We start from the raw sequence: 54463 nt of genomic DNA on the forward strand, positions 1-54463 counted from the left end.
AGATCATTGACCGCAGGCTGGCCGGCAAGAACAAGTCGATCGGCAACCGCGAGCGCTTCATCCGCCGCCACAAGGACCAGATCCGCGAGGCGGTGCGGCGCGCGGTGGACGGTCGCGGCATCCGCGACCTGGAGCGCGGCGAAGAGGTGCGCATCCCCAAGAAGGACCTCTCCGAGCCGGTCTTCCACCACGGCCAGGGCGGCCAGCGCGAGTACGTGCACCCGGGCAACCAGGAGTACGTGCAGGGCGACCGCATCGAGCGGCCCAAGGGCGGCCAGGGGCAGGGCGGTGGCCAGGGCCAGGCCAGCGACTCCGGCGACGGCGAGGACGACTTCGTCTTCGCGCTGTCCAAGGAGGAGTTCATGCAGATCTTCTTCGAGGACCTGGCGCTGCCGCACCTGATCCGCACCCAGCTCGCCGAGATCCCCGAATACAAGACCCACCGCGCCGGCTTCACCACCGACGGCACGCCCAACAACCTGCATGTGGTGCGCTCGATGCGCGGCGCGCTGGGCCGGCGCATCGCGCTGGGCGGCGAATCCCGGCGCGAGCTGCATGCGCTGGAGGACCGCGCCGCCGAGCTGCGGCGCCTGCCCGCCACCGACCCGGCCACGCAGCGCGAGCTGGCCGAGGTGGAGGCGCGCATCGCGGTGCTCAAGGCGCGCCTGGGCCTGATCCCCTTCCTCGACCCGATCGACCTGAAGTTCCGCAGCCGCGTGCGCACCCCGGTGCCGTCCAGCAAGGCGGTGATGTTCTGCCTGATGGACGTGTCGGGCTCGATGGACGAGCAGCGCAAGGAGCTGTCCAAGCGCTTCTTCATCCTGCTCTACCTGTTCCTGACGCGGCACTACGAGAAGATCGACCTGGTCTTCATCCGCCACCACACGCAGGCGCAGGAGGTCAACGAGCACGACTTCTTCCACGCCCGCGAGACCGGCGGCACCGTGGTCTCCAGCGCGCTGGAGCTGATGGACCAGATCATCCGCGCCCGCTACAACCCCAGCGAGTGGAACATCTACGGCGCCCAGGCCAGCGACGGCGACAACTGGCACCACGACTCCGCCCGCTGCCACGAGCTGCTGTCGCAGCGCGTGCTGCCCGCCTGCCGCTACTACGCCTATGTGCAGGTGGCCGAGGAGGAGCAGAACCTGTGGGAGGAATACGCCCGCCTGGCCGAGCACCACAAGAACTTCGCGATGAAGAAGGCGCTGGACGCCGCGCAGATCTACCCGGTGTTCCGTGACCTGTTCAAGAAGGAAGGGGTGCCCGCATGAGCGCAGACAGACCGCGCGAGTACTCGCAGGACCGCCGCTGGCACGACGACCGCAGCAAGATCCCCGAGGCCGGCGACCGCCGCCGCGGCCGCGAACCGTTGCTGGCCCCGCGCCCGCTGCCCCGGCGCCCCGAGCAGCCGCTGCCCGACCCCAGCGACTGGTCCTTCGAGCTGATCGAGCAGTACCACACGGTGATCGCCGCCACCGCGCGCCGCTTCGGTCTGGACACCTACCCCAACCAGCTCGAGATCATCACCGCCGAGCAGATGATGGACGCCTACGCCAGCGTGGGCATGCCGGTGAACTACCGCCACTGGAGCTACGGCAAGGAGTTCATCGCCACCGAGAAGAACTACCGCCGCGGCCACATGGGCCTGGCCTACGAGATCGTCATCAACTCCAACCCCTGCATCAGCTACCTGATGGAGGAGAACACGATGGCGATGCAGGCGCTGGTGATCGCCCACGCCGCCTACGGCCACAACAGCTTCTTCAAGGGCAACTACCTGTTCCGCATGTGGACCGATGCGGCCTCGATCATCGACTACCTGGTCTACGCGAAGAACTACGTGGCCGAGTGCGAGGAACGCCACGGCGTGGAGACGGTCGAGCTGTTCCTGGATTCCTGCCACGCGCTGCAGAACCACGGCGTGGACCGCTACCGCCGCCCCAGCAAGAAGAGCCTGGCCGAGGAACTGGCCGCGCGCCAGGACCGCGAGGCCTACGCGCAGCAGCAGGTCAACGACCTCTGGCGCACGCTGCCACGCAAGGCCGATGCCGCGGAGGAAACCCAGACCGCACGCCGCTTCCCGGCCGACCCCGAGGAGAACATCCTCTACTTCATCGAGAAGAACGCCCCGCTGCTCGAACCCTGGCAGCGCGAGATCATCCGCATCGTGCGCAAGGTCGCGCAGTACTTCTACCCGCAGCGCCAGACCCAGGTGATGAACGAAGGCTGGGCCACCTTCTGGCACCACCGGCTGCTCAACCAGATGTACGACGACGGCTACCTCACCGACGGCGTGATGATCGAGTGGCTGAAGTCGCACACCAACGTCATCTACCAGCCCAAGGTGGGCCAGCGCGGCTACAACGGCATCAACCCCTACGCGCTGGGCTTCGCGATGTTCACCGACATCAAGCGCATCTGCGAAGAGCCCACCGACGAGGACCGCGCCTGGTTCCCCGACCTGGCCGGCACGCCCTGGCTGCCCGCGCTGGACCAGGCGATGCGCAACTACAAGGACGAGAGCTTCATCGGCCAGTACCTCAGCCCCAAGCTGATGCGCGACTTCCGCTTCTTCGCGATCAAGGACGACGAGAAGGACAGCGAGCTGGAAGTCAGCGCCATCCATGACGAGAGCGGCTACCGCCGCGTGCGCGAGGCGCTGAGCCGCCAGTACGACCTGGGCAGCCGCGAGCCCAACATCCAGGTCTGGAACGTCAACCTGAGGGGCGACCGCAGCCTGACGCTGCGCCACACCCAGCACCTGGACAGGCCGCTGGACGACGGCGCCCACGAGGTGCTGCGCCATGTGGCGCGGCTGTGGGGCTTTGGCGTGCAGCTGGAAAGCGTCAACGGCCAGGGCGACATCACCCGGCGCTGGAGCGTGCCCGCCCCATCGAACTGAAGGGGCCGGCGCGGCGGCGGACGCGGCCCTTGATGCGGCGCAATGGGCGCCGCCATGGCAGGCGTAAAAGAGGCTTGCCGGCCGGCGATCTCGCCCCAAGGCGGTGGAGGTCGACCGAGGGGCCGGTGAAGCTCCAAAGGAAGTCCCCCCATGTCTGCCCTGCTCCGCACCTCCGCATCGCGCGTGTTCGCGCTGTCCGCCCTGTTCGTGGCCGCCGCGGCCGCCGCCGCGCCCGCCATCACCGATCTGCCCCACATGGCCCCGGCGCAGCGCGCCCAGGCGCTGCAGGCCCTGCGCCAGACCCCGGCGCTGCCGATGGCGGCGCTGGACACCACGCCACCGGTGGTGGTGTCGATCAACGCCGGCACCACGGTCGATGCCGGCAAGAGCATGAACCAGCTGGTGGTTGATCTCAACGTCACCGACGATCTCTCCGGCCTGCTGCACACCTTCATGACCGCCAGAAGCCCCAGCGGCGCCCAGACCGTGGCCAACGGCCAGCACCTGGGCGGCTGGACGGCGTTCAAGGGCCAGATGGCGCTGCGCTTCGGCCCCTTCGCCGAGCCGGGCGTCTGGACCATCACCGAGGTCTACGGCAGTGACATCGCCGGCAACAACTTCGTCTGCGACGCCGCCTGCCTGGGCGCACTGGGCGGCAACCTGCAGTTCACGGTCACCGGCACCCGGGCCGATGCGCAGGCACCCACGCTGAGCAGCGGCCGCATCCTGACGCCCGCGGTGTCGCTGAGCACGCCGGTCAAGGGCACACTGGACCACCTGCCGATCGTGCGCATGCAATTGGGCACCGCCGACCAGGGCGGCTCAGGCACCGCCGGCGCCTACGCCACCTTCTGCCTGCCGGACCAGAGCAGTTGCTTTGGCACCTGGAGCGAGAACTGGGTCTACGCGCAGAAGAAATCCACGCTATACGGCTACGCCAGCACCTGGGTCGGGATGCCCATCGGCACCTACCTGCTGAAGGACGTCACGCTGCATGACCACGCCGGCAGCACGCGGGTCTACACCAGCACCGCCTTCGGCGGCAGCACCGACTTCGCGCCGTGGTTCCCCAATGGCACGCAGGTGATCGTCAACCCGTGATGCCACGGCGGGGGCCTCTGGCCCCCGGCAGCGCCAGCGGTGTGCGGGCCACCGCGGGGATGCTGCGCACCCGGCTCAGTCGCACGTCGGTGAAGCGTTCGTCCGTCGGCTTGACGATGCGCGGGCGGGCCCGTGTCAGAACAATCAGGCGCCATCAGAACATCCTGAGGGAGCCTCCATGCGACACCCCGTCCTCGCCTTGTTGCTGGCCGCGTTGAGCGCGGCAGCGCCGCTCATGGCTGATGCGGCCGCTCCGCGCCGGCCTGTCGCGCCGGCTTCGGATGAGACGCCACCGCAGCTGACCTACCTCAACCTGCCCAAGTCGGTGAGCGTTGGGCCGTTCGGGGCCTCGCTGGTCTATGACATCCGGGCCCAGGACGATGTGGCCGGCCTGTGGCAGGTGTGGCCAACGCTGGTTGGCCCCTCTGGACAGACCATCGAGTTGAGCACGGCGCCCTATTGGGGTGACCTGTCGATCGACAAGCAGGTGGGCTGGTACCTGATGCCGTCGGTCGAGCCGGGACAGTGGACGATCCGCTCGGTGCAGTCCTGTGATGCCTTCGGCAACTGTGCCGTCCTCGACGCAGCGGCCCTGGCCAGCGTAGGCGGGCGCCATCGCATCACCGTCAAGAACCCGGGCTATGACGCCGTCGCGCCCACCCTGACGACCGGACAACTCAGCGCCTACTATCGCCAGGGCCGGTTGCCTCCCTACCTGATCGCACGACTCACGATTCAGGACACCGGAACGATCAGTGTGTCAGGCGTCAACGGCGCTGAGGTTGTGCTTTGCCTCGCCGACGGCTTCACCTGCGTGAGCGCATCGGGCGGCACCCTGGTTCCGGGCCTCGCGAGCACCACCGTCGTCGCGGCCAGCCAAGTGAGCGAGTACATGCCACAGGGCCAGTACTGGATCAAGTCCATCCGCGTGAGCGACCAGCAAAGCAATCAGCGGGTCTACACCAGCACCCTGTTCGGGGGCGAGACCGACTTCGCGCAGATCGTTCCTCAACCCTGGCTGAACCTGCCCTGAGGCCCGGCCACACCCCTCAGCCCAGCAACTCCAGCAGCGTGCGCGCCACCACCTTGGTGGCGCGGCGCAGGTCGTCCAGCACGATGTGCTCGTCGGCGCGCTTGGCGTTGCTCTCGCGCACGGTGCGCGGGCCGGCGCCGTAGATCACCGCCGGGATGCCGCGCTCGCAGTACAGGCGCACATCGGTGTAGAGCGGCGTGCCGCTCTCGGGGATGGGCTCGCCGAACACCGCCTCGCCGTGGCGCTGCAGCGCGGCCACCAACGGGCGGTTGCCCGGCAGGGGCTGGAGCGCATGGGCCATCAGCAGGCGCTTGATCTCGACCGTCACGCCGGGCACGGCGGCGGCGGCTTCGGTGATCACGCGGCGGATGTCGGCCTCCACCGCCACCGGGTCTTCCTCGGGGATCATGCGGCGGTCGAGCTTCAGCACCACCTTGCCCGGCACCACATTGGTGTTGGTGCCGCCCTCGATGCGGCCGACATTCAGGTAGGGGTGGGTGATGCCCGGCACCTGCGAGCTGATCTTCTTGTATTGCGCGTTCTGTGCGTACAGCGCCGACAGGATGGCGGTGGCGCCCTGCAGCGCATCCACGCCGGTGTGCGGAATGGCCGCATGCGCCATCACGCCGTGCACCGTCACCTCCATCTGCAGGCAGCCGTTGTGGGCGGTGACCACCTGGTAGCTGAAGCCGGCGGCGATTTCATAGTCGGGCTTCGTGTGGCCATGCTTCAGCAGCCAGCCCGGGCCCAGCTCGCCACCGAACTCCTCGTCGTAGGTGAAGTGCAGCTCCACCCCGCCCTTCAGCGGCAGCCCCAGCGCCTCGATCGCGCGGGTGGCGAAGGTGTAGGTGGCGAAGTCGCACTTGCTGACCGCCGACGCGCGGCCATAGAGCTTGCCGTCGACCACCTCGCCGCCATACGGGTCATGCGTCCAGCCCTCGCCCGGCGGCACCACGTCGCCGTGGGCATTGAGCGCGATCACCGGGCCGCCGTCGGCGTAGCGGCGCCGGGCGATCAGGTTGGTCACGCTCTGCATGCCATAGGCGTGCACCTCGGCGGCCGGCACCGGGAACCGCTCGGCGGGGATGCCGAAGCCCGCCAGCAGCTCGGCGGTGCGCTCGGCGTGCGGTGCGTTGTTCCCGGGCGGGGTGTCGGTGGGCACCTGCACCAGGGCCTGCAGGAAGCGCACTTCCTCGTCGAAGTGGGCATCGATCCATTGATCGAGTGAGGCGTAGCGGTCGGTCATCGGTGGTCCGCGGCAAGTTGTTCGGTCAGGTGGGTGAAGGCGCGCACCGCGAGTTCGCAGTCGTCGTTGCTCACGCCTTCGAGCGGGTTGTGGCTGATGCCGTCGTTCAGGCCGCGCACGAAGAGCATGGCCTGGGGCATCGCCTCGTGCAGCTTCATCGCGTCATGGCCGGCGCCGCTGGGCAGGGTGAAGACCGGCAGGCCCAGCGCCTGCACCGCGGCCTCCCAGCGGCGCTGCCAGGCCGGCGCGCTGGGGGCAGCGGCCGCGCGCATCGTCTCTTCCAGCGTGATCGCCACGCCGCGGCGGGTGGCGATGCGCGCCGCCTCGGCCTGCACGTCGGCCAGGCAGGCGTCGCGCACCGCGTTGGTGGTGGCGCGGATGTCCAGGCTGAAGCGGCAGCGGCCCGGCACCACGTTGATCGAGCCCTCGGGCACCTGCAGCATCCCCATCGTGCCGACCAGGTCGGGCACGCTGGCGGCGCGCTGCTCCAGGAACAGCGCCAGCTCGGCCACCGCGCAGGCGGCGTCGCGGCGCTGGCCCATCGGCGTGGTGCCGGCGTGGCTGGCCAGGCCCACGGCCTCGCCCAGCAGGCGCACGCTGCCATTGATGCTGGTGACCACGCCCAGCGGCAGGTCGCGCGCACTCAGCACCGGGCCCTGCTCGATGTGCACTTCCACGAAGCCCAGGTAGCGTGCGGGGTCACGCCTGAGCGTAGCAATCGCGGCCGGGTCCAGCCCGGCCTGCTGCATCGCGCTGCGCATCGTCACGCCGTCGGCGTCGGCCTGGTCCAGCCAGCCCGGATCGAACTGGCCCACCAGCGCACCCGAGGCCAGGAAGGTGGCCTTGTAGCGCTGGCCTTCCTCTTCCGCAAAGCCCACCACCTCGATGCCGAAGGGCAGGCGCCGGCCGGCCTGGTGCAGCGCGCGCACCACCGCCATCGGCACGAAGATGCCCAGGCGGCCGTCGTACTTGCCGCCGTTGCGCACGGTGTCGTAGTGGCTGCCGGTGAGCAGGCGCGGGGCCTGCGGGTCGATGCCGCGGTACAGGCCCACGACATTGCCCACGGCATCGATCGTCACCTCGTCGAAGCCGCACTCCTCGCGCATCCAGGTGCACAGGTCGCGGGCGCAGGCGCGGTGCGCGTCGGTCAGGTAGGTCACGGTCAGCTCGCCGCGCTCGGCGAAGCCGGGGTCGCTGTGCACGGCCAGGCGCTCGGCCCAGTCCCACACGCGGTTGCCCTCGGTCGGTTCCACGCCGAACTTGTCGTTCAGCCGGATCTCGGCGATGCGGTGGATGTTGCGCAGGCACTCGGCGCGCTCCATGTCCACCGGGTTGTTCAGGCGGCGCGCGAAGGTGGCGATGATGGCGTGGCGATCCAGCCCCAGACCACGCGGGCCACGCACCGCCAGGATGAAGGGGAAGCCGAACTTCGCGTTGTAGTCGGCATTGAGTTGCTGCAGTCGCGCGAACTCTTCGGGCGTGCAATCGGTCAGGCCGGCCTTGCCCTGCTCGTTGGTGGATTCGGCGGTGAGGCTCTTGCTGACCATCGCCTTGCCGGCCAGCTCGGGGTGGGCGCGGATCAGAGCTAGCTGCGCGGCCACGCCGGCCTCGTCCAGCACCCGCACCATGCAGTGCTTCAGGTGGGCCAGGCTGCGGAAGGGCCGCAGCGCGCAGGCGCGCTCGGCGATCCACGGCGAGTGCTCGTAGGTGCCGTCCAGCAGGCGGGTCACCTCGTCGACCGAGGCGGCATTGAGTTGATCGATCGTCAGCGGCACGGCGCGCTCACTCCCAGATGAAGGCGGTCTGCGCATCGAACGGGTGCTCGGCGCGCCAATGGTGGGCAATGTCGATGCGCCGTGTCACCCAGACCCGGTCATGCGACTGCACATGGTCGAGGAAGCGCTGCAGCGCACGCATCCGGCCCGGGCGGCCCAGCAGCCGGCAGTGCATGCCGATGCTCATCATCGCGGGCCGCTCGTCGCCCTCGGCGTACATCACGTCGAAGGCGTCCTTCAGGTACTGGAAGAACGGGTCGCCGTGGCTGAAGCCCTGCGGCAGCGCAAAGCGCATGTCGTTGCAGTCCAGCGTGTAGGGCACCACCAGGTGCGGCGCCAGCGTGCCGTCGGTCTTCCTGACCTGCAGCCAGAAGGGCAGGTCGTCGCCGTAGTAGTCGCTGTCGTAGGCGAAGCCGCCATGGTCGGCCACCAGGCGGCGGGTGTTGGGACTGTCGCGGCCGGTGTACCAGCCCAGCGGACGTTCACCCGTCAGGCGTTCAATGATCTCCATGCCGCGCTGCAGGTGCTCGCGCTCCTCGCACTCGGGCATGGTCTGGTAGTGGATCCACTTCCAGCCGTGGCAGGCGATCTCGTGGCCCAGTTCCACAAAGGCCTGCGTCACCTCGGGGCAGCGCGCCAGCGCGCTGGACACGCCGAAGATGGTCAGCGGCAGGCCGCGGCGCTCGAACTCGCGCAGCAGGCGCCACACGCCCACGCGTGAGCCGTATTCGTAGATGCCCTCCATGCTCAGGTGCCGCGCCGGGTAGCTGGCGGGGTTGAACATTTCGGAGAGGAACTGCTCGGAGCCGGCGTCGCCGTGCAGCACCGAGTTCTCGCCGCCCTCCTCGTAGTTCAGCACGAACTGCACCGCGATGCGGGCGTTGCCGGGCCAGCGGGCGTGGGGGACGTCGCGCCCGTAGCCCTTCAGGTCGCGGGGATAGCGTGGGGTCATCTCAGGTCTCGGTGGACAGCACCGCCGCCAGGTCCGGCGCGCGTGGATGCATGCTCAGGTTGGTCTCGACGCTGCGCAGGTGGTGTTCCATCAGGCGCACCACCGCACGGCTGTCGCGGCGGGCCAGCGCGTCGACGATGGCCTCGTGCTCGGCCTGCGAGGCCTCGGCCGAATGCGCCGACTGGTACATCAGCGAGATCAGCGAGGAGCGCCGCAGCAGTTCTTCCAGCAGCTGCGCCAGCACCTCGTTGCCCATCATCCGCGCCAGCAGCACATGGAAGTCGGCCAGCAGCCGGGTGCGGCCGGGCACGTCGGTGCGGGCCACCGCCTCGCGCTCGGCCTTCAGGTGGCGGCGCAGTTCGGTGACCTGGGCGTCGGTGATGCGCGCGCACAGCTGGCGCGCCATCGCCGACTCGATCATCGAGCGCACCTCGAAGACCTGGCGCGCTTCTTCCGGGCTGGGCATGGCCACGAAGGCGCCGCGCGCCGGCTCCAGCGTCACCAGGCGGTCGCGGCTGAGCTGGTTCAGCGCCTGGCGCACCAGCGTGCGCGAGACCTGGAAGATGTCGGCCAGCTTCTGCTCGGCCAGCTTGGTGCCGGGCATCAGCCGGCGCTCGACGATGGCGGTGGTGATCGACTCGACGATGCGCGCGGTGCTGCCCATGACCTGTGCCTCTGCGGCCGCCTCGGCCACGGCGGCACGCGGCTTGCGTGCTGTGCGGGTGGTGGTGGTGGCGCTGCGGGTCATGATCGGTTGACGTGTATTCGAAAGTGTATACACTTTTATGCATTCCGCAAGCCACGCCACCGAAAGGACACCTCCCATGGGACTCAGCACCCACGTGCTCGACACGATGAACGGCTGCCCCGCCGCCGGCATGGCGGTGCGCCTGGAGCGCCTGCTGCCCGGTGGCAGCCAGGTGATCCGCAGCCTGACCCTGAACGACGACGGCCGGGCCGACGGGGGCCCGCTGCTGGCCGGCCTGGACATGCAGATCGGCCGCTACCGGCTGGTGTTCTCGGTGGCCGCGTACTTCAAGTCCCGCGGCGTGGACCTGCCCGACCCGCCCTTCCTGGACGAGGTGCCGCTGGACTTCGGCATCGCCGACATCGCCGCGCACTACCACGTGCCGCTGCTGGTCAGCCCCTGGTCGTATTCCACCTACCGCGGCTCCTGAAGCCGCCACGCCGGGCACGGCACTTGCACGCGCCCGCACACCCTCACCCTGCCGGAGTTGCTGCCATGCGCCTGTCCCGCCGCCTTGCCCTGTCCTGCCTGGCGCTGGCCGCCAGCCTGGCCGCACTGCCCGCCCGGGCCGCCTGGCCCGACAAGCCCATCCGCCTGGTGGTGACCTTTGCCGCCGGCGGCGCCAGCGACATCGTCGCCCGCACCATCGCCGACCCGCTGGCCAAGGCGCTGGGCCAGCCGGTGGTGGTGGACAACAAGCCCGGTGCCGGCGGCACGATCGGGGGCCTCGACGTGGTGCGCTCCGCACCCGATGGCTACACGCTGATGCTGTCGAACTCCACGCCCACCTCGATCGGCCCGTACACCGTGCCCAAGCCGCCCTACGACCCGGTCAAGCAGTTCACCCATGTGGCGATGCTGGGCGTGGCGCCGGTGCTGATCATGGCGAACCCCAAGACCGGCCCGGCCAGCCTGAAGGACCTGCCCAAGGCGGCGGCCGCCCCAGGCTTCGTCTTCGGCAGCGGCGGGCCGGGCTCGATCGGCCACATCGTCGGCGAGATGACCAAGGACGCGATGAAGCTGCAGATGACGCACGTGCCCTACCGCGGCGGTGCGCCCATGACCACCGACCTGATCGCCGGCACGATCCCACTGGGCATCGACGTCATCACCGCCTTCGTGCCCATGGTCAAGAGCGGTCAGATCCGCGCGCTGGCCGTGACCACGCCGGGCCGCTCGCCGCTGCTGCCCGAGGTGCCCAGCGTCACCGAGCTGGGCCTGCCGCAGCTGGTGGCCGAGAACTACTTCGGCGTCTCCGGCCCGGCCGGCCTGCCCAAGGAGGTGGTCGATCGGCTGACCAAGGCGCTTGCAGACATCGAGTCCGACCCCGCCATCCTCAAGCGCTTCGGCGAGCTGGGCATCACCCCCTCGCGCATGACCGGCGCCGCCTTCGGCGCCTTCGTCGCCAAGCAGGTGGCCGACTGGGCCCCGGCCATCAAGGCGGCTGACCTGGCGCCCTGAGGCACGCACATCCGGGTCGTCCCGCTGGACGATCGTGTACGAATGTGTATACACTTTGACCCACGTCGCCGCGGAGCCCGCGTCGCCCTGCCCGGGGCGCGGTTGCGACGTCACTCCCTCACAGAGCCCGCCGTGGTGAGGACCGGCCAGCGTCGCCCCCCGGCGTCCCGGCCGGCCGAACGCTAGAGGGCATGATGGAAGCGTATCTCCTCGACTGGGCCAACCTGCTGCTGCGCTGGCTGCACGTGATCACCGCGATCGCGTGGGTGGGCTCCTCGTTCTACTTCGTCTGGCTGGACAACCACCTGATCCGGCCCAAGTCGCCCGACCTGCTGGAAAAGGGCGTGGATGGTGCGCTGTGGGCGGTGCACGGCGGGGGTTTCTACAACCCGCAGAAGTACATGGTGGCGCCCAAGAAGATCCACACCGAGCTGCACTGGTTCTACTGGGAAAGCTACTCCACCTGGCTGTCGGGCTTTGCGCTGTTCACGGTGCTGTACCTGTTCAACGCCAGCACCTTCCTGATCGACCAGAGCGTCTACGCCTGGACGCCACTGGGCGCGATCGCCGCGGCGCTGGGCTTCCTGGTGGTGTTCTGGCTGGTCTATGACGGCATCTGCCGCACGCTGGGCGCCGGCCCCGAGGCCGACACCAAGGTGGGCGTGCTGATCACCGTGCTGGTGGTCTTCGCCGCCTGGCTGGCCTGCCAGCTGTTCGCGGGCCGCGCTGCCTTCCTTCTGGTGGGCGCGATGATGGCCACGTCGATGAGCGCCAACGTGTTCTTCTGGATCATCCCGGGCCAGCGCAAGATCGTCGCGGCGATGACCGCCGGCCAGCCGTCCGATCCGATCCACGGCAAGCGCGGCAAGCAGCGCAGCGTGCACAACACCTACTTCACGCTGCCGGTGCTGGCGGCCATGCTGAGCAACCACTACGGCATGCTCTACAGCCACCGCTGGAACTGGGTGATCCTGGTGCTGATCATGCTGGGCGGGGCGCTGATCCGGCACTTCTTCGTGGCCCGCCACAAGACCCACGTCAAGGGCCTGCCCGACCCCTGGCCCTGGGCCGTGGCCGGCGTGCTGCCGCTGCTGGCGGCGGTGGCCCTGGCCGCGCCCTGGGACCGCCTGAACGCCCCACCGCCGCGGGCCGACGCCCCGGCGCCCACGCTGGCCGCCGTGCAGACCATCGCGCAGCAGCGCTGCGTGATGTGCCACAACGAGCAGGTCAACAACAAGGGCGTGATGCTGCACAGCGCCGAGCTGATCGTGAAGCACGCGCCGCAGGTCTACCAGCAGGCCGTGGTGCAGCGCCTGATGCCGCTGAACAACGCCACCGGCATCACCGAAGACGAACGCGCGCTCATCGCGCGCTGGTTCGAATCCGGCGCAAAACCCTAGACCCCCACGCTCCCTGCCGGTCGCTGCCCCCCGAGGGGGCTTTGGCAGCGGACCTGCGAAGCCGGATCCGCGCCAATCTCTTGACGGGGTCTGCTGGCTGCTGAACGACAAGACGAGGAGACATCCATGACAACCGCATCCACGGTCCACCCGGTGGACGAGAAACTGCCTGCTGGCCGCCTGGCCGCGCTGGGCCTGCAGCATGTGCTGGTGATGTACGCCGGCGCGATCGCGGTGCCGCTGATCGTCGGCCGGGCGCTCAAGCTCAGCCCCGAGCAGGTGGCGCTGCTGATCTCGGCCGACCTGTTCTGCTGCGGCCTGGTCACGCTGATCCAGTCACTGGGCTTCACGCGCTGGTTCGGCATCAAGCTGCCGGTGATGATGGGCGTGACCTTCGCCGCGGTGGGCCCGATGGTGGCCATGGCCAACGCCATGCCCGGCCCGGACGGCGCCCGCGCGATCTTCGGCGCCATCATCGGCGCCGGTGTGATCGCCATGCTGCTGGCGCCGGTGATGGGCCGCCTGCTGCGCTACTTCCCGCCGGTGGTCACCGGCACCATCATCGCGGTCATCGGCATCAGCCTGATGCGGGTGGGCGTGGGTTGGGCGCTGGGCGGCCCGGCCAACCTGGCGCAGAACGTGGACGTGCCCAAGCTGGTGGCCATGGTCGATGGCGCCAAGGCCACGGCTGAGGCGGCGGCCGCGTCGGCCGCCCCAGGCGCCTCGGCACCCGCGCTGAAGCTGGGCCCGGTGCCCATGGTCAACAACCCCGGCTACGGTGCGCTCGACAACCTGGCGATCGCCGGCTTCGTGCTGGCCGTGGTGCTGCTGCTGGTGAAGTACGGCCGCGGCTTCGTCGCCAACATCGCGGTGCTGCTGGGCATCGTCGCCGGCAGCGTGCTGGCGGTGGCGCTGGGCAAGATGAATTTCGACAAGGTGGCCAAGGCCGCCTGGGTGGATGTGGTCACGCCCTTCGCCTTCGGCATGCCCAGCTTCGACCCGTTGATGATCGGCACGATGACGCTGGTGATGATCGTCGTGATGATCGAGTCCACCGGCATGTTCCTGGCGCTGTCCGACATCACCGGCAAGCGCGTCAGCCAGGCCGAGCTCACCGCCGGCCTGCGCACCGACGGCCTGGGCACGCTGATCGGCGGCCTGTTCAACACCTTCCCCTACACCAGCTTCTCGCAGAACGTGGGCCTGGTGGGCGTGACCGGCGTGCGCAGCCGCTATGTGTGCGTGGCCGCCGGTGTGATCATGATCGTGCTGGGCCTGCTGCCCAAGATGGCGGCGCTGGTCGAATCGGTGCCGCAGTTCGTGCTGGGCGGCGCCGGCCTGGTGATGTTCGGCATGGTGGCCGCCACTGGCATCCGCATCCTCGGCCGCGTGGACTTTGCCGGCAACCGCCACAACCTCTACATCGTCGCCATCTCGGTGGGCATGGGCCTGGTGCCGCTGGTGGCACCGCGCTGGACGCAGCAGATGCCGCACCAGCTGCACCCGCTGCTGGAGTCGGGCATCCTGCTGGCGGCCCTGACCGCGGTGCTGCTGAACCTGTTCTTCAATGGCAGCCGGGGCGCAGATACCGCGGCCTCGGTCGAAGCGTCGAAGAGCTTCGACGCCCACTGAGCCCCGCTGGCCGCCCGGCCGCTCAGGCCTGCGGCCAGCCATCCGCCGCCATCGCGCTGCGCAGGAACTCGATGAAGTGCGTCACCTTGGCCGGCACCAGCCGGGGTGACGGGAACACCGCGTGGATGTCCTGCGCCGGCAGCGCGTGGTCGGCCAGCACCGGCTGCAGGCGGCCGTCCTCCAGCGCATGGCGCGCCACGTACAGCGGCAGCGCGGCCAGGCCCAGGCCGGCGCAGCAGGCGCCCAGCACCGCGCTCAGGTTGTTCGAGCGCAGCGGCCCGCGCACCGGCACCGACAGCTCCACGCCGCCGGGTGGGCGCAGCGTCCAGCGGTCGTCGCCCTGCACGCTGGAATAGACCAGGCAGGCGTGGGTGACCAGTTCGGCCGCATCGGCCGGCGCGCCATGGGCAGCCAGGTAGCCAGGCGCCGCCACCAGCAGCCAGGGGTTGCGGCCCAGGAAGCGCGCGCCCAGTGACGAATCGGCCAGCCGGCCCATGCGGATCGCCACGTCCACGCCCTGCTCGACCAGGTTGACGTAGCGGTCCTCGAAGCTCAGGTCCAGCACCACCTCGGGGTGGGCCTGCATGTAGCGCAGCGCCAGTGGCACCAGCACCCGCCGGCCAAAGGCCACCGAGCTGCTCACCCGCAGCTGGCCCGCCAGCCGGCCCTGCTGCAGCGCGGCCAGGTTGTCGGCCTCGTCCAGTGCCTCGGCGATGCGCTTGCACTGCTCGTAGTAGCGCTGGCCGATCTCGGTGGGCGCCACGCCACGCGTAGAGCGGTGCAGCAGCCGCGCGCCCAGGTGCTGCTCGATCGCCGCCACCGCCTTGGTGGCGGTGGGCTGGGTCACGCCCAGCTCGGCAGCGGCCTTGCTGAAGCTGCCGGTCTCGACGACCCGGATGAAGAGTTGCACGCGCGCGATGCGGTCCATGGCGCCGATCCTAGGGCCACCAGCCATTCCTGCGCAGAATAGGACTTATCGACGGACTGCGGTTCACAGCACCGCCGTCACGCCCGAGCATCCGCCCCAACCCCTACAGGAGACACGCGATGCCCAAGATGACCGCGGCCATGGCCGCCGTGCTGGTGATGGAAAAGGAAGGCGTGACCCAGGCCTTCGGCGTCCCCGGCGCGGCCATCAACCCCTTGTACGCCCAGCTGCGCGAGCGGCAGACCATCGGCCACATCCTGGCCCGCCATGTCGAGGGCGCCTCGCACATGGCCGAGGGCTACACCCGCGCCAAGGCCGGCAACATCGGCGTGTGCATCGGCACCTCGGGCCCGGCCGGCACCGACATGATCACCGGCCTGTATTCGGCCCAGGCCGACTCCATCCCCATCCTGTGCATCACCGGCCAGGCGCCGCGCGCCCGGATGCACAAGGAAGACTTCCAGGCGGTGGACATCGCCCGCATCGCCGCCCCGGTCACCAAGTGGGCCACCACGGTCATGGAGCCGGCCCAGGTGCCGCGCGCCTTCCAGCAGGCCTTCCACCTGATGCGCTCGGGCCGCCCGGGCCCGGTGCTGATCGACCTGCCGGCCGATGTGCAGACCGCCGAGATCGAGTTCGACATCGACACCTACGCCCCGCTGCCCGTCTACAAGCCCGCCGCCACCCGCGCCCAGATCGCCCACGCGCTGGCGATGCTGCAGACCGCCGAGCGACCGCTGATCGTGGCCGGCGGCGGCATCATCAATGCCGACGCCAGCGCGCTGCTGGTGGCGTTCGCCGAGCTGACCGGCATCCCGGTGATCCCCACGCTGATGGGCTGGGGCGCGATCCCCGACGACCACCCGCTTATGGCCGGCATGGCCGGCCTGCAGACCCAGCACCGCTACGGCAACGCCACGCTGCTGGCCAGCGACTTCGTACTGGGCATCGGCAACCGCTGGGCCAACCGCCACACCGGCTCGCCCGAGGTCTACTGCCGCGGCCGGCGCTTCATCCATGTGGACATCGAGCCCACCCAGATCGGCCGTGTCTTCGCGCCCGACTACGGCATCGTCAGCGATGCCCGCGCAGCGCTGGAACTGTTCGTCGAGGTGGCGCGCGAGATGCAAGCCGCCGGCACGCTGAAGGACCGCCGCGCCTGGGCCGCCGACTGCGCCGCGCGCAAGCGCGACCTGGGCCAGCAGCGCAAGACACAGTTCGACCAGGTGCCGATGAAGCCGCAACGCGTCTACCAGTGCATGAACCGCGCCTTCGGCCGCGACACCACCTACGTCAGCACCATCGGCCTGAGCCAGATCGCCGGCGCGCAGTTCCTGCACGTCTACCACCCGCGCCACTGGATCAACTGCGGCCAGGCCGGCCCGCTGGGCTGGACCGTGCCCGCCGCGCTGGGGGTGCGTGCGGCCGATCCGGGGCGGCGCATCGTGGCGCTGTCGGGCGACTACGACTTCCAGTTCATGCTGGAAGAGCTGGCCGTGGGCGCGCAGTTCAAGCTGCCCTACCTGCACCTGGTGCTGAACAACAGCTACCTCGGTCTGATCCGCCAGGCGCAGCGCGGCTTCAACATGGACTACTGCGTGCAGCTGGGCTTCGACAACATCAACACCCCGCCCGGGCAGAACGCGCGCCGCTACGGCGTGGACCACATCAAGGTGGTGGAAGGCCTGGGCTGCAAGGCGATCCGCGTGGAGCGCCCCGAGGACTTCGCCCCGGCCATCGCCCAGGCCGAGGCCTGGATGAGCGAGTACCAGGTGCCGGTGGTAGTGGAGGTGCTGCTGGAGCAGGTCACCAACATCGCGATGGGCACCGAGATCAACGCCATCCATGAGTTCGAGGAACTCGCCACCACCGCCGCCGACGCCCCCACCGCGCTGGCCCTGATCGACTGAGGACCGCCCATGCCGCGCTTGGCTGCCAACCTGACGATGCTCTTCACCGAGGTCCCGTTCCTGGACCGCTTCGAGCGCGCCGCGCGCGCCGGTTTCCAGGCGGTGGAGTTCCTCTTTCCCTACCCGTTTGCAGCCGACGAGATCCGTGCCCGGCTGGACGCCCACGGCCTGCAGTGCGTGCTGCACAACCTGCCCGCCGGCCACTGGGACCTGGGCGAGCGCGGCATCGCCTGCCTGCCCGGCCGCGAGGAGGAATTCCGCCGCGGCGTGGACACCGCGCTGCGCTACGCCGAAGCGCTGGGGGTGCAGCAGCTCAACTGCCTGGTGGGCATCGCCCCCGCTGGTGTCGACGAGGCCACGCAGCGCGCCACGCTGCTGGCCAACCTGCGTCATGCGGCGGATGCGCTGGGCCGCGCCGGCCTGACGCTGCTGGTCGAGCCGATCAACCGCTACGACATCCCCGGCTTCTGGCTCCACCGCAGCGAGCAGGCGATCGCGCTGATCGACGAGGTCGGCTCGCCGCACCTGAAGCTGCAGCACGACCTCTACCACGCGCAGCGCAGCGAGGGCGAGCTGGTCGGCACGCTGCAGCGCCTGATGCCGCGCATCGGCCACCTGCAGATCGCCGACAACCCCGGCCGCCACGAGCCCGGCACCGGCGAAATCCACTGGCCGTTCGTCTTCGCCGAGATCGACCGCCTGGGCTACGCCGGCTGGATCGGCTGCGAATACAAGCCCGCCACCAGCACCGAGGCCGGCCTGGGCTGGCGCCAGCGCCTGGCCCTCTGAAACCACAGCTTGCCTCACAGGATCATTGCATGAGCCACCCTGAGTCCCGCGCCCTCGGCTTCATCGGCCTGGGCATCATGGGCGCGCCGATGTGCGCCCACCTGATCGACGCCGGCCACACGCTGTTCGTCCACACCCGCTCGCGCGTGCCCGAGGCAGTGGCCAGCCGCCGCGCCACCCACTGCACCACCGCGCGCGGCGTGGCCGAGCGCGCCGAGGTGATCTTCCTGATGCTGCCCGACACGCCCGATGTCGAGCGCGTGCTCTTCGGCCCCGACGGCGTGGCCGAAGGCCTGAAGAACGCCACCACCCGCAAGACGGTGGTCGACATGAGCTCGATCTCTCCCATCGCCACGCGCGGCTTCGCCCACCGCATGGCCGCGCTGGGGCACGATTACGTCGACGCACCGGTGTCGGGCGGCGAAGTGGGCGCGAAGAGCGCCACGCTGTCGATCATGGCCGGTGGCGACGAAGGCGCCTTCGGCCGCATCCGCCCGCTGCTGCAGCACATGGGCCAGAACATCACCTGGGTGGGCGAGGCCGGTGCCGGCCAGACCGCCAAGGTGGCCAACCAGATCGTCGTGGCACTGACGATCGAGGCCGTGGCCGAGGCGCTGGTGTTCGCCGCCAAGGCCGGCGTCGATCCGGCCAAGGTGCGCCAGGCGCTGCTGGGCGGCTTTGCCAACTCGAAGATCCTGGAGGTGCATGGCGAGCGCATGGTCAAGCGCACGTTCAACCCGGGCTTCCGGATCTCGCTTCACCAGAAGGACCTGGCGCTGGCGCTGGACAGTGCGCGCGCGCTGGGCATGGCCCTGCCCAACACCGCCAGCACCCAGCAGCTGTTCTCGGCCTGCGTGGCCCAGGGCGGCGCCGGCTGGGACCACTCGGCGCTGGTGCGGGCGATCGAGGCCCTGGCCGGCCAGGCCGTGGCCGACTGACCCGCCCGCGATGGACCCCCGCACGCTGCTGCGCCAGCTGTTCGACGCCGCGATCGCCTCAGCCCAGCCCGCGCGCGCACTGGCACCCCACCTGGCCGGTCTGGCCGAATCCACCCGGGGCCGCATCCGCGTGCTGGGCGCCGGCAAGGCGGCTGCCGCCATGGCCCAGGCGCTGGAGCAGGCCTGGCCCGGCGACCCGGCCCGGCTGGGCGGCCTGGTGGTCACCCGCTACGGCTATGGCGCCGCCTGCCGCCACATCGAGGTGGTGGAAGCCGCCCACCCGGTGCCCGACGCTGCCGGCCAGCAGGCCGCCGCCCAGCTGATGGCCGAAGCCCGCGCGCTGGGCCGCGACGACCTGGCCCTGGTGCTGATCTCCGGCGGTGGCTCGGCGCTGCTGCCGCTGCCCCCCGATGGCGCCACGCTGGCCGATCTGCAGACCCTGAACCGCGCGCTGCTGGCCAGCGGCGCCACGATCCGCGAGATGAACACCGTGCGCCGCCACCTGTCCGCCATCCAGGGCGGTCGCCTGGCCGCTGCCGCCCACCCGGCGCGGGTGCTGACGCTGGCACTGTCCGACGTGCCCGGCGACGACCCGGTGGACATCGCCAGCGGCCCCACCGTGGCCGACCCCAGCACCGTGGCCGACGCGCAGGCGGTGATCGATCGCCACCGCATCACGCTGCCCCCCGCGCTGGCGGCGGCGCTGCAGCGCCCGGAGGCCGAATCGGCCAAGCCCGGCGACCCGCGCCTGGCCCGCGCCGAATGCCGCCTGATCGCCACGCCCGGCCAGGCCTTGCAGGCCGCTGCGGCCGTCGCCCGCGCGGCCGGCATCACCCCGCTGATCCTGGGCGATGCGCTGGAGGGCGAGGCCCGCGAGGTGGGCACGGTGCTGGCTGGCATCGCCCGCCACGCCGCGCGCCAGGGCCAGCCCGCCACCCGGCCCTGCGTGCTGCTCAGCGGCGGCGAGACCACGGTCACGCTGGCCCAGGGCCTGGGTGGGCGCGGCGGCCGCAACGTCGAGTGCCTGCTGGCCAGCGCGATGGCGCTGCAGGGCGAGACCGGCGTCTGGGCCCTGGCCGGTGACACCGACGGCGTGGACGGCGCCGAGGAGGTGGCCGGCGCCGTGATTGGCCCGGACACGCTGGACCGCGCGGCGGCGCTGGGCCTGTCCGCCCGCCAGGCGCTGGACCGCCACGATGCCCACGCCTTCTTCGAGCAGTTGGGCGACCAGGTCATCACCGGCCCCACCCGCACCAACGTCAACGACTTCCGCGCCTTCCTGGTCCTCTGAGCGGGGACTCCTGGGGTTTTTTTCGCCGCGCCGCCGCGCGGCTTTCTCCACACCTGTCTTCATAGAAGTCTCATTGGTAGGAGTAGTAGAGGGCGCCCGCATCTGTGGACAAGTCGCTTTTGTCGTGGCCTGACAGGCACTTGGCGCACCGGTCTTCCTGTGTCCAGGCCCAGGGACGGCCACACGGTCGGGCGACAACAACTTGGCGCCACAGGCCCTGCCCTGTGGACAAGCCCGACTTGTTCAGGACACTGTCCACAGCCTTGTGCGTTGACAGCGCGCCAGAATGCCGCCATGAGCCGCCCCGCCCCCGCCTGGAAGCCGCCGCCGCGCCAGGGCGTGGGGGCCAGCGCGGTGGCCTTGCCGCACGGGGACTGGCCCACGGTGCTGGCCTTTCTGGCCTGGCGCCTGCCCAAGGCCAGCACCGCCGAATGGGCCCAGCGTCTGGCTGCGGGCGAGGTCTTCGACGAGACCGGCCAGCCGGTGCCGCCTGACGCCGCCTACCGCCCGGGCCAGCGGCTCTGGTACTGGCGCACCCCGCCTGCCGAGCAGCCGGTGCCCTTCCAGGCCGAGATCCTGTTTCAGGACACCCACCTGCTGGTGGTCGACAAGCCGCATTTCCTGGCAATGACGCCCAAGGGCCGCCATGCCCGCGAAACCCTGCTGGCCCGGTTGCAGCACCAGCTGGGCCTGGACACCCTGGTGCCCATCCACCGCCTGGACCGCGAGACCGCCGGCGTGGTGGTTTTCAGCCTGCGGCCCCAGGACCGCGGCGCCTACCAGGCGCTGTTCCGCGAGCGGGCCGTGGCCAAGGTCTACGAGGCACTGGCGCCTGACCGGGCCGACCTGGCCTTTCCGCTGACCCGCCACACCCGCCTGGCGCCCTGCAGCGAACAGTTCATGGTGGTGCGCGAGGTGCCCGGCGAGCCCAACGCCCTCACGCGCATCGAGCTGATCGAGCGCCTGGGTGACCTGGCCCGCTACCGCCTGCACCCGCAGACCGGCCAGACCCACCAGCTGAGGGTGCACCTGAACGCGCTGGGCCTGCCCATCGTGGGTGACCGCATCTACCCGGTGCTGCAGCCGGCGCCCGCAGCCGGTGAGGCCGAGGACTTCAGCGCGCCGCTGCAGCTGCTGGCGCGGCGCATCGCCTTCACCGATCCGGTGACCGGTCAGGCCCGGGTGTTCGAGAGCCGACGGCAGCTGGCGCTGCCGCCCAGTATCCCTTCCATGTCTTCAATATCTGATTGGTCATAGCAGTAGAGCAGGCGCTGCGCTGTGGACAAGGCGCCGAGCCGCCGCTGCGACAGGCACTTGCGTGACCGCAGACCCTGTGGGCAGCACCCGGGAGGGATCCGGGATGAACAGACAACAACCTGCGCAGCGCAGACGCGGCTGTGGACAAGCGAGGAGTTGTTCCAGGCTTGTCCAAAGGTTTGTCCAGAGGCCCGCCGCCCGCACGGGCGGCGGCTGAACGGGCAGGGGCGTCAGGGTGTCTGCAGGTAGACGACCTGGGTCTCCATGTACTCGTACAGCCCGTGCTTGCCGTCGGCGCCGCCGATGCCGCTCTTGCGCCGGCCGGCATGGAAGCCCTGCATCGCCTCGAAGTGCTCGCGGTTGATGTAGGTCTCGCCGAAGCGCAGCTCGCGCGCCGCCTTCATCGCGGCATTCAGGTTCTGCGTGAAGACCGACGAGGTCAGGCCGTACTCGGAGTCGTTGGCCAGGGCCAGCGCCTCGTCCAGGCTGTCGACCACGCGCAGCGGCAGCACCGGACCGAAGATTTCCTTGGTCATCACGTCCATGCCGTCGGTGCAGCCCACCAGCACCGTGGGCTCGTAGTGGAAGCCGGGGCGGTCGGCCACGCGGCCGCCGGTGCGCACCTGCGCGCCCTGCGCCTTGGCCGATTCGACCAGCGCCGCCACCTTGTCCAGGCCGGCCTGGTTCATCAGCGGGCCCATGTGCAGGTTGGGGTCGGTCAGCGGGTTGCCGTACTGGGTCTCGGCCATCAGGCGGGTGACACGGTCGGCCAGCCTGTCGGCGATGCCGCGCTGCACGTACACACGCTCGGCCGCGTTGCAGACCTGGCCAGTGTTGAGCACGCGGCTGTTGAACAGCGCGTTGGCGGTGAGCTCCAGATCGCAGTCGTCCAGCACGATGGCCGGGGCCTTGCCGCCCAGCTCCAGGTTCACGCGGGTCAGGTTCTTCGACGCGGCCTCCATGATCTTCATGCCGGTGCCCACATGGCCGGTGAACGAGATCAGGCCCACGTCCTTGTGCGCCGACAGCGCCGCGCCGGTGGTGCGGCCGCCGGTGACCAGGTTGAACACGCCCGCCGGCAGGCCGCACTCGTGCAGCAGCTCGGTGAAGTCGAAGGCGTTGAGCGGCGTTTCCTCGCTGCTCTTGATGACGATGGTGTTGCCCGCCACCAGCGCCGGCGCCATCTTGCGGGCGATCAGGAAGAAGGGGAAGTTCCACGGCAGGATGCCGGCCACCACGCCGATCGGGCGGCGGTGCAGGTAGATGGTCTCGCCGGGGCGGTCGCTGTTGAGGATCTCGCCCTCGATGCGGCGCGCCCACTCGGCCATGTAGTCCATGTAGTTGGCGGTGAAGTCGATCTCCACCTCGGCCAGCGGCAGGATCTTGCCCTGCTCCAGCGAGATGCGCCGGGCCAGGCGCGTCTTGTGCTCGCGCAGCTTCTGCGCGACGGTGCGGATGAAGCCGGCGCGCTGGATCGCGGGCAGGCGCTCCCAGGCCGGCTGGGCGGCCCGGGCGGCGGCCACCGCGCGGTCCACGTCGTCGGCGTTGGAGTCGGGCACGCTGGCGATGAACTCGCGGGTGCTGGGGTTGTGCACCTGCAGCGTGGCGGTGGACGAGGGGCTGACCCACTCGCCGTTGATGTAGTTGCGCTCGAACTTGTCCATGGTGTGTCTCCTGTGGTGGACGAAGGTCACTTCTCGAGTTTGAAGACCATGACCGTGCCGCCTTGCGGCACGGCCTGGGGCTTCCCGGTGAGGCTGTCGATGCCCGACTGCATGCGCTGGGCGTCGACGCCCCAGCCGGCCTGCACGGCGATGAACTGCTCGCCATTCACCTCGAAGGAGGTGGGCACGGCGGTCACGCCCGAAGGCATCGCGTACTGCCACAGCAACTGGCCGTTGCTGGCGTCGAAGGCGCGGAACTGGCGGTCGTTGGTGCCGCCGGCGAAGACCAGCTTGCCGCCGGTGGTCAGCAGCGGGGCCCAGAGGTGGGTGTCGAACTTGTGGACCCAGACCTGCTTGCCGGTCTTCAGGTCCCAGGCCTGCAGTTCGCCGATGGTGCTGGGCTTCTGGCCGTCCTTGTAGCGCAGGCTGCCCAGCACGCCCTCGATCGGGTAGCCGATATAGAGGTCACCCTTCTTGTACTTGCCGGGTTCGGCGGCGGGCAGTTCGGCGCACAGGTTGTTGTTGGCCGGGATGTAGAACAGGCCGGTCTTGGGGTTCCAGGCTTCCGGCGGCCAGTCCTTGCCACCCCACAGCGAGGGGCAGAACCCCACCGCCTTGCCCATGCCCGGGCGCTTGCTCTCGTCGTAGCTGGGCCGGCCGGTGGTCTTGTCGATGCCGGTGAAGACGTTGTTGTAGACGTAGGGCTGGGCGTCGATGAAGCCGATCTTGCCGCCCTCCTTGCGCTCCAGCATCCACAGGTAGCCGTTGCGGCCGGCGTGGATCGCGGCCTTGACCTTGCGGCCCTTGACCTCGGTGTCGATCAGCACCGGCGCGCTGACCTCGTCCCAGTCCCAGGCGTCGTTGTGGTGGTACTGGTGGTGGCCCTTGATGGCACCGGTGTCCACGTCCAGCGCGATGGCGCTGGTGGTGTAGAGGTTGTCGCCCTTGCGGCCCTCGGTGGGCCAGGGGGCGGGGTTGCCGGTGCCCCAGTAGGCCAGGTTGGTGGCGGCGTCGTAGCTGCCGGTGATCCAGATGCTGCCGCCGCCGTTCTTGTGGGTGTCGCCGGGCCAGGTGTCGCCGCCGGGCTCGCCCGGAGCGGCCGTGGTGAAGGTGCGCCAGGCTTCCTTGCCGGTGGCGGCGTCGAAGGCGGCGACGAAGCCGCGCACGCCGGTCTCGCCGCCCGACGAACCCACCATGATCTTGCCCTTGGCCGCCAGCGGCGCCAGCGTGATGTACTGCAGGGCCTTGGTGTCGCCCACCTGGGCGGCCCAGACCTGCTTGCCGGTCTTGGCGTCCAGCGCCACCAGCTGCGCGTCCACCGTGGCCACATAGACCTTGTCGCCGTACAGCGCCACACCGCGGTTGGTGGGGTGCAACTGCATCAGGTCACCGGGCAGCTCCTTCTTCCAGCGCCACAGCTCGGCGCCGCTGGCGGCGTCCAGCGCAATCACCTGCGCACCGGGCGTGGTGACGAACATGTAGCCGTTGTTGACGATCGGCGGCGACTGGTGGCCCTCGGTCTGGCCCGTGGCCAGCGACCAGGCCAGCTTGAGCTTGCCGACGTTGCCGGTGTGGATCTGCTCCAGCGGGCTGTAGCCCCAGCCGCCGTAATTGCCGCGGTACTGCAGCCAGTTGGCCGGCTCGGGGTTGGCCAGGCGGGCGTCGGTGACGGGGGCATAGGGGCCCAGCGCGAAGGCCGCGGGCGTGGCCAGCGTGAGGGCGATCAGCGCGGCGGTGAGCGGGCGCAGGGTGGGGTTCATCGTTTGTCTCCTGGGTGGTGTGTGGGAAAGCGAAGGCCTCAGGCGGGTGCGCCGCCGGGTGGGGCTGTGAAGGCGCCGGCGATCACCAGCTGATCGCCCTCCAGGCGCAGTGGCACGGCGGGCAGCGCGCGGGTGGCCGGCCCGCCGACGACCGCGCCGCCATCAAGCAGCGCGAACTTCGACGAGTGGCAGTAGCAGACCAGGGCCTTCTCCTTCGAGAGCCAGGTCTTCACGTCGCAGCCCTGGTGGGTGCAGACGGCGGAATAGGCCAGCACGCCGCCGGCCGCACGGGCGCGGGTGTCAGCGGCCATCTCGGCCTCGGTCAGGCGGATCAGCACGATCTTGTTCAGCCGGGTCTCGTCGCGCGGGGCGCCGCGCTGCGTGTCCAGCGGCCAGGCCACCAGCGGCTTGCCGGGCTTCAGGTCGGACAGGCGCAGCGGCTGCGGCGCGCCCTCGGCGTCTTCTTCCACCAGGCGGTCGCCGGCGGCCGCGGCGGCGGCCGGCAGGGCCGCCATGGCCAGCGGTGCAGCCAGGCTGGCCGAGGCGATGCGGATGACGCGGCGGCGGCTGGCATCGACCGGCGGCTGGCCACAGCAGCCGCAGGCGGGAGCGGGGGAGTCGGGGCGGTTCATGGGCAGATCCTCGGGTGAGTGCGGCCAATGTACTCTGAATTCAGAGTTCTGCATTTGGGGTAATCCCGGTGCATACTGAATTCAGAATGTCAATTTGTCGCGCCCATCGCTGCCTGCGCCCAGGCCCCGGGGAGGGTCGCGCGGTCAGCGCGGCGCGGCGCTCCGGCGGTGTCGATCCGGCGCCGGCTTGTTCGTCGAGAATCCCGTGGCGCCGTCGTCTGAGCGCGCCCGCCGATCCACCCTTCCCAGGAGTTCAGCCATGTCCTACATCGACGGCTTCGTGATCGCGGTGCCCACCGCGAACCGGCAGGCCTTCATCGACCATGCCCAGCACTTCGACGCCCTGTTCCTGGAGCTGGGCGCGCTGCGCGTGATGGAGTGCTGGGGCGACGACGTCCCCGACGGAAAGCTCACCGATTTCCGCCGCGCCGTTCAGGCCACGGCCGACGAAACCGTGGCCTTTTCATGGGTGGAGTGGCCCGACAAGGCCACCCGCGACGCCGGCATGAAGAAGATGATCGAGGACCCGCGGATGGACCCGAACAACCCGGACAACCCGCCGATGCCGTTTGACGGCAAGCGGATGATCTTCGGCGGCTTCCAGCCGGTGGTGGAGGTCAAGGCCTGATCGGCCAGGACCCCGTCAGGCGTAGCTCAGCGCCCGGGCCTTGCCGCGGAACACGCGGTACGAGAACACCGTGTAGCCCGCGATGGCCGGCACGGTGATCGCACAGCCGATGGCGATCACCGCCAGCGACTCGGTCGCGCTGGCCGCCTGCCACACCGTCAGCCGGTCCATCACCACGTAGGGGAACAGGCTGTAGGCCAGGCCGGTGGCGCCCAGGCCGAACACCGCCACCGTGGCGGCGAACGGCAGCCAGGCCAGGCGGTCCAGCACCAGGCGGCTGTTCAGCACCACGCGGGCGGCCACCAGCGCGACCAGCGTGATCAGCGGAATCGGCAGCAGCGCGATCAGCTCGGGCATCGCGAACCAGCGCGCGCGCACCGTGGGGCTGACCAGCGGCGTGGCCAGCGACACCAGGCCCATGCCCAGCACCACTGGCGGCCAGGCGATCTTGGCCCAGACCACCGCGCGGCGCTGCAACTCACCCTCGGTCTTCAGGATCAGCCAGGCGGCGCCCAGCAGCACATAGGCGGCCGGCAGCAGCAGCGCGATGGCCGCGGCGAACAGCGTGGACAGCGTGGTGTCGCTCAGGCCGGTGATGTAGCGGCCCAGCATCCAGCCCTGGGTGGCGGCGGCCAGTGCGCTGCCGGCGAAGAAGGCGGCGTTCCAGGCCGGCTTCCAGGGGTCCTGCGCCTTGGCGCGGAAGTCAAAGGCCACGCCACGCAGCACCAGACCCACCAGCATCAGCGCCACCGGCAGGTACAGCGCCTGCAGCACCATGCCATGCGCCTTCGGAAAGGCGATCAGCAGGATGCCCACGCCCAGCACCAGCCAGGTCTCGTTGGCGTCCCAGAACGGGCCGATGCTGGCGATCATCGTGTCGCGCTCGGTGGGCGTGGCGCGCGGCAGCAGCATGCCCACGCCCAGGTCGTAGCCGTCCAGCACCACATAGGCCAGCATGGCCACGCCCATCAGGCCCAGGAAGACCACGGGCAGCAGCGTGTCCCAGTTCATGCGTTCACCTCCAGGCCAGGCTGCCCGGGCCGCCGCGGCGGCGCCAGCGCGGCTTCGCCCTTGCCGGCCATGTGCAGCAGCACCGCCACATACGACACCAGCAGCGCGGCATACAGCGTCAGGTACATCGCCAGCGTCAGCGCGATCTGCGGCGGCGGCACCTGGCTGGCCACCTCCGATGTGCGCAGCAGGCCATAGACGATGAAGGGCTGGCGGCCGATCTCGGTGACGTACCAGCCCGCCACCGTGGCCACCCAGCCACTGAAGGCCATGCCGCTCAGGCCCCACAGCAGCGGCCGCGGCAGGCGCTCGGCCACCCAGGCGCGGCGCCGGTAGAGCCACAGCCCTGCCCAGCTGAAGCCCAGCATCAGCAAGCCCATGCCCACCATCACCCGGAAGGCCCAGAACACCGGCGCCACCGGCGGGTGGGCGCCCTCGAACTCTGCCAGCCCGCGGATTTCACCATCGGTGCTGTGGCGCAGGATCAGGCTGGCGCCCTTGGGAATGCCCACGGCGTAGCGGTTCTCGCGCGCGGCCTCGTCCGGCCAGGCGAACAGCAGCAGCGGCGCGCCGCGCTCGGTGCGCCACACGCCCTCCATGGCGGCCAGCTTGGCGGGCTGGTGTTCCAGCGTGTTCAGGCCGTGCAGGTCACCCGCGGCGATCTGCAGCGGGATCAGCACCGCGCCCAGCGTCAGGCCCACGCGCAGCACCTTGGGCGTGCTGGCGTTGGCCTGGCGGCGCAGCAGCTGCCAGGCGCTCAGGCCGCTCAGCAGGAAGGCCACCGTCAGCCCGCTGGCCAGCAGCATGTGGGTCAGCCGGTAGGGGAAGCTGGGGTTGAAGATCACCTCCCACCAGCTGGTCACGAAGAACGCGCCGTCGCGCAGTTCCACCCCGGCCGGCGTCTGCATCCAGGAGTTCAGTGCCAGGATCCAGAAGGCGCTCATCGTGGTGCCAAAGGCCACCAGGGCGGTGGCCAGCAGGTGCACCCGCTCGCTGACCCGGCCGTGGCCGAACAGCATCACGCCCAGGAAGGTGGCTTCCAGGAAGAAGGCGGTCAGCACCTCGTAGCCCAGCAGCGGCCCGGCCACGTTGCCGGCGCGCTCCATGAAGCCCGGCCAGTTGGTGCCGAACTGGAAGCTCATCACGATGCCGCTGACCACGCCCAGCGCAAAGGTCAGCGCGAACACCTTGGTCCAGAAGCGGTAGGCGCCCAGCCAGGCGCTGTCCTGGGTGCGCAGCCAGCGCAGGCGGAAGAACAGCAGCACCCAGCACAGCGCGATGCTGATGGTGGGAAACAGGATGTGGAAGGTGATGTTGGCGGCAAACTGCATGCGCGCCAGAAGCAGGGCGTCCATGGGGAATCCTCTGTGAGGTTCAGTCGTTGCCGCGGGCCTTGCCCTTGAGCCGGTCCTTCAGCGCCAGCACGCGCTGCACCTGGGCGCCCATCTTCATCAGCTGGCCCAGCGTGGCAGCGTCCAGCTTCTGCACGTCGTCGAACCAGGTGGTCATCAGCTCGATCAGGTCGTGCATGCCCTTCATGCGCTGCTGGGCGTGGCGGTCCTCGTCGGTGGTGGGCTCTTCCAGCAGCGCATTGCGCAGCATCGACAGCGTGGGCTCGATCTCGCGGCGGCGGCGCTCCTCGGCCAGCGTGCGGAACACCTCCCAGGCGTCGCCCGGGGCCTCGAAGTACTCGCGCCGGTCACCGGGCAGGTGGCGCAGCCGCACCAGGCGCCAGGACTGCAACTCCTTCAGGCCCATGCTGACGTTGCTGCGGCTGAACTCCAGCTGCTCACCGATCTCGTCGGCGTTCAGCGGCCGCTGCGACACATAGATCAGCGCATAGATCTGGCCGACCGTGCGGTTGATGCCCCAGCGGCTGCCCATCTCGCCGAAGTGGGACACGAAGCTGCGGACCAGGGGCGACAGATTTGACATGCGGCAAGTCTGCTTGAATTTTCAGAAATTTGTGAAAATTCAGAAAATGACCCGGCTGCGCTCCGGGTTGATCGCGCCGGCCGGGCCGCCGCCTGGCGGGTCGTCTAGCGCCCCGCCGAGGGCGCAGACAAGGCCCGCGCCAGCACCGCCTGGTAGCTGGCAAAGCGGTGCACATCGTCGTGCGCCGCACCCGGGATCACCACCAGCCGTGCCTGCGGTGCCTGCCGCGCCAGCGCCTGGCTGTGCGCCAGCGGGATCAGCCGGTCCTGGTCTCCATGCACCAGCAGCACCGGCGAGCGCACCTGCGCCAGCGCCTGGTCGCTGCGCAGCGGGTAGCGCAGCAGGGCCGAGGGCACCCAGGGGTAGTGCTGCGCGGCCAGCGCCTGCATGCTCTCGTAGGGCGACACCAGGATGGTCAGCGCCGGCTGGTGCCGGGCCGCCCAGGCCGCCGCCAGTCCGGTGCCCAGCGAGCGGCCGTAGACGATCACCCGCAGCCCCGCATAGCGCGCCGCCACCGACTGCCACACCGCCTCGACATCGGCCTGCAGCTGTGCCTGCGATTCGATGCGCCCGCTGCTCTTGCCAAAGCCGCGGTAGTCCATCATCACCAGGTCCAGGTTGGCGCGGCGGTAGGGGCCGCCGTCGGTGAACCACTCCTTCAGGTGGCCACTGTTGCCGTGCAGGAAGAAGACCACGCCCTCCGGCCGCGGCCGGCGCAGCTCCAGCACCGACAGCCGCGCGCCGGGCACGTCCACAAAGCGCTCGCTGACATCGGCCTCGCGCGACAGCGGCTCCGAGTCGGCCAGCGGCACCGGGTGGAACAGCAGCCGCTCCTGGCCGAACCACAGCGCCACCAGTGCCAGCGCCCACAGCAGGACGGCCAGCACCGCCAGCCCGGCCACCCATCGCGCACCGCGCCACAGCCGCAGCAGCGGCGCCACGGTTCGTGCGTTGGCGAGCGGGGAACGGGCGGTGGGCGGCATGCAGGGGCTCCGGAAACGCGCCACGCGGCGCATCGTGGCATACGCCTGAGGCGCCCGTCTGGATGCACCTCGCCTGTCAGGGCCCCGCGCCCGGCTGCAGCGCCGCCACCGCCAGCGCAAAGCTGGCGAAGGCGCCCACGGTGCTGAGTAGCACCACCTGCGCCAGCCGCCCCGGCTCGGCGCCATAGCGCTCGGCCAGGATGGGCACGTAGCTGGCGCTGGGCAGCGCGGCCACCAGCACCAGCACCACCGCGGCGAACGGGTCCAGCGGCAGCCCGGCGGCGCGCGCGGCACCGCCGGCGGCCAGCACCACCAGCGGGTGGACGATCAGCTTGAGCGCCACGATGTCCCAGGCGGCCGGGGGTCGCGGCGCGCCCGGCGCGCGCTGCATCGGCCCGCGCGCCAGCATGCCGCCCAGCGCGAACAGCGCCACCGGCGACGCGGCGTCGGCCAGCAGCTCGACGATGCGCCACACCGGCGTGGGCGGCCGCCAGCCCAGCGCCGACAGCAGCGTGCCGCCCGCGATCGCCCAGGGCAGCGGGTTGACCGCCATGCCGCGCAGCGCGCGCGCCAGCGCCGGGCGCACGCCGCCCGGGTGGCCCAGCTGCGACAGCGCGATGCACAGCGAGCTGGTCAGCACCATGTCCAGCGCCAGCGCCACGATCGACGGCGCCGCGGCGCGCGGGCCCAGCAGCGCCACCAGCAGCGGCACGCCCATGAAGCCGCTGTTGGGGAACACCGCCAGCAGCGTGCCGAAGGCGGCATCCGGCCAGCGCTGCCCCTGCAGCCGGGCCAGTGCCACCGCCAGCACGCTCATCAGCGCCGCGCAGCCCAGGTAGACCGCCACCACCGCACCGTCCAGCAGCTGGGCGATCGGCGTGATCGCGCTGAAGCGCAGCAGCATGCAGGGCAGGGCGAAGAACAGCACGAAGCCGTTCAGGCCGGGAATGGCCTCCAGAGCCAGCAGCCCGCGGCGCGCCATCAGCCAGCCCAGCAGCACCAGCCCGAAGAAGGGCGTGGTGACGGTCAGGATGGCCTGCATCAGCCGCGCACCTGGCGCCAGCCGGCCTCGGCCATGCGGCGCGCGCGGGCGCCGGTGGCCTCGGCGTCGGCCGCGGCGGCATTGCCCTGGCGCGCGCGCGCCAGGATGCCCTGCAGGATGGCCGCCATGCGGAACATGTTGAAGGCCATCAGCCAGTCCATCGTCGCTGCATCGGGGCCGGGCCGGCCGCCCAGGTAGCGCGCCAGGTGCGCGGCCTCGTCGGGCAGGCCCAGCGCGGCCAGGTCGTGGCCCTTGAGGCCGCGGAACTCGTCGGGCGTGACACGCCAGGCCATCAGGTGGTAGCTCAGGTCGGCCCAGGGATGGCCCAGCGTGGACAGCTCCCAGTCGATCACCGCCAGCACGCGCGGCTCGGTGGGGTGGAAGATCAGGTTGTCCAGGCGGAAGTCGCCGTGCACCAGCGTGCCGGGGTGCTCGTCCAGGCCGGCGGGCAGGTGGGCGGGCAGCCAGTCGATCAGCGCCTCCATCGGCGCGATGTCCTCGGTCTGGCTGTCGCGGTACTGGCGCGTCCAGCGGGCGATCTGCCGCGACAGGTACTGCTGCGGCTTGCCGTGGCCGCTCAGCCCGGCGGCGGCCACATCCACGCGGTGGATCGCGGCCAGCGCGTCCGCCATCGCGGCGTAGAGGGCGGCGCGCTCCGCCGGCGGCAGGCCCGGCAGCGCCGGATCCACGAAGACCCGGCCGTCCACATGTTCCATCACCACGAAGGTGGAGCCGATCACCGCCGGGTCCTCGCACAGGCCCCCCATGCGCGGCACCGGCACGCCGTGGCCGGCCAGCGCCGCCATCACGCGGTGTTCGCGGTCCACCGCATGGGCCGAGGCCAGCAGCACGCCCGGCGGCTTGCGGCGCAGCACCCAGCGGTGCGCGCCGGCCTCCACGCGGTAGGTGGGGTTGGACTGGCCGCCAGCCAGCCGGCTCAGGCGCAGTTCGCCGTCGAAGGCGGCCACGTGCGCGCGCAGCCAGGCGGCCAGGCGCTGTTGTTCGTCGGGGCTCATCGCGGGTCCTTCACAGGCTGCCCACCAGGTGCCCGCCATCAACGGCCAGCACGCTGCCGGTCATGAAGCGGCCGCCCTCGCCCGCCAGCAGCAGCAGCGGGCCGTCCAGATCGGCCGGGGTGCCGAAGCGCTTCTGCGGGATGCGCGCCATCAGGCGCTGGCCGGCGCTGGAGGCCAGGAAGTCGCGGTTCAGTTCGGTGGCGATGTAGCCCGGCGCCAGCGCATTGACGCGGATGCCGTGGGGCGCCAGCTCCAGCGCCATCGCCCGGGTCAGCTGCAGCAGCGCGGCCTTCGAGGCGCAGTAGGGGGCCACCCCGCCGGCCACCCGCTCGCCGGTGATCGAGGCGATGTGGATGAAGGCGCCACCGCGGCCCGCGGCCACCAGCCGGCGCGCGGTCTCCTGGCCCACCAGCCAGGCGCCCTTGAGGTTGGTGTCCAGCACCTGGTCGTAGTCGGCCTCGGTCTGCTCCAGCAGCGGCCGGGACACCGCCACGCCCGCATTGCAGACCAGCAGGTCCGGCACCGCGCGCCAGGCGGCCACGGCGCCCAGTGCGTCGCGCACCGAGGCCGCATCGGTCACGTCCATCGCCACCGCGAAGGCCTGGCCGCCGGCCGCGCCGATCTCGTCGACCAGCGCCTGCAGCCGCTCGCGGCGCCGCGCCGCCACCGCCACCGCCGCGCCGGCCGCGGCCAGCGTGCGCGCGAAGTGCCAGCCCAGGCCGCTGGAGGCACCCGTCACCAGCGCGGTGCGGCCAGCCAGAGAAAACAGATCGCTCACGCCGGCAGCCCCTTCATGATGCGCTTGGCCAGGCTCCAGCGGTGCACCTCGGACGGGCCGTCGTAGATACGGAAGGCGCGCATGTCGGCAAAGATGCGCGCCACCACGGTTTCCGACGTGGTGCCCTGCCCGCCCAGCACCTGCACGCAGCGGTCGGCCACGCGCCACACGGCTTCCGAAACGATGACCTTGGCGCGGCTGGACTCGGCCAGCCCCAGCTCGCCCTGGTCCAGCACCCAGGCGGCCTGCCAGGTGGTCAGGCGGGCCAGGTGCAGGTCCATCGCGTTGTCGGCCAGCATGAAGCCCACGCCCTCGTGGCGGCCGATCGCCTGGCCAAAGGCCTGGCGCTCGCGCGCATAGGCGCTGGCCACCTCGTGCGCGCGGCGCGCCGCGCCCAGCCAGCGCATGCAGTGCGTCAGCCGCGCCGGCGACAGCCGCACCTGCGCGTAGTGGAAGCCCTTGCCCACCTCGCCCAGCACGTCGTCGCGGTGCACGCGCAGGCCCTCGAAGCGCAGCACGCCGTGGCCGCCGGGGAAGCAGCGGTCCAGCGTGTCCATGTTGCGCTCCAGCACGATGCCCGGCGCATCCATCGGCGCCAGGAACATGGTGGCCCCCGCCCCCGGCACCATCGCCATGATGATGGCCACGCCCGCGCCGTCGGCGCCGGTGATGAACCACTTGCGGCCGTCGATCACGAAGTGCTCGCCGTCGGCCCGGGCGGTGGTGGCCAGCATCGACGGGTCGGAGCCGGCGCCCGGTGCCGGCTCGGTCATCGCAAAGCACGAGCGCAGCGTGCCGGCGGCCATCGGGCGCAGCCAGCGTTCCTGCTGCGCGGGTGTGGCCACTTCCTGCAGCAGGTGCATATTGCCCTCGTCGGGCGCGAACACGTTCAGCGCCACCGGGCCCAGCAGCGAGGTGCCGGCCTCTTCAAACACCACCGCGCGCTCCACATGGCCCAGGTCCCGGCCGCCGAAGTCGCGCGCCACATGCGGCGTCAGCAGGCCGGCGGCGCGGGCGCGCGCCACCAGCTCGTCGCGCAGCGCCGGCTCGGGGCCGTGGGCGCCCTGGCGCGTGTCGGATTCGAGCGGGATGACCTGCTCGTCGATGAAGCGGCGCACGCGCGCCTGCAGCTCGGCCAGTGCCGGCGGGAGGGAGAAGTCGATCATCGGAGGTCCTTGAAAGCAGTCAGGCCGAGCATCAGGAAGCGGCGCGCCAGCGCGCCTCGGCCTCGTCCCAGGCGGCCAGCGGTTGCAGGTCGGGCACCCAGGCCAGGCCGGACTTGGCGTCGGACGACACGGCCTCGGGCGTGACCACCACGTCCAGCAGCGCGGGCAGGCCCAGGTCCAGGGCCTTGAGCGCGCGGGCGATGGCGCCGGGCAGGTCTTCCGCGCGCTCCACCCGCTCGCCATAGGCGCCCAGCGCCCGCGCCAGCATCGCATGATCGGCGAACTGCAGTTGGGTGCCCACCACCTTGCCGTGGGTCTCCTGCTGATCGCGCACCTCGATCGCCCAGCTGCCGTTGTTGGCCACCACCACCAGCACCGGCGCGCGGTGGCGCACAGCGGTGTCCAGCTCCAGCGCGTTGAAGCCGAAGGAGCCATCGCCGGTGGCCACCAGCACGCGTCGGCCCGGGCAGGCCAGCGCCGCGGCCACGCCAAAGGGCGTGCCCACGCCGATGCAGCCCAGCGAGCCCGGGTCCAGGTAGGTGTCGGCCGGCAGGCCCACGCGGGCAAAGCTGAGGAAGTCGCCGCCATCGGCCACCACCACGGCGTCGGCCGGCAGGGCCTCGCGCAGCGCGGCGATCACGCGGTTGGGGTGCATGCGGCCGTCGCTGCCGGCGGGCGCGGCGGCCATCGTCTGCAGCAGCTTGGTCGAGCGGGCCACGTGCTGCTCGCGCAGGCCGGCGGCCCAGGCGCGGTCGGTGGCGGGGGCGCGCTCGCCCGCGGCCTGCAGCAGCGCGCGCACGGCCGCGGCCGGGTCGGCCAGGATCTCGGCGGCGCCGCGGCGGTTGTCGCGCAGCTCGGCGGCGCAGTCGGCGATGCGCACGAAGCGGGCATCGCCAAACACCGCGGGCGAGCCATAGGCCAGCTGGAAGTCCAGCCGCCGGCCCAGCGTGAGCACCACGTCGGCCTGCTGCATCACCGCGCCGCGCATCGCGGCCACCACGCTGGGGTGCGACTCGGGCACCAGGCCGCGGCTTTCGCCGGTGTCCAGGTAGACGGCGCCCAGGCGATCCAGCAGCGCACGCAGCTCGGGCCCGGCGCGGCGCGCGCCGCGGCCGCTGATCACCAGCGGGCGCTTGGCCGACCACAGCACGTCCACCGCGCGCTGCACCGCGGCCTGGTCGGGCCCGGCCACGGTGGCGGGCGGCGGGTTGAACAGCTCGGGCAGCTGCACCGCGGGCGAGACCCGCGCGCGCAGCACATCCACCGGCACGTCCACGAACACCGGGCCGGGCTCGCCGCCCTGGCCCAGCGCGCGGGCCACGGCCTCGTCCAGCGCGCTCAGCAGCAGGTCGGGCTGGCGCACGGTGCGGGCGAAGCGGGTGAGCGGCGCCACGAAGGCGCAGTGGTCCATGTCCTGCAGCGCGCCGCGGTGCTCCTGCGCGCGCGGCGGCGTGCCCGACAGCACCAGCACCGGCGCGCGCGCCACATGGGCGTTGGCCAGGCCGGTCATCGCATTGGTCACGCCCGGGCCGGCGGTGACCAGGGCCACGCCCAGGCCGCCGGTCAGCTCGGCGTGGGCGTGCGCCATGTAGACGGCGGCGCGCTCGTCGCGCACGTCGATCAGGCGGATGCCCTCGGCGTCCAGCCGCATCCAGGTGGGCATGATGTGGCCGCCGCACAGCGCGAACACGCGGTCGACGCCGCGAGCCTTGAGGAAGCGGGCGATCAGCGCGGCGGCGCTGTCTTCAGTGACGGTGGGAGTGCTCATGGTGAGGCCCTTCGGAACGGTCCCCGGACTGTAGCACTCTGAATTCAGAGTACAAAAGACAGGGATTCCCCGAATGCATTCTGAATTCAGCATTCTAAAATCGGCGCCATCTCGACGGAGAAGCCCATGAACCACCTGCTGACCCTGGCCGACGCCGTGGCCGCCCATGCCCGCCTCACCCCCCACAAGCTGGCCGTGCGCGATTCGCGCCGCAGCCTGAGCTACGCCCAGTGGCACGAACGCGCCTGCCGCCTGGCCAACGGCCTGCGGGGCCTGGGCCTGGCCAAGGGCGATCGCGTGGCCCTGCTGGCCTACAACAGCGCCGAGTGGATGGAGCTGTACGCCGGCCTGGCCGCTGCCGGCCTGGTGGCGGTGCCCATCAACTTCCGCCTCACCGCGCCCGAGATCGCCTACATCGTGCAGCACGCCGAGGCCCGCGCGCTGATCGCCCAGGACGAGCTGACCGACCGGGTGGACGCCGTGCGCGCCGAGCTGCCGGTGCCGGCCGACGGCTACGTCGCCTTCGGCCCCACCCTGCCCGCCGGCTGGCGCAGCTACGAGGGCCTGATCGACGCCGCCCGCCCCGCTGCCCCCACCGGGCCCGTGACCCCGGGCGACCCCAGCGCGCTGATGTACACCTCGGGCACCACCGGCAAGCCCAAGGGCGCGATCCGCAGCCACGAGGGCAGCACGCTGATCGCGCTGGCCACCGCGCTGGAGATGCGCTTCACCCGCGACGACACCGCGCTGCTGGTGATGCCCATGTGCCACGCCAACTCGCTGTACTTCAGCCACACCTTCGCCCACCTGGGCGCCACCTGCGTGATCGACGACCGCCGCAGCTTCGACCCCGAGGCCCTGCTGGCCACGCTGGCGCGCGAGCGCATCACCTTCACCTCGCTGGTGCCCACCCACTACATCATGATGCTGGGCCTGCCACCCGAGGTGAAGGCGCGCCACGACGTGAGCCGGGTGGAGAAGCTGATGATCTCGTCCGCCCCGGCGCGCAAGGACACCAAGCTGGCCATCCTGGACCACTTCCGCAACGGCCAGTTGTATGAGCTGTACGGCAGCACCGAGGCCGGCTGGGTGACGCTGCTGCGCCCCGAGGAGCAGATCGACCGCCTGGGCTCGGTGGGCCGCGAGTGGGCCGGCTCGGGCGCCATCCGCCTGCTCGACGCCGACGGCCACGAGGTGCCCGACGGCGAGGTGGGCGAGCTCTTCTCGCGCACCGCCTATGTCTTCGACGGCTACTGGAAGAACCCCGAGAAGACGGCGGAAGCGTTCCGCGGCCCCTGGTGTTCGGTCGGCGACATGGCCCGCCGCGACGCCGACGGCTACATCCACCTGGTCGACCGCAAGAGCAACATGATCATCAGCGGCGGCGAGAACGTCTACCCTTCAGAGGTGGAAAGCGTGCTGGGCGCGCACCCCGCCATCAAGGACATCGCCGTGGTGGGCGTGCCGCACGACAAGTGGGGCGAGGCCGTGCACGCCGTGGTGGTGCTGCACCAGGGCGCCGCCCTCACCGAGGCCGAACTGCTGGACTGGTGCCGCCCGCGCATGGCCGGCTACAAGCGGCCGCAGACCGTGCGCTTCGTCAGCGAAGAGCAAATGCCCCGCACGGCCACCGGCAAGATCCTGCACCGCCTGCTGCGCACGCCGCAGGCCGCCTGAGCCGCGACACGCACCCGTGATGGGGGCAGACCGCTACACTGGCGTGGCATTCCGGATTCGGCATTCAACATGAAGCCCCTGACCACCCAGCCCAACCTTGTCGAGCAGGTGCGCGACGCCATCCTCGAGGAAATCGCCGCCGGCCATTTCGCTCCCGGCGACCGCATCATCCAGGAGCAGCTGGCGCAGGCGCTGGGCGTGTCGCGCCAGCCGGTGCAGCAGGCGCTGGTGCTGCTGCGCAACCAGGGCGTGCTGCAGGACGCCCCTGGCCGCGGCCTGCTGGTGGCGCCGCTGGACCCCAACCACGTGCAGCACATGTACGACATCCGCGCCGCCATCGAAGGCCTGGCCGCCCGCCGCGCCGCCGAGCTGGGCGCCGAGCGCGCCGCCAAGGCCGGCCCCGCGCTGATCGAGGCCGGCCGCAAGGCCGTGGCCGCCGGCTCGGTGGCCAAGCTCATCGCCGCCGACATGAAGTTCCACGAGTTCATCTACGGCCTGTCCGGCAACCCGCTGATCGCCCCGGCCCTGGAAACCCACCTCACCTACACCCAGCGCGTGATGGGCGAGGTGCTGATCCGCGACGAAAAGCCGCGCGACATCTGGGACCAGCACGCCGAAATCCTGGACGCCATCGCCACCGGCAACGGCGACCGCGCCGAAGCCCTGGTGCGCAGCCACCTGCTGCAGGCCGCCCAGTTCATGGTCAACCGGGTGCGCGCCAAGACCGCCACACCTTGATGCTGCGCGCCGTCGAGTCGGTCATCTTCTTCGTGGCCGACATCGACGCCGCCGCCGCCTGGTGGGCCGATTTGCTGGGCAGCACGGTCGGCCACGAGAACCCCCAATTCGCCTTCGTCCGCGGCCCGGGCGGCGTGGTGCTGGGCTTTCACCCGGCGGACGCCAAGTGCCCAGGTGGCATTGGCGGCACCACCGTTTACTGGGAAGTGGACGATCTGGATGTGGCGGTGCAGGAACTGCAGCGCCGAGGGGCGCGGCTGCACCGAGGACCGATGCGCACGGACTTCGGGGCGGGGGTGGCGATGATGGTGTGTCCGTGGGGGTGTACGGTGGGGCTGAACCGGGTGACGGAAGAGTCATGCCAGGCGATTACCGCGACAGGTAATTTCGGTGGCAGTTAGGGGCCCTTGCTATGCCACAGCAGCTTGCAACAGGGATCGCGTACGGAAACGTAGCTGTCCCGCTAAGCGGAATCCAATCCTGCATGCTGCTCACTAACGCTATCGTCCGGCGGGCAATCCGTACAAGTCAGTGGCAACAGCGGACATCCCGGTAGCAGTGAGTCGGCGATGATTTCGGAGTTAGGATACCAACAAGAGCCGTGCAATAGGCAGGCTAGGTTGGGGCTGAGTGGCTAGACTGTCCCGCATGTCTCGCATATGCTCCATTCGGGTGATGCTCAACATAGCGAATTACTGGGGAAAAAATGCCAAGCAAAGTAGTATCTCCGGCACAGCAAGGCTCCAACGTCCAAAATGAAAAGATCCTCAGGCGGTTCCTGCTTGCACAAGATAGCCTGGTCTACCAAACAGCGGACCTCTCGTTAGGTTCCCTGTCGGGAATGATGTCTCCGCGCGAAGGAGGCGAGGCGGCAATCAACCTAGACCCTGATTTCCAACGTCGGGAAAGATGGTCACCTGACAAACAGTCCGGACTTATCGAATCCTTCCTGCTTAATGTTCCGGTGCCGCCTATTTATCTTGCCGAAGATGAATACGGTAAATACTCTGTAGTCGACGGTAAGCAACGACTTACAGCCATTCGGGCATTCATGGCAGAGAACCTTGAATTACGCGATCTCGAGAAGTTCGTCGAACTTGAAGGCCGAACTTTCGCCACTCTGCCCGAGGCACTTCAGAATTCACTCAATATTCGTCCATATGTGCGTGTCGTCACTCTGCTTAAGCAATCAGATCCTACCTTGAAGTTCGAGGTCTTCACCCGCCTTAACCGAGGTGGGGAGCCAATGCTTCCACAGGAACTTCGGAAGGTTGCTTATCGAGGAGCGCTAAGTGATCTCGTCTTCGATTTGTCGGACTCGCAGTTCTTGCGTGAGCAACTCAAGATAATTTCTAGCAACTCACCCGCGTACAAGAATATGGAGGACGCTGAGTATGTTTTGCGCTATTTTGCGCTCAGGAGTTCGTGGCAAAGCTTCTCCGGTAGCCTGCGAGGGGAGTTGGATGGCTACATGATAAAAAACCAGCACAGCAAACCTGCACAGATTAAGTCCCTACGACGAGATTTCCTGAGATCCCTTAACGGTTGTCAAAGTATATGGGGCGAACACGCCTTTAAGCGCCACACAGGGACTGGGTGGCGCTCGCAGTTTCTTGCGGGCATGTACGATGCGGAGATGTTGGCAATTGGGGAGCTGAACGATTCACAACTAGAAAAATCGATCAGAAAATCGGCGACTGCCGTGAAGCGCACAGCAGCTCTTTTTACTGATCCAGTATTCGAGAAATCTGTTCGACAAGGGACAAATACTCCATCCTTCGTGCGTACTCGAATAAAGGCGGTAACCGAGCTTCTCAAGGCGCTTTGACATCACCATGGGTGCAAGAGCCTCTCTGCTGGAGACATTGGCAGTTCTGAAGGACTGCCTTAATGACCCTGCGCTTGTAGACACAGTGCCTAATGGTCTTGCTCACAATGCTCGAGCGCGGATGTTGCGGCAGGGGTTGGCAGTGCTAATCTTCTCGACTGTCGAGACATTCATTAGGGAGCGCACAGGCGAGGTCTTGCGCTCGTTTGATAATCCGTCACTTGTATTCTCTGACCTGTCTCCGGCGCTTCAAAAGGCAACTACCATTGGTGCCCTTGATGGTGTCCGTTTTAGGCTGAAGCTTCAGCCGGTTGCAGACAAGATATCGTGGCTCGTAGCGAATTTGGTTCCTATATCCAGCGCGTTAACCAATGTGCAGAACCTCTCAGATCATTCGTTTGGTTACTCTGCTTCTAACATTGCCGAGAACGATGTTAAGGAAATTCTCAGGTCCTTTGGGGTAAATGATCCGTGGAGCCAACTGACATCGCTAACGGCTAGGTTCGGTATCGCCATACTCGACGCGGAGGCTGAATTTTCTTCCATTAAAAAGAGACGACACTCTTCTGCTCATGCGTTGACTGGCCAGGTCCTTTACGCAGACCTTCAGGACTCGGTTAGATCATCGCTGGCGATTTGTCTTGCATTCGATTTACTACTTTCTCACTCGGGAGCCTTGGTAAATGCAAAGGAAGGGGCCGGACAGGGTGGGCGGCCTCAGCTGCTTCACAGCGATATCGAGATGGTTTTTGTTGATCCACGAAGTCGGGCTCCTAAATTCCTTGTAAAAAAGGAGCGGGTTCAGCCACCCGCGGTCACAGCACGAACGACACTGAGAATATTTCCGAGTGAGCAACTTGCAATAGCTTATGGCGAGCAGTATGCCAAAGCTAGAAGGCGTCAGTTAGTTATTCTTGATGCTATGGCCATCCCGTCGAATTGGGTAACTTGGTGAATTGGGCGCTCAGAAAGTCTACTTGTTGGGTGTCAGTCTCAATTATGGAGCAGGATCATAATTCGACGAGGGCTCAGACCGCCTTCTCCGCTTCGGTGCTGCACGGTTGCCATCGATACTGAACTCTGCGGAAGAAAAGTTTCGTTTCTGAATGGCGTCAACTTACTGACCTAGTCAGCGGGCTCCGCAGGACCACTTCAGTTGCGAGGCCACCCCTCCCCTCTCCCCCTCACCTCCCATACAACACCTCCGGCAACCACAACCCAATCCCCGGGAACAGGTACAGCAGCACGATCGCCACCACCTGGATGCCCATGAAGGGCAGCATGCCGGCGAAGATCTGGTTCAGGGTGACGTGGGGCGGGCTGACGCCCTTCAGGTAGAAGGCGGCCATGGCCACCGGGGGGCTGAGGAAGGCGGTCTGCAGGTTCAGCGCCACCAGCAGGCCGAAGAACAGCGGGTCGACGCCGAAGTTGTCGAGCAGCGGGATGAAGATGGGCATGAAGATCACGATGATCTCGGTCCACTCCAGCGGCCAGCCCAGCAGGAAGATGATCACCTGACTCAGCACCAGGAACTGGGTCTTGGTCAGGTTCATCGACATCACCCACTGCTCCACCAGCTCCTGCCCGCCCAGCAGCGCGAACGCCGCCGAGAAGATGGCCGAGCCGACGAAGAGCCAGCACACCATCGCGCTGGTCTTGGCGGTCAGGAACACCGATTCCTTCAGCACGCCAAAGGTGAACTGCCGGTAGGCCACGGCCAGCAGGAAGCCGCCGAAGGCGCCCACCGCGGCGGCCTCGGTGGGTGTGGCCAGGCCGAAGACGATGGAGCCCAGCACGGCCAGGATCAGCACCAGCAGCGGGAAGAAGCTGCTGAGCAGCATCTTGAACACTTCCAGCCGCTGGAAGCTGAGCAGCGCGTACAGCGCCACCAGCGCCACCGCGCCCACGCCGGTGCCGATCCAGAAGCCCTGGGTGGCGGGGGTGCGTGTGCGCGGGGCATCAGCCGCGGCCGCACCGGCCGGGCTGGCCAGCGTGCCGCCGCTGGCGCCGGGGGGTTCACGCACGCCGCTGGTGGCGCCAGGAGGCTCGGCCAGGCCGCCGGGTGCGGCGCCCGGGGGTTCCTGCAGACCACCGCCGGCCGATCCGGGCGGCTCCTTCAGGCCACCTCCGGCGGCGCCGGGGGGCTCCTGCAGACCGCTGCTGCTGGTGTTGCTGCTGCTGCCAGGGGGCTCTTGCAGACCGCCGCTGGTGGGCGGCTCGCGCAGGCTGGTGGACGCGCCAGGCGGCTCCTGCACGCCGGTGGCGGCGCCCGGGGGTTCCTTCACGCCGTCTGCGGCCCCCGGCGGTTCTTGCACACCGGCGCTGGCCCCCGGCGGCTCGGCCACGCCGCCGCGCTGCACCGCGGCCGGCGCGTTGCTGTCGTCGCTGGGGCTGGTGTTCAGGTGCCAGGCCAGGCCGGTGGCCAGCGCAAACACCAGCGCGGGCAGCAGGGCCACCAGCAGCTCGCGCAGCAGCAGGCCCATGGGCACCTTGGCGTTGCGCGGGCCGGCCAGCGCGCGCAGCAGCGCGGGCAGCGCCAGCGGGCTGAAGGCGCGGGCCAGGTCTTCGCTCAGCGGGGGCAGCGGCACCAGGCGCTCGGCGGCGCTCAGCGGCGGCATCAGCGCGGGCTTGAGCTTGGCTAGCACCACCACGTAGACGATGTACAGGCCGGCCAGCATCAGGCCGGGGAAGAAGGCGCCGGCATACAGCTGCACCACCGACACCCCGGCGGTGGCGCCGTAGACGATCAGCATCACCGACGGCGGGATCAGGATGCCCAGGCAGCCGCCGGCGGTGATGGCGCCGGCCGAGATGCGCACGTCGTAGCCGCCGCGCAGCATCTGCGGCAGCGCCAGCAGGCCCATCAGCGTGACCACCGCGCCGACGATGCCGGTGGCGGTGGCAAACACCGCGCAGGTGAACAGCGTGGCCACCGCCAGCGAGCCCGGCACCCGCGCCAGCGCCAGGTGCAGGCTGCGGAACAGGCGCTCGATCAGGTTGGCCCGCTCCACCAGGTAGCCCATGAAGACGAACAGCGGGATCGAGATGAGCACGTCGTTGCCCATCACCGCAAAGGCGCGCTGCACCATCAGGTCCAGCGTCTGCGTCACCGCGCCACCCACCGTCTGCCCGCCCGAGTGGTAGGCGAAGAAGGCGAACAGCATGCCCATGCCCATCAGCGTGAACGCCGTGGGAAAGCCCAGCATGATGGCCACCACCACCAGCGCCAGCATCAGCAGGCCGTAGTGGCCGTTGGTGAGCTGGTCGGCGCTCAGCATCATGGCGGCCGCACCAGCCATGATCAGCCCCATCAGCGTGAAGCCGAACCAGAGTTCCTTGCGCAGCTTCATCGGGCCTTCTCCTGCGCAGCGGGGGCGGCGCCGGTGACAAAGCGGTCCAGTGCGGCGATGTCCTCGTCCTTCACGTGCACCATCTGCTTGAGCTTGTCGACGTCCACCTCTTCCACGTCCTGCTCACGCGATGGCCACTCGCCGGTCTTCAGGCAGGCCACGCAGCGCACGATCTCCACCACGCCCTGCAGCAGCAGCATCCCACCGGCCAGCGGGATGATGAACTTGAACGGGTACAGCGGCAGCGGCGTGGCCGAGAAGGTCTTCTCGCGGATGGCCAGCGATTCATTCGCGTAGGTCCATCCGGCCCAGGTCAGCGCCACGATGCCGGGCAGGAAGAACACCAGGTACAGCAGCAGGTCGATGCCGGCCTGGGTGCGCGGCTGGAAGAAGCCGTAGAGCACATCGCCGCGCACATGGCCGGCCTTGGCCAGGGTGTAGGCGCCGGCCATCATGAACAGCGTGCCGTACAGCATGATCTGGCCGTTGAGCGCCCAGTCGTGCGGGTTGTTCAGCACATAGCGGCTGAACACCTCCCACGAGATGCCCAGCGTGAGCAGCACGATGGACCAGGCGAAGAACTGGCCGATCCAGGTGGACAGCCGGTCAACGGCAAGCAGCAGCTTCTGCATGGGGGGCGCGGCCAGGGGCCGGGTGGGTGGGCGAGGTCACCGTGTGGGGCGGTGAGGCATGCCGTGCGGGCCTGTGGGAAACGGCACACGGGCCACCGGCCGCGCGCAGCGGCAAGCGGTGGCCCGTCCGGCCCGCGGGTGCGGGCGTCAGCGGCGGCCGAAGTAGTGGTTGTAGGCCATCTTGAAGTCGACCATGTAGTCGTTCTGCCAGGGGATCACGCGCTGGGCGTAGGCCTTCTGGCTGTCGAGCACCTTCTTGAACAGCGGGTTCTCGCCGGACTTCTTGGCGATCACCTTGTCCCAGGCGTCCAGCTGGGCGCGCAGGATGGCGTCGGGCGTCTTGTAGAAGTTCACGCCGGCCTTCTTCAGCTCGGCGTAGTCCTTCGAGTTGCGCTCGATGGCCTTCCAGCTCATGTCGGCGCTGGCGGCTTCCACGGCCACGTCGATGGCCTTCTTCAGCTCGGCCGGCAGGCCGTTGTACTTGGGGCCGTTGAACAGGATCTCGAACTGCTCGCCGCTCTGGTGGAAGCTCTGCAGCATGCAGTTCTTGGCCACGTCGGCAAAGCCCAGCACGCGGTCGGAGCTGGCGTTGTTGAACTCGGCCGCGTCGATCAGGCCGCGGTCCAGCGCTGGCACGATCTCACCACCGGGCAGCGGGTTCACCGCCGCGCCCAGCTCGGTGAACACGTCCACCGCCAGGCCCACGGTGCGGTACTTCAGGCCCTTGAGGTCTTCCACCTTGGCAATGGGCTTCTTGAACCAGCCCAGCGGCTGCGTGGGCATGGGGCCGTAGACGAAAGACTTCACGTCCATGTTCAGGCCCTTGTAGATCTCCTCCAGCAGCGCCTCGCCGCCGCCGTAGTAGTGCCAGGCCAGCACCATGTTCGGGTCCATGCCGAAGGCCGGGCCCGAGCCCCACAGCGCCAGCGCCGAGTTCTTGCCGTAGTGGTAGGCCAGCACGCCATGGCCGCCATCCAGCGTGCCCTTGGCCACGGCTTCCAGCAACTGGAAGGCCGGCACCACCGCGCCGGCCGGCAGCACCTCGATCTTCAGCCGGTTGCCGGCGATGTCGTTGACCTTCTTGGCGAAGTCGTTGGCGTACTCGTGGAAGATGTCTTTGGCCGGCCAGGTGCTCTGGAAGCGCAGCGTCACCGTCTGCGCGCGCGAGATGGCGGGCGCCGCCAGCGCCCCGGCACCCGCGGTGGCCGCGGCGGCAGTCTTCAGGAAACGGCGGCGCTTGGCCGGGGTCGGGTTCGATTCCATGCTGTCTCCAGGGGGTTGGACGGCACCGCGATGGGCCGTGGTTTGCGACATCAAGCGCTTGATGTTCTGGGATGCCGCAAATCAGACTCAACTCGTAGATACCCCGGAGGGAACAGGTGGCCGACCCGTAGGTTGGCGCGACAAAATGTCGGAGCCGCCATCGGCCGGTCCGGGGCGGCCGATCAACCTCTGGCAGCAGGAGCACCGACATGACTCAACCGGATGACCGTTGGCCTGGGGGCGCCTGGCGAGCAGCGCTGCGTGTCCTGTCCGCGCTGCTGATGGCAGCTGCGGCCGGCGCCGCCGGCGCACAGGCCTGGACGCCCGTGCCCGACAGCGGCTTCGTCACCGCCGTGGCGGCCGCGCCGGATGGCCGGCTGGTGGGTGTGGGCACCGACCGCCTGCTGTGGACGCGCGCGTCGCTGCAGGCACCCTGGGTGCAGGTGCCGGGCAGTGGCTTCGTGGTCAGCGTGGCGCTTCGGCCCGATGGCAGCCTGGTGGGTGTGGGCACCGACCAGCAGCTGTGGACCCGCGCCCACTTGAACGCCGCCTGGGTGCAGGTGCCCAACAGCGGCTCGGTGGTGGGCGTGGCGGTGATGCCCTCGGGCGTGATCGTCGGCGTGGGCACCGACGGCTTCCTGTGGCAGCGCGCAACGATCGACAGCGCCTGGGCGCGCGTGCCCGACAGCGGCAGCGTGACCGCGGTGGCCGCGCGGCCCGATGGCAGCCTGGTGGGCGTGGGCCGTGACCAGGCGCTGTGGACCCGGGCGACGCTGGCCAGCCCCTGGGTGGCGGTGCCCAACAGCGGCGCGGTCATCGGCGTGGCGGCGCGGGCCGACGGGTCGCTGGTGGGCATTGGCACCGACAAGACGCTGTGGACCTGGGGCGCCGCCGGCGCCCAGCAGGCCCAGGCCGAGGCCCCGTGCAAGGAATGCCCGCCCTGGGTGGCGCGTTCGTTCACCGCCAACCACCTGCCGCTGGCCGCCACGGCGGAGGTCTGGAGCCGCCCCAAGCCCTTCCAGGCCAGCTCGGGCCCGATGACGGTGCAGTCCCGTTTCATGGGCCAGCAGGGCACGACCTGCCGATTCGAGGTGCAGTTCAACAACCCGGGCCCGAAGCCGCTGGACGAGCGCCTGCTGATCGCCCGCCCCGACAAGGCGGCCGTGGGGGGCAACGACTTCCCGCTGACGGCACGCCTGGCGCCGGGCACCCACGTGGCCTATGCCACCGAAGTGCGCCAGTGCCCGCTGAACTGGGGCGAGACCAAGGACATGGACAAGTGCGCCGCCTGCGAGCCGCAGGTGTATTTCCTGGCGCGCTGAGACCGCCCACCGACCGACACCGCACCGGCGGGCGCTGGCGCGCCCGGCGGCGCAGCGCTCAGGCCAGCAGGCTGAAGTTGGCCTGGACGGTGCCGTTCAGGCCCGGCTCCAGGTGCAGGGCCAGCGCCTGGCCGCTGCCGGTGTGCTGCAGCGTCTGCAGGCCGGAGGCGGCCCGCTCGGCGGCCGGTGCGGTGAAGTGCAGGTTGAACTGCTCGGCCGGGCCGTCGATCTTCAGCCGCTCGACGACCTTCAGGGTCAGGGGGCCGGCGGCGGTCTGGAAGGTCTCGCCGACGAAGGCCTCGAAGCGCTCGGCGCTGTAGCCGCTGGCCAGGTCGGGGAACGACCGCGCCTGGGGCTGGGCCATGGCCGGCAGGGTCGCCGGGGCCAGGCTGGCGGCGGCGACGCCGCTGAAGAGGAAATCACGCTTGTTCATCATGGCACTCCAGGGGTCAGCGGTGCCGGCGTCCAGCGCATCTGGCGGTCCGGTCCGTTGTCACCGATGTCGTCGAAGCCCAGGCGCTGGTACAGCCGCCGGGCGGGATTGGATGCGTCCACCATCAGGGTGAGGGGACGCTGGGCGTGGGCGGCCTCGGCCTGCAGGGCCGACAGGGCCCACTGCCCGATGCCCTGGCGCTGGTGCGCCGGCAGCACGGCCAGGTCCAGCAGGTGCAGGGTCTCGCGCTCGTGCACCCAGGCCCGACCGACCGGGGTGCCGCTGTCGGCCGCCACGATCAGCCGGCAGCCCGGGCCGCCGGTGGCCTCGGCATAGGCGCCGTCGCGCCAGCGGTGCTGCTGGGCCAGCAGGCCTTGCAGCACCGGGTCGGGCGCGTCGGGCGACAGGCCCCAGGCCTGGCCCTGCGTGGCCGCGTACAGCTGGGCCATGAAGGGCGCGTCCTGAGGCGTCGCCGCCTGCCAGAGCCATCGGTCCACGGCGCGCACCTCAGGGGCGCTGGGGCCAGGCGCCCTGCAGCGCGATGATGAAGCTGAGCTTCAACACCGGCGGCAGGTTGTTGTGGGTGACGCTGGCGCCGGCGCCTGTCGGCAGCACGCTGGGGTAGCCCATCTCGATCAGCAGGCCCGGCCCGGGGTCAGCGCGGTAGGCCGGGAGGTTCTCGCTGACCGTGGCCAGGCTGGCGCTGGGCGACGGCGAGGTCTGCGTGGCCTGCGCCGACGCCATGGCGGTGTGCCCGTGGGCCGGGAGGTAGTTCTGGTTCAGGACGGCACGCTCGGCGCCGCCCACGCGGCCCAGGTCGCGCGGGCTCAGGCCGGGGCCCTGGCCGGCCTGGATCGGCACGCGGTTGCTCAGGTTGGGCAGCGCGAAGGTGGTCTGGCCGTCGCCACCGTAGGTGGTGCCCAGCAAGGAGAAGAGCGCGGTGTTCTGCGAGATCGGCAGCACCTGGCCCTCGCAGAACGCCCAGCCGGCTGGCGCGAAGTTGCCCGCGAACATGCGCACTTCGGCGATGAATTGATCGGACATCGGGAGCTCCTCAGGCGGGTGACGGGAAGATCCCGAACACCGAGATGATGAAATTCAGCGCCAGGTAGGGCGGCATGTTCTGGTGCGAGCCCGACTTGCCGGCCGGCCCCAACATCTGCGCGGCCATCGCCACCGTCGGCGTGGCGGTGCCGTAGATCGTCGAGGTGCTCGCGCCCAGCATGGCGTCCGCCGGCGGCAGCGTCACGTTGGCCGGCTGACGGCTGGCCTGCAGCCGGTGGGTGTGGGCCGGCAGATGTTCCGGACGCAGGGTCACCCGCTCCTCGCCGGCCGCCTGCCCGATCACATAGCCCGAGCCCTGGTGCAGGGGCGCGCGCCCGCGCAGGTCCGGCAGGGCGAAGGTTTCCTGACCATCGCCACCATAGGTGGTGCCGATCAGGGCGTACAGCGTGTCGTACTCGCTGATCGGCAGCAGGCTGCCGTCACAGAGCAGCCAGCCATAGGGCGCATAGGTGCCGGCGAACATGCGGATCTCGCCTACATAGGGTTGTGGCATGGTGCGCCTCCTCAGGTGGCCGACGGAAAAATGCCCTGAAGCGCGATCATGAAGTTCAGCGTCAGGTAGGGATTCATGTTCGAGTGGGGCTGGCCCTGGCCGCTCGCGGCGACCGTCTCGGGGTGCAGGGGCACGACCTTGCCGATGGGGGCGAAGATCGCCGCACCGCCGTAGTCGTTGTGCGTGGCGGGCATGGCATTGCTGGGCGAGCGGGTCTCGGCCCAGGGCTTGCTGGCGCGCATGGGGTGACGGTGCGTGGGCATTTCCTCCGCCGTCAGCGCATGCGATGCCTCCCCCAGGCGGGCGCCCAGCTCGCTCGACCCTGCCGGGGCGTGCATGGGCTGGCGGCCACGCAGGTCGGGCAGGGCGAAGGTGGTGCGCCCGTCGCCGCCGTAGGTCGTGCCCAGCAGCGCGAACAGGCCCTGGTTCTGCGCGATGGGCAGCACCTGGCCGTTGCACAGCGCCCATCCTCTGGGCACGAAGTTGAAACTGACGACGCGGATCTCGCCGAGGTAGGGGGTGGACATCGAGGACTTTCCAGCCACGTCGCCACCAGCCCCACGGGCCAGCCCCAACGACTGCAGGCTGTGCGGTGGATTGTCGGGACCTGGGGGCCCGCCGGGCCCACACCCCCCCACGCTTGACGGCGGTCATTTGTCACGGCGGGTACCGCCGGAGCGCCCTGGGCGGCGCGGCAGACCGTCAGCCCGTCGCGCCGGAGGCTGGCGAGCGCGCCAGCCGCGGCGCCACCACCGGCACCGTCAGCATGGTGCTGGCCACCGCCATCAGCAGCAGCGCGGTGAAGGTCTCGGCGGTGATGACCTGCTTGTCCAGCAGGATGTTGGCGAAGATGATCATGATCAGCGCCTTGGTCTGCAGCAGCCAGCCGATCAGGCTGGCCTCGCCCTTCGGCCAGCCCAGGATGCGGCCGGCCAGGCGCAGGCCGGCGAGCTTGCCCACCAGCTGCGCCACCAGCAGCAGCGCGGCGGCGCCGAAGACGGCCAGGCCGCCGGCCTGCCAGTTCGTGCGCAGGCCGGTGGACAGGAAGAACACCGGCATCATCACCAGCAGCACATGGTGGCGCAGCAGGTCCATCTTGGCCTGCTCGAACCACTCGGCGTCCAGCACCGCGCCGGCCAGGAAGGCGCCCACCATGTAGTGCAGCCCGGCCCAGTCGGCCAGGAAGGCGCAGCCGGCCAGCCAGATCAGCGCGGTGTACCAGCGGTCGCGCTCGGGGATGGCCTGCATCAGGCGGCGCACGCCCCAGGCGGCCAGCGCGAACAGCGCCAGGAAGGCCAGCTGGCGGCCCACGCGCTGCCAGTCCATCAGGATCAGCGCCAGCACGGCCCAGATGGCGATGTCGTCCAGGCTGGCATAGCGCAGGATGCGCTGGCCCAGTGGCTGGCGCAGGATGCCCAGCTTCTCCATGAACAGGATCAGGATCGGCAGCGCGGTCACCGCGCAGGCCATGCCAATGCCCAGCACGAACTGCCAGGGCTGCGCCTTCGGGCCCACCCAGCCGTCCTGCGCCAGCAGCACCAGCGCGGCGGCGCTGCCCAGCAGCAGCGGGCTGCCCAGCGCCAGGCCGGCGGTGATGCTGCTCTCGCGGCGGTGCCGCCAGGCGGCGCGCAGGTCCAGCTCGATGCCGGCGATGAACACGAACAGCATCACCGCCCACCAGGCCACGCCATTGAGCGACTGGATCACCGCCGGGGTGAAGACGAAGCGGTAGTACTCGGGGAAGGCCGCGCCCAGCACGCCTGGGCCCAGCACGATGCCGCCGACGATCTGCACCACCACCAGCGGCGCCCAGTACTCGGTGCGGCCCAGCCGCCACACCAGGTAGGGCCCGCCGAAGATGATCGTCATCGCGATCAGGAACAGTTCTGTGGTGTTCATGGCGGGGCGGATGGTGCCATGTCCACGCAGACCCGCAGCCGCGGGTTGTCTTGGAGCGTCAGAACCAGCCGCGGCCCCAGTTGGCGCGCGCCGCCAGCGTGGCGCTGCCCACCCCCAGCGCCAGCGCCACCAGCGGCAGCACCAGGTCGGGCGGCTGGTCCAGCCAGGGTTGCCACCAGGGCAGGGTCCAGACGGCCAGCGCGCCGCTGGCGAAGGACACCGCCACCGCCACGCCCAGCACCTGGGCGCTGTCGCGCCAGCGGCGCTGGCGCAGCTGGGCGCGGGCGCGGGCCAGTTCGGCCAGCAGTTCGGCCTCGCGTGCGGTCTGGCGCTGGCGCAGTTCGTCCAGCGCCCGCTGCTGGCGCGCCTGGGCCAGCGCGGTGTGCAGGCGCGGGGTCAGGCCGGCGGGCAGCGCGGGCGGCGGCAGCTGGCGCTGCAGCGCGTGGTCCAGCCAGTCGGGGTGGTGTTCGCTCATCGCGGTCTCCTTCACAGCCACAGCGCCGGGTCGTCCAGGCCCTGGTCGGCCAGGGCCTGGCGCAGACGGGCGCGGGCCCGGTGCAGGTGGGTCTTGACGGTGTTGTCGGGCAGGCCCAGCTGGGCCGCCACCTCGGCCACCGAGCGGTCTTCCCAGTAGAAGAGCTGCAGGCAGGCGCGGGGGGTCTCGGGCAGGGTGTCGATCAGCGCCTGCAGCGTGGCGCGGGCGTCGGTGGGGCCGGCCGCAGGCTGGGCCAGCGTGGCGGCCAGGGCCTCGCCGTCGGGCTCGTCGAGCGACAGCGTGTCCAGCGCCGGCCGGCCCAGCTGGGCCAGGCAGTGGTGGCGGGTGATGGTGTAGAGCCAGGTGGACAGCGCGCCGCGGGTGGCGTCGTAGCCGTCCAGCGCGCGCCAGGCGCGCAGCAGGCTGTCCTGCACCGCGTCCTCGGCGCGGGCGCTGTCACGCAGCAGCAGCCAGCTCAGCCGGTACAGGCGCGGCGTGTAGCGCTGCACCAGCTGGTCAAAGGCGGCCGCGCGCTCGCCGCGGGCCAGCGCGGCGACCAGATCGGCATCGCGCGCGCGGGCGTCCAGGGTCATGGGGCCTGATAGTGCCGGGGCGGCGCGGCGGTTTCAGCGGCGGCATCAAAAATTTTGGGGTGGCGGTCTGAAACCGGCCCGCCGCCGCGGCGCTATCAAGGGCATCCACCACTTCACGGAGCCCGACACCATGGACGCTGACGCCGTCATCCTCAAGCAGCTGCTCGGCCTGCTGATTCCCATCTGCGGCATCCTCGGCGGCGTGGCCGTGGCCATCATCTGGCTGGCCACCGACTACAAGCGCCGCGCCCAGCTGGTCGAGCTGCACCACAAGGAGCGCCTGGCGGCGATCGAGCGCGGCGTGGACGTGCCGCCGCTGCCGCCCGAGCTGTTCGACCGCGAGGACCGCATCGACCCGCTGGACGCCCGCAGCCGCGCGCTGCGCCGCGGCCTGACCTTCCTGCTGGTGGGCCTGGCGGTGGCGGCGGCGCTGGCGATCAACCGCGACAACGACTCGGCCGCCTGGGGCCTGATCCCGATCGCCATCGGCGTGGCCAACCTGATCTTCGCGCGCATCGGCCCGAAGACCGACGGCCCGGCCTGATCAGCGCGCCAGCAGCTTGTCCACCCGCGACTCGGCGCGGTTGGACACCAGCAGGCGCTCCACCACATTGGCCTGCTTGAGCAGCTTCGCGCCTTCGGTGCGGCAGCCTTGCGACAGCGCGCGCAGCGATTCCGGCGAGGCGCGCTTCTGCGCCGCCTCGGCCTCTTCCAGCAGGCGGTCGGCCAGGGTCTGGCGCAAGCCCTGCTTGTAGGCGGTGCCGATGAAGGCGAAGCCCTGCTCGGTCAGGCGCTTCATCTCGGGCTTCAGCCCGGGCGTGCCCGCCCAGCTGCGGTCGCGCAGCACCAGCACGTCGGCCTTGAGCACCGCCACGCAGGCCGAGGCCTGCTGCCAGCGGGCCAGGTCCTGCGGCGAGGGGTCGGACTGCGCCGCGGCGGCGCCGCACAGGCCGGCCAGGGCCAGCGCGACAAGGGGGTGGTTTCGCATCGGTCGGGGCTCAACGCGGCGTCGGCCCGGGCTGTTGACCGCGGCATTGTCGTCGCGGACGCACAATCCGCGCATGAGCCTGTCCACCGACGCCGGCCCCGACGGCCGACCGCGCTGCCGCTGGTGCCTGTCCACCGCCCAGTACCTGGCCTACCACGACCAGGAATGGGGCTTTCCGGTGGCCGATGACCGGCGCCTGTTCGAGAAGCTCTGCCTGGAGGCCTTCCAGTCGGGCCTGAGCTGGCGCACCATCCTGGAAAAGCGCGAGAACTTCCGCGCCGCCTTCCACGCCTTCGACTTCCACCGCATGGCCCGCTACACCGAGGCCGACGTGGCCCGCCTGCTGGCCGACGCCGGCATCGTGCGCCACCGCGGCAAGATCGAGGCGGTGATCCACAACGCCGCCCGCGCGGTGGAGCTGGTGCAGGCCGAGGGCTCGCTGGCGGCCTTCCTGTGGCGCTTCGAGGAAGCGCCCGACGACGACCCGGCGGCGCGCGCCACCTCGCCGCAGTCGGTGGCGCTGGCACGCGAGCTCAAGCGCCGCGGCTGGAAGTTCGTCGGCCCCACCACCGCCTATGCCTTCATGCAGTCGATGGGCCTGGTCAACGACCACGCCCCCGGCTGCCTCACCCGCGCCGCGGTGACGGCCGCGCGCCAGCATTTCAAGGTGCCCCGATGAATCCGCCGATCCGCGCCCTGGTCTTCGATGTCTTCGGTACGCTGGTGGACTGGCACGGCGGCGTGGCCCGCGAGGTGCGCGCCCACCTGCAGCCGCTGGGCCTGGATGTGGACGCCGCCGCCTTCGCGCTGGCCTGGCGCGCCCAGTACCAGCCGGCGATGGACGAGGTGCGCCGCGGCCTGATCCCGTTCGGCAAGCTCGACCTCCTGCACCGCCGCAACCTGGACGTGGTGCTGCGCGAGCTGGGCCTGGACGCGCAGGTGGACGAGGCCACGCGCCAGTCGCTGAACCTAGCCTGGCACCGCCTGGACGCCTGGCCCGAGGTGCCGGCCGCGCTGGCCCGGCTGCGCCAGCGCTTCCTGCTGGCGCCCTGCTCCAACGGCCACATCGCGCTGATGGTGAACCTGGCGCGGCGCAACGGTCTGCGCTGGGACGCGGTGCTGGGCGCCGAGATCGCCCGCGACTACAAGCCCACGCCCGTGGTCTACCAGGCCGCCGCCGCCGCGCTGGACCTGCCGCGCGAGCAGGTGATGATGGTGGCCGCTCATTCCTGGGACCTGGCCGCGGCTGCGCAGGCCGGCCTGCGCACCGCCTTCATCGCCCGGCCGAACGAGCACGGCCCCGGCGTGGGCGAGACCCGCGCCCAGGTGCCGGTGGACTACGAGGCCGCCGACCTGGCCGCGCTGGCCGACACGCTGGGCTGCTGAAGCGCGGCCACCGTGGCGGCCATCGCCGCCGCCAGCGGCGTGGCGGCGCGCGCTTGCGGCAGCACCTCCAGCAGGGCGTGCGGGCGCGCCCACAGATAGGCCATCTCGGCGATCTCGCGCGCCATCGGCACCAGCGGCGCGGCCAGGCGGATCGGCCACCAGGCCATGCGCCGCTCGCGCCAGCCGCGCGCCGGCGCCAGGCCCTGCGCCTCGGCGGCGCTGCGCAGGCCCTGCAGCAGCGCGGCGCCGGTCAGCGTGTGGCCGGCGAATTGCCAGCGGGCGAAGGGGCGGGTCTCAGCATGGGCGGCCACGTCCACGAAGGCGCGCGCCAGGTCGGGCAGGAAGGCCCAGGCGTGCGGCACCTCCAGCGGCCCGGGGTAGTCCAGCCGGCCGGCGCGCAGGTGCTTGGCGATCACCAGGTCGATCCAGCTGCCCGGGCCGCCGCCGAAGAAATCGCCCGCGCGCAGCACGCTGCTGCGCAGCCGGCCGGCCTGGGCACGCTGGCGCAGCTCGGCCTCCAGCGCGATGCGCAGCGCGCCCTTGCGGGTGTTGGCCACCTCGGGCGTGTCCAG

53 protein-coding genes (2 of these 53 running past the window's edge) are annotated in these 54463 nt (G+C 70.1%); 23 read left to right on the forward strand and 30 right to left on the reverse strand.

From position 1 onward, the window contains the following. The 4 genes from KAK03_RS16325 to KAK03_RS16340 all read left to right on the forward strand — a co-directional run. Positions 1 to 1274, forward strand: partial view of a YeaH/YhbH family protein gene (locus KAK03_RS16325; protein ID WP_210855286.1) — the 3' portion only. 13 nt of this gene lie to the left of the window's left edge; the window shows 1274 of its 1287 coding nt (coding positions 14-1287); the start codon falls outside the window, past its left edge; it ends in the stop codon at positions 1272 to 1274. Continuing rightward, positions 1271 to 2905, forward strand: coding sequence for a SpoVR family protein (locus tag KAK03_RS16330; RefSeq protein WP_210855288.1), 1635 nt, complete (start codon positions 1271 to 1273; stop codon positions 2903 to 2905). The genes KAK03_RS16325 and KAK03_RS16330 overlap by 4 nt, the downstream gene beginning before the upstream one ends. Before the next feature lie 150 nt (positions 2906 to 3055). Beyond that, positions 3056 to 4006: a hypothetical protein gene (locus tag KAK03_RS16335; protein ID WP_210855290.1), complete on the forward strand. Its 951-nt coding sequence runs from the start codon at positions 3056 to 3058 to the stop codon at positions 4004 to 4006. A 178-nt stretch (positions 4007 to 4184) separates the two neighbouring features. Beyond that, positions 4185 to 5039 (forward strand): hypothetical protein, encoded by an 855-nt coding sequence (locus KAK03_RS16340; RefSeq protein ID WP_210855292.1) that lies wholly within the window; start codon positions 4185 to 4187, stop codon positions 5037 to 5039. 16 nt (positions 5040 to 5055) lie between these two features. Here the strand turns inward: KAK03_RS16340 and KAK03_RS16345 are convergent, their stop codons facing one another. From KAK03_RS16345 to KAK03_RS16360, 4 genes are read right to left on the reverse strand one after another with little or no spacing between them, the layout of a single operon-like run. Then, a complete protein-coding gene (locus tag KAK03_RS16345) occupies positions 5056 to 6285 on the reverse strand; it encodes a M20 family metallopeptidase (RefSeq protein WP_210855294.1) in 1230 nt (409 codons plus the stop codon). Beyond that, on the reverse strand, positions 6282 to 8060 hold the full coding sequence (gene uraD / locus KAK03_RS16350) for a 2-oxo-4-hydroxy-4-carboxy-5-ureidoimidazoline decarboxylase (protein WP_210855296.1): 1779 nt from the start codon (positions 8058 to 8060) through the stop codon (positions 6282 to 6284). Before uraD ends, KAK03_RS16345 begins: the two co-directional genes overlap by 4 nt. Positions 8061 to 8067: 7 nt before the next feature. Then, on the reverse strand, positions 8068 to 9012 hold the full coding sequence (gene puuE / locus KAK03_RS16355; RefSeq protein ID WP_210855298.1) for an allantoinase PuuE: 945 nt from the start codon (positions 9010 to 9012) through the stop codon (positions 8068 to 8070). Between the two features lies 1 nt (position 9013). Continuing rightward, entirely contained in the window at positions 9014 to 9760 is a 747-nt protein-coding gene (locus tag KAK03_RS16360; RefSeq protein WP_210855300.1) for a GntR family transcriptional regulator, read from the reverse strand. Between the two features lie 76 nt (positions 9761 to 9836). On the opposite strand from KAK03_RS16360, the gene uraH reads away from it, so the two are divergent. The 4 genes from uraH to KAK03_RS16380 all read left to right on the forward strand — a co-directional run bounded on the left by uraH (position 9837) and on the right by KAK03_RS16380 (position 14253). Further along, entirely contained in the window at positions 9837 to 10190 is a 354-nt protein-coding gene (uraH, locus tag KAK03_RS16365; RefSeq protein ID WP_210855303.1) for a hydroxyisourate hydrolase, read from the forward strand. A gap of 65 nt (positions 10191 to 10255) precedes the next feature. After that, complete coding sequence (locus KAK03_RS16370; RefSeq protein ID WP_210855305.1) at positions 10256 to 11221, forward strand: Bug family tripartite tricarboxylate transporter substrate binding protein; 966 nt, start codon at positions 10256 to 10258, stop codon at positions 11219 to 11221. Positions 11222 to 11415: 194 nt separating this feature from the next. Then, positions 11416 to 12621, forward strand: coding sequence for a urate hydroxylase PuuD (locus tag KAK03_RS16375; RefSeq protein ID WP_210855307.1), 1206 nt, complete (start codon positions 11416 to 11418; stop codon positions 12619 to 12621). Positions 12622 to 12747: 126 nt separating this feature from the next. After that, the gene (locus KAK03_RS16380; protein ID WP_210855309.1) at positions 12748 to 14253 is read left to right on the forward strand and encodes a nucleobase:cation symporter-2 family protein; all 1506 of its coding nucleotides are present in this window, start codon (positions 12748 to 12750) and stop codon (positions 14251 to 14253) included. A 22-nt stretch (positions 14254 to 14275) separates the two neighbouring features. Here KAK03_RS16380 and KAK03_RS16385 read toward each other — a convergent pair whose 3' ends face one another. Beyond that, complete coding sequence (locus KAK03_RS16385; RefSeq protein WP_210855311.1) at positions 14276 to 15181, reverse strand: LysR family transcriptional regulator; 906 nt, start codon at positions 15179 to 15181, stop codon at positions 14276 to 14278. Positions 15182 to 15300: 119 nt separating this feature from the next. Here KAK03_RS16385 and gcl point away from each other — a divergent pair, with 119 nt between their 5' ends. From gcl to KAK03_RS16410, 5 genes are all read left to right on the forward strand, one after another. Next, positions 15301 to 17091: a glyoxylate carboligase gene (gene gcl, locus KAK03_RS16390; protein ID WP_210855313.1), complete on the forward strand. Its 1791-nt coding sequence runs from the start codon at positions 15301 to 15303 to the stop codon at positions 17089 to 17091. Between the two features lie 9 nt (positions 17092 to 17100). Then, positions 17101 to 17880: a hydroxypyruvate isomerase gene (hyi, locus tag KAK03_RS16395; protein WP_210855315.1), complete on the forward strand. Its 780-nt coding sequence runs from the start codon at positions 17101 to 17103 to the stop codon at positions 17878 to 17880. 29 nt (positions 17881 to 17909) lie between these two features. Next, a complete protein-coding gene (locus KAK03_RS16400) occupies positions 17910 to 18818 on the forward strand; it encodes a 2-hydroxy-3-oxopropionate reductase (RefSeq protein WP_210855317.1) in 909 nt (302 codons plus the stop codon). A gap of 10 nt (positions 18819 to 18828) precedes the next feature. Then, positions 18829 to 20109: a glycerate kinase type-2 family protein gene (locus tag KAK03_RS16405; RefSeq protein ID WP_210855319.1), complete on the forward strand. Its 1281-nt coding sequence runs from the start codon at positions 18829 to 18831 to the stop codon at positions 20107 to 20109. A gap of 294 nt (positions 20110 to 20403) precedes the next feature. Continuing rightward, a complete protein-coding gene (locus KAK03_RS16410; RefSeq protein ID WP_210855321.1) occupies positions 20404 to 21366 on the forward strand; it encodes a pseudouridine synthase in 963 nt (320 codons plus the stop codon). A gap of 230 nt (positions 21367 to 21596) precedes the next feature. Here KAK03_RS16410 and aldA read toward each other — a convergent pair whose 3' ends face one another. Genes aldA through KAK03_RS16425 form a run of 3 tightly spaced genes read right to left on the reverse strand, consistent with a single transcriptional unit; the run spans position 21597 to position 25422 of the window. Continuing rightward, positions 21597 to 23030, reverse strand: coding sequence for an aldehyde dehydrogenase (gene aldA / locus KAK03_RS16415; RefSeq protein ID WP_210855323.1), 1434 nt, complete (start codon positions 23028 to 23030; stop codon positions 21597 to 21599). 26 nt (positions 23031 to 23056) lie between these two features. After that, on the reverse strand, positions 23057 to 24790 hold the full coding sequence (locus tag KAK03_RS16420) for a PQQ-dependent dehydrogenase, methanol/ethanol family (RefSeq protein ID WP_210855325.1): 1734 nt from the start codon (positions 24788 to 24790) through the stop codon (positions 23057 to 23059). Between the two features lie 38 nt (positions 24791 to 24828). Then, positions 24829 to 25422 carry a QcrA and Rieske domain-containing protein gene (locus KAK03_RS16425; RefSeq protein WP_210855327.1) on the reverse strand — a complete coding sequence of 198 codons (594 nt, stop codon included), beginning with the start codon at positions 25420 to 25422 and terminating at the stop codon, positions 24829 to 24831. A 259-nt stretch (positions 25423 to 25681) separates the two neighbouring features. On the opposite strand from KAK03_RS16425, the gene KAK03_RS16430 reads away from it, so the two are divergent. Further along, positions 25682 to 26050 carry a DUF1428 domain-containing protein gene (locus KAK03_RS16430; RefSeq protein ID WP_210855329.1) on the forward strand — a complete coding sequence of 123 codons (369 nt, stop codon included), beginning with the start codon at positions 25682 to 25684 and terminating at the stop codon, positions 26048 to 26050. 15 nt (positions 26051 to 26065) lie between these two features. Here KAK03_RS16430 and KAK03_RS16435 read toward each other — a convergent pair whose 3' ends face one another. The 9 genes from KAK03_RS16435 to KAK03_RS16475 form a co-directional block, all read right to left on the reverse strand. Further along, positions 26066 to 27061, reverse strand: coding sequence for a cytochrome d ubiquinol oxidase subunit II (locus KAK03_RS16435; protein ID WP_210855332.1), 996 nt, complete (start codon positions 27059 to 27061; stop codon positions 26066 to 26068). Further along, positions 27058 to 28416, reverse strand: coding sequence for a cytochrome ubiquinol oxidase subunit I (locus tag KAK03_RS16440; RefSeq protein WP_210855334.1), 1359 nt, complete (start codon positions 28414 to 28416; stop codon positions 27058 to 27060). Before KAK03_RS16440 ends, KAK03_RS16435 begins: the two co-directional genes overlap by 4 nt. A 19-nt stretch (positions 28417 to 28435) precedes the next feature. Then, on the reverse strand, positions 28436 to 28996 hold the full coding sequence (locus tag KAK03_RS16445) for a GbsR/MarR family transcriptional regulator (protein WP_210855336.1): 561 nt from the start codon (positions 28994 to 28996) through the stop codon (positions 28436 to 28438). 104 nt (positions 28997 to 29100) lie between these two features. Then, positions 29101 to 29979, reverse strand: a complete 879-nt coding sequence (locus tag KAK03_RS16450) for an alpha/beta hydrolase (RefSeq protein ID WP_210855338.1) — start codon at positions 29977 to 29979, stop codon at positions 29101 to 29103. Positions 29980 to 30055: 76 nt separating this feature from the next. After that, complete coding sequence (locus KAK03_RS16455; protein WP_210855340.1) at positions 30056 to 31021, reverse strand: AEC family transporter; 966 nt, start codon at positions 31019 to 31021, stop codon at positions 30056 to 30058. Then, positions 31021 to 32037: a phosphotransferase family protein gene (locus tag KAK03_RS16460; protein WP_247661213.1), complete on the reverse strand. Its 1017-nt coding sequence runs from the start codon at positions 32035 to 32037 to the stop codon at positions 31021 to 31023. The genes KAK03_RS16455 and KAK03_RS16460 overlap by 1 nt, the downstream gene beginning before the upstream one ends. A gap of 10 nt (positions 32038 to 32047) precedes the next feature. Further along, on the reverse strand, positions 32048 to 32815 hold the full coding sequence (locus tag KAK03_RS16465) for an SDR family NAD(P)-dependent oxidoreductase (RefSeq protein ID WP_310738634.1): 768 nt from the start codon (positions 32813 to 32815) through the stop codon (positions 32048 to 32050). After that, positions 32812 to 33978 (reverse strand): acyl-CoA dehydrogenase family protein, encoded by a 1167-nt coding sequence (locus KAK03_RS16470; RefSeq protein ID WP_210855435.1) that lies wholly within the window; start codon positions 33976 to 33978, stop codon positions 32812 to 32814. Before KAK03_RS16470 ends, KAK03_RS16465 begins: the two co-directional genes overlap by 4 nt. Before the next feature lie 34 nt (positions 33979 to 34012). Continuing rightward, complete coding sequence (locus KAK03_RS16475; RefSeq protein ID WP_210855344.1) at positions 34013 to 35749, reverse strand: 2-hydroxyacyl-CoA lyase; 1737 nt, start codon at positions 35747 to 35749, stop codon at positions 34013 to 34015. 126 nt (positions 35750 to 35875) lie between these two features. On the opposite strand from KAK03_RS16475, the gene KAK03_RS16480 reads away from it, so the two are divergent. The 5 genes from KAK03_RS16480 (at position 35876) to KAK03_RS16500 (ending at position 40947) form a co-directional block, all read left to right on the forward strand. Further along, positions 35876 to 37426 (forward strand): class I adenylate-forming enzyme family protein, encoded by a 1551-nt coding sequence (locus tag KAK03_RS16480; RefSeq protein ID WP_210855346.1) that lies wholly within the window; start codon positions 35876 to 35878, stop codon positions 37424 to 37426. A 69-nt stretch (positions 37427 to 37495) separates the two neighbouring features. After that, on the forward strand, positions 37496 to 38164 hold the full coding sequence (locus KAK03_RS16485; protein ID WP_210855347.1) for a GntR family transcriptional regulator: 669 nt from the start codon (positions 37496 to 37498) through the stop codon (positions 38162 to 38164). Then, complete coding sequence (locus KAK03_RS16490) at positions 38164 to 38565, forward strand: VOC family protein (RefSeq protein WP_247661215.1); 402 nt, start codon at positions 38164 to 38166, stop codon at positions 38563 to 38565. Before KAK03_RS16485 ends, KAK03_RS16490 begins: the two co-directional genes overlap by 1 nt. A 305-nt stretch (positions 38566 to 38870) precedes the next feature. Then, positions 38871 to 39992 carry a DUF262 domain-containing protein gene (locus KAK03_RS16495; protein ID WP_210855351.1) on the forward strand — a complete coding sequence of 374 codons (1122 nt, stop codon included), beginning with the start codon at positions 38871 to 38873 and terminating at the stop codon, positions 39990 to 39992. Between the two features lie 7 nt (positions 39993 to 39999). After that, on the forward strand, positions 40000 to 40947 hold the full coding sequence (locus tag KAK03_RS16500; protein ID WP_210855353.1) for a HEPN domain-containing protein: 948 nt from the start codon (positions 40000 to 40002) through the stop codon (positions 40945 to 40947). Between the two features lie 229 nt (positions 40948 to 41176). Here KAK03_RS16500 and KAK03_RS16505 read toward each other — a convergent pair whose 3' ends face one another. The 3 genes from KAK03_RS16505 to KAK03_RS16515 form a co-directional block, all read right to left on the reverse strand. Continuing rightward, positions 41177 to 43342, reverse strand: coding sequence for a TRAP transporter large permease subunit (locus KAK03_RS16505; protein ID WP_210855355.1), 2166 nt, complete (start codon positions 43340 to 43342; stop codon positions 41177 to 41179). Further along, positions 43339 to 43974 (reverse strand): TRAP transporter small permease subunit, encoded by a 636-nt coding sequence (locus tag KAK03_RS16510; protein WP_210855358.1) that lies wholly within the window; start codon positions 43972 to 43974, stop codon positions 43339 to 43341. The genes KAK03_RS16505 and KAK03_RS16510 overlap by 4 nt, the downstream gene beginning before the upstream one ends. Positions 43975 to 44121: 147 nt before the next feature. After that, entirely contained in the window at positions 44122 to 45237 is a 1116-nt protein-coding gene (locus KAK03_RS16515) for a TRAP transporter substrate-binding protein (protein WP_210855360.1), read from the reverse strand. A gap of 209 nt (positions 45238 to 45446) precedes the next feature. On the opposite strand from KAK03_RS16515, the gene KAK03_RS16520 reads away from it, so the two are divergent. Next, positions 45447 to 46559, forward strand: coding sequence for a WD40 repeat domain-containing protein (locus KAK03_RS16520; protein WP_210855362.1), 1113 nt, complete (start codon positions 45447 to 45449; stop codon positions 46557 to 46559). 58 nt (positions 46560 to 46617) lie between these two features. Here the strand turns inward: KAK03_RS16520 and KAK03_RS16525 are convergent, their stop codons facing one another. The 8 genes from KAK03_RS16525 to KAK03_RS16560 form a co-directional block, all read right to left on the reverse strand. Beyond that, entirely contained in the window at positions 46618 to 46992 is a 375-nt protein-coding gene (locus KAK03_RS16525; RefSeq protein WP_210855365.1) for a DUF6916 family protein, read from the reverse strand. Beyond that, complete coding sequence (locus KAK03_RS16530) at positions 46992 to 47489, reverse strand: GNAT family N-acetyltransferase (protein ID WP_210855367.1); 498 nt, start codon at positions 47487 to 47489, stop codon at positions 46992 to 46994. The genes KAK03_RS16525 and KAK03_RS16530 overlap by 1 nt, the downstream gene beginning before the upstream one ends. 10 nt (positions 47490 to 47499) lie before the next feature. Then, positions 47500 to 48036 carry a phage tail protein gene (locus KAK03_RS16535; RefSeq protein WP_210855369.1) on the reverse strand — a complete coding sequence of 179 codons (537 nt, stop codon included), beginning with the start codon at positions 48034 to 48036 and terminating at the stop codon, positions 47500 to 47502. 10 nt (positions 48037 to 48046) lie between these two features. After that, complete coding sequence (locus KAK03_RS16540; protein ID WP_247661216.1) at positions 48047 to 48550, reverse strand: phage tail protein; 504 nt, start codon at positions 48548 to 48550, stop codon at positions 48047 to 48049. Between the two features lie 11 nt (positions 48551 to 48561). Then, entirely contained in the window at positions 48562 to 49077 is a 516-nt protein-coding gene (locus tag KAK03_RS16545) for a phage tail protein (protein ID WP_210855371.1), read from the reverse strand. A gap of 175 nt (positions 49078 to 49252) precedes the next feature. Continuing rightward, positions 49253 to 50449 carry a cation:proton antiporter gene (locus KAK03_RS16550; RefSeq protein WP_210855373.1) on the reverse strand — a complete coding sequence of 399 codons (1197 nt, stop codon included), beginning with the start codon at positions 50447 to 50449 and terminating at the stop codon, positions 49253 to 49255. Between the two features lie 58 nt (positions 50450 to 50507). Next, positions 50508 to 50924, reverse strand: a complete 417-nt coding sequence (locus tag KAK03_RS16555; RefSeq protein WP_210855375.1) for a hypothetical protein — start codon at positions 50922 to 50924, stop codon at positions 50508 to 50510. An 11-nt stretch (positions 50925 to 50935) separates the two neighbouring features. Beyond that, positions 50936 to 51517 (reverse strand): RNA polymerase sigma factor, encoded by a 582-nt coding sequence (locus KAK03_RS16560; RefSeq protein ID WP_210855377.1) that lies wholly within the window; start codon positions 51515 to 51517, stop codon positions 50936 to 50938. A gap of 130 nt (positions 51518 to 51647) precedes the next feature. Between KAK03_RS16560 and KAK03_RS16565 the strand changes: the two genes are divergently transcribed. Next, positions 51648 to 52061: a DUF6249 domain-containing protein gene (locus KAK03_RS16565; RefSeq protein ID WP_210855379.1), complete on the forward strand. Its 414-nt coding sequence runs from the start codon at positions 51648 to 51650 to the stop codon at positions 52059 to 52061. On the opposite strand, the gene KAK03_RS16570 is transcribed toward KAK03_RS16565, so the two are convergent. Then, complete coding sequence (locus KAK03_RS16570; RefSeq protein ID WP_210855381.1) at positions 52062 to 52505, reverse strand: hypothetical protein; 444 nt, start codon at positions 52503 to 52505, stop codon at positions 52062 to 52064. 73 nt (positions 52506 to 52578) lie between these two features. Between KAK03_RS16570 and KAK03_RS16575 the strand changes: the two genes are divergently transcribed. Both KAK03_RS16575 and KAK03_RS16580 read left to right on the forward strand, forming a co-directional pair. Beyond that, complete coding sequence (locus KAK03_RS16575; protein WP_210855383.1) at positions 52579 to 53184, forward strand: DNA-3-methyladenine glycosylase I; 606 nt, start codon at positions 52579 to 52581, stop codon at positions 53182 to 53184. After that, the gene (locus tag KAK03_RS16580; protein WP_210855385.1) at positions 53181 to 53891 is read left to right on the forward strand and encodes a haloacid dehalogenase type II; all 711 of its coding nucleotides are present in this window, start codon (positions 53181 to 53183) and stop codon (positions 53889 to 53891) included. The genes KAK03_RS16575 and KAK03_RS16580 overlap by 4 nt, the downstream gene beginning before the upstream one ends. On the opposite strand, the gene KAK03_RS16585 is transcribed toward KAK03_RS16580, so the two are convergent. Continuing rightward, positions 53843 to 54463: the 3' portion of an NAD-dependent epimerase/dehydratase family protein gene (locus KAK03_RS16585; protein WP_210855387.1), read on the reverse strand. Its footprint extends 366 nt past the window's final position; the window shows 621 of its 987 coding nt (coding positions 367-987); its start codon lies off the right edge, out of view — the gene reads right to left on this strand; its stop codon occupies positions 53843 to 53845. The two genes, KAK03_RS16580 and KAK03_RS16585, sit on opposite strands and share 49 nt — an antisense overlap.

The organism is Ideonella alba, assembly GCF_018069845.1.
In the GTDB taxonomy this organism is placed as follows: Bacteria; Pseudomonadota; Gammaproteobacteria; order Burkholderiales; family Burkholderiaceae_C; genus Ideonella; species Ideonella alba.

Excerpts from the sequence above, each read along its gene's own strand:
- KAK03_RS16330 (WP_210855288.1), top strand. The coding sequence starts at position 1,271 with ATGAGCGCAGACAGACCGCGCGAGTACTCGCAGGACCGCCGCTGGCAC.
- KAK03_RS16440 (WP_210855334.1), bottom strand. The coding sequence starts at position 28,416 with ATGGACGCCCTGCTTCTGGCGCGCATGCAGTTTGCCGCCAACATCACC.
- KAK03_RS16430 (WP_210855329.1), top strand. The coding sequence starts at position 25,682 with ATGTCCTACATCGACGGCTTCGTGATCGCGGTGCCCACCGCGAACCGG.
- KAK03_RS16505 (WP_210855355.1), bottom strand. The coding sequence starts at position 43,342 with ATGAAGCTGCGCAAGGAACTCTGGTTCGGCTTCACGCTGATGGGGCTG.
- KAK03_RS16495 (WP_210855351.1), top strand. The coding sequence starts at position 38,871 with ATGCCAAGCAAAGTAGTATCTCCGGCACAGCAAGGCTCCAACGTCCAA.
- KAK03_RS16500 (WP_210855353.1), top strand. The coding sequence starts at position 40,000 with ATGGGTGCAAGAGCCTCTCTGCTGGAGACATTGGCAGTTCTGAAGGAC.
- KAK03_RS16485 (WP_210855347.1), top strand. The coding sequence starts at position 37,496 with ATGAAGCCCCTGACCACCCAGCCCAACCTTGTCGAGCAGGTGCGCGAC.
- KAK03_RS16510 (WP_210855358.1), bottom strand. The coding sequence starts at position 43,974 with ATGCAGAAGCTGCTGCTTGCCGTTGACCGGCTGTCCACCTGGATCGGC.
- KAK03_RS16410 (WP_210855321.1), top strand. The coding sequence starts at position 20,404 with ATGAGCCGCCCCGCCCCCGCCTGGAAGCCGCCGCCGCGCCAGGGCGTG.
- KAK03_RS16400 (WP_210855317.1), top strand. The coding sequence starts at position 17,910 with ATGAGCCACCCTGAGTCCCGCGCCCTCGGCTTCATCGGCCTGGGCATC.
- KAK03_RS16520 (WP_210855362.1), top strand. The coding sequence starts at position 45,447 with ATGACTCAACCGGATGACCGTTGGCCTGGGGGCGCCTGGCGAGCAGCG.
- KAK03_RS16335 (WP_210855290.1), top strand. The coding sequence starts at position 3,056 with ATGTCTGCCCTGCTCCGCACCTCCGCATCGCGCGTGTTCGCGCTGTCC.
- KAK03_RS16420 (WP_210855325.1), bottom strand. The coding sequence starts at position 24,790 with ATGAACCCCACCCTGCGCCCGCTCACCGCCGCGCTGATCGCCCTCACG.
- KAK03_RS16490 (WP_247661215.1), top strand. The coding sequence starts at position 38,164 with ATGCTGCGCGCCGTCGAGTCGGTCATCTTCTTCGTGGCCGACATCGAC.
- KAK03_RS16535 (WP_210855369.1), bottom strand. The coding sequence starts at position 48,036 with ATGTCCGATCAATTCATCGCCGAAGTGCGCATGTTCGCGGGCAACTTC.
- KAK03_RS16580 (WP_210855385.1), top strand. The coding sequence starts at position 53,181 with ATGAATCCGCCGATCCGCGCCCTGGTCTTCGATGTCTTCGGTACGCTG.
- KAK03_RS16525 (WP_210855365.1), bottom strand. The coding sequence starts at position 46,992 with ATGAACAAGCGTGATTTCCTCTTCAGCGGCGTCGCCGCCGCCAGCCTG.
- KAK03_RS16555 (WP_210855375.1), bottom strand. The coding sequence starts at position 50,924 with ATGAGCGAACACCACCCCGACTGGCTGGACCACGCGCTGCAGCGCCAG.
- puuE (WP_210855298.1), bottom strand. The coding sequence starts at position 9,012 with ATGACCCCACGCTATCCCCGCGACCTGAAGGGCTACGGGCGCGACGTC.
- KAK03_RS16405 (WP_210855319.1), top strand. The coding sequence starts at position 18,829 with ATGGACCCCCGCACGCTGCTGCGCCAGCTGTTCGACGCCGCGATCGCC.
- KAK03_RS16515 (WP_210855360.1), bottom strand. The coding sequence starts at position 45,237 with ATGGAATCGAACCCGACCCCGGCCAAGCGCCGCCGTTTCCTGAAGACT.
- KAK03_RS16450 (WP_210855338.1), bottom strand. The coding sequence starts at position 29,979 with ATGCCGCCCACCGCCCGTTCCCCGCTCGCCAACGCACGAACCGTGGCG.
- KAK03_RS16360 (WP_210855300.1), bottom strand. The coding sequence starts at position 9,760 with ATGACCCGCAGCGCCACCACCACCACCCGCACAGCACGCAAGCCGCGT.
- KAK03_RS16425 (WP_210855327.1), bottom strand. The coding sequence starts at position 25,422 with ATGAACCGCCCCGACTCCCCCGCTCCCGCCTGCGGCTGCTGTGGCCAG.
- KAK03_RS16550 (WP_210855373.1), bottom strand. The coding sequence starts at position 50,449 with ATGAACACCACAGAACTGTTCCTGATCGCGATGACGATCATCTTCGGC.
- KAK03_RS16340 (WP_210855292.1), top strand. The coding sequence starts at position 4,185 with ATGCGACACCCCGTCCTCGCCTTGTTGCTGGCCGCGTTGAGCGCGGCA.
- KAK03_RS16380 (WP_210855309.1), top strand. The coding sequence starts at position 12,748 with ATGACAACCGCATCCACGGTCCACCCGGTGGACGAGAAACTGCCTGCT.
- KAK03_RS16455 (WP_210855340.1), bottom strand. The coding sequence starts at position 31,021 with ATGCAGGCCATCCTGACCGTCACCACGCCCTTCTTCGGGCTGGTGCTG.
- KAK03_RS16475 (WP_210855344.1), bottom strand. The coding sequence starts at position 35,749 with ATGAGCACTCCCACCGTCACTGAAGACAGCGCCGCCGCGCTGATCGCC.
- KAK03_RS16445 (WP_210855336.1), bottom strand. The coding sequence starts at position 28,996 with ATGTCAAATCTGTCGCCCCTGGTCCGCAGCTTCGTGTCCCACTTCGGC.
- KAK03_RS16540 (WP_247661216.1), bottom strand. The coding sequence starts at position 48,550 with ATGCCACAACCCTATGTAGGCGAGATCCGCATGTTCGCCGGCACCTAT.
- KAK03_RS16385 (WP_210855311.1), bottom strand. The coding sequence starts at position 15,181 with ATGGACCGCATCGCGCGCGTGCAACTCTTCATCCGGGTCGTCGAGACC.
- KAK03_RS16370 (WP_210855305.1), top strand. The coding sequence starts at position 10,256 with ATGCGCCTGTCCCGCCGCCTTGCCCTGTCCTGCCTGGCGCTGGCCGCC.
- KAK03_RS16375 (WP_210855307.1), top strand. The coding sequence starts at position 11,416 with ATGGAAGCGTATCTCCTCGACTGGGCCAACCTGCTGCTGCGCTGGCTG.
- KAK03_RS16560 (WP_210855377.1), bottom strand. The coding sequence starts at position 51,517 with ATGACCCTGGACGCCCGCGCGCGCGATGCCGATCTGGTCGCCGCGCTG.
- gcl (WP_210855313.1), top strand. The coding sequence starts at position 15,301 with ATGCCCAAGATGACCGCGGCCATGGCCGCCGTGCTGGTGATGGAAAAG.
- KAK03_RS16570 (WP_210855381.1), bottom strand. The coding sequence starts at position 52,505 with ATGCGAAACCACCCCCTTGTCGCGCTGGCCCTGGCCGGCCTGTGCGGC.
- uraH (WP_210855303.1), top strand. The coding sequence starts at position 9,837 with ATGGGACTCAGCACCCACGTGCTCGACACGATGAACGGCTGCCCCGCC.
- KAK03_RS16575 (WP_210855383.1), top strand. The coding sequence starts at position 52,579 with ATGAGCCTGTCCACCGACGCCGGCCCCGACGGCCGACCGCGCTGCCGC.
- KAK03_RS16460 (WP_247661213.1), bottom strand. The coding sequence starts at position 32,037 with ATGAGCCCCGACGAACAACAGCGCCTGGCCGCCTGGCTGCGCGCGCAC.
- KAK03_RS16565 (WP_210855379.1), top strand. The coding sequence starts at position 51,648 with ATGGACGCTGACGCCGTCATCCTCAAGCAGCTGCTCGGCCTGCTGATT.
- hyi (WP_210855315.1), top strand. The coding sequence starts at position 17,101 with ATGCCGCGCTTGGCTGCCAACCTGACGATGCTCTTCACCGAGGTCCCG.
- KAK03_RS16480 (WP_210855346.1), top strand. The coding sequence starts at position 35,876 with ATGAACCACCTGCTGACCCTGGCCGACGCCGTGGCCGCCCATGCCCGC.
- KAK03_RS16545 (WP_210855371.1), bottom strand. The coding sequence starts at position 49,077 with ATGTCCACCCCCTACCTCGGCGAGATCCGCGTCGTCAGTTTCAACTTC.
- KAK03_RS16345 (WP_210855294.1), bottom strand. The coding sequence starts at position 6,285 with ATGACCGACCGCTACGCCTCACTCGATCAATGGATCGATGCCCACTTC.
- aldA (WP_210855323.1), bottom strand. The coding sequence starts at position 23,030 with ATGGACAAGTTCGAGCGCAACTACATCAACGGCGAGTGGGTCAGCCCC.
- KAK03_RS16435 (WP_210855332.1), bottom strand. The coding sequence starts at position 27,061 with ATGAACTGGGACACGCTGCTGCCCGTGGTCTTCCTGGGCCTGATGGGC.